This is a genomic window from Streptomyces sp. NPDC001744 (assembly GCF_042892575.1).
Lineage (GTDB): Bacteria > Actinomycetota > Actinomycetes > Streptomycetales > Streptomycetaceae > Streptomyces.
In genome coordinates this window covers 54,035-111,705 of sequence record NZ_JBIAUG010000014.1, presented here as the reverse complement: position 1 = coordinate 111,705, position 57,671 = coordinate 54,035, and the positions used below count along the sequence as shown (strand labels likewise).

45 protein-coding genes and 1 pseudogene (2 of these 46 running past the window's edge) are annotated in these 57,671 nt (G+C 72.8%); 22 read left to right on the top strand and 24 right to left on the bottom strand.

All coding sequences use genetic code 11. The features are described 5' to 3' along the window. The 5 genes and pseudogenes from ACFYZY_RS18415 to ACFYZY_RS18395 form a co-directional block, all read left to right on the top strand. Positions 1–921, top strand: partial view of a dihydrolipoamide acetyltransferase family protein gene (locus tag ACFYZY_RS18415; protein ID WP_388695023.1) — the 3' portion only. Its footprint begins 492 nt before the window's first position; the window shows 921 of its 1,413 coding nt (coding positions 493–1,413); the start codon falls outside the window, past its left edge; the stop codon is at positions 919–921. 151 nt (positions 922–1,072) lie between these two features. After that, positions 1,073–1,924 carry an NTP transferase domain-containing protein gene (locus ACFYZY_RS18410; protein ID WP_388695020.1) on the top strand — a complete coding sequence of 284 codons (852 nt, stop codon included), beginning with the start codon at positions 1,073–1,075 and terminating at the stop codon, positions 1,922–1,924. Then, a pseudogene (locus tag ACFYZY_RS18405) lies at positions 1,921–3,332 on the top strand (molybdopterin molybdotransferase MoeA). The gene ACFYZY_RS18410 and the pseudogene ACFYZY_RS18405 overlap by 4 nt, the downstream one beginning before the upstream one ends. A 20-nt stretch (positions 3,333–3,352) precedes the next feature. Next, positions 3,353–4,414, top strand: coding sequence for a potassium channel family protein (locus tag ACFYZY_RS18400; protein WP_388695176.1), 1,062 nt, complete (start codon positions 3,353–3,355; stop codon positions 4,412–4,414). A 163-nt stretch (positions 4,415–4,577) separates the two neighbouring features. Beyond that, positions 4,578–5,564 carry an NAD(P)H-quinone oxidoreductase gene (locus tag ACFYZY_RS18395; protein ID WP_388695018.1) on the top strand — a complete coding sequence of 329 codons (987 nt, stop codon included), beginning with the start codon at positions 4,578–4,580 and terminating at the stop codon, positions 5,562–5,564. Between the two features lie 63 nt (positions 5,565–5,627). Here the strand turns inward: ACFYZY_RS18395 and ACFYZY_RS18390 are convergent, their stop codons facing one another. From ACFYZY_RS18390 to ACFYZY_RS18365, 6 genes are all read right to left on the bottom strand, one after another. Next, the gene (locus tag ACFYZY_RS18390) at positions 5,628–6,173 is read right to left on the bottom strand and encodes a bacterial proteasome activator family protein (RefSeq protein ID WP_388695015.1); all 546 of its coding nucleotides are present in this window, start codon (positions 6,171–6,173) and stop codon (positions 5,628–5,630) included. Between the two features lie 97 nt (positions 6,174–6,270). Beyond that, positions 6,271–9,132: an FtsX-like permease family protein gene (locus ACFYZY_RS18385; RefSeq protein ID WP_388695013.1), complete on the bottom strand. Its 2,862-nt coding sequence runs from the start codon at positions 9,130–9,132 to the stop codon at positions 6,271–6,273. Then, complete coding sequence (locus ACFYZY_RS18380) at positions 9,129–9,863, bottom strand: ABC transporter ATP-binding protein (protein ID WP_388695012.1); 735 nt, start codon at positions 9,861–9,863, stop codon at positions 9,129–9,131. Before ACFYZY_RS18380 ends, ACFYZY_RS18385 begins: the two co-directional genes overlap by 4 nt. A gap of 174 nt (positions 9,864–10,037) precedes the next feature. Further along, a complete protein-coding gene (locus ACFYZY_RS18375) occupies positions 10,038–10,745 on the bottom strand; it encodes a PadR family transcriptional regulator (RefSeq protein ID WP_388695010.1) in 708 nt (235 codons plus the stop codon). Between the two features lie 94 nt (positions 10,746–10,839). Continuing rightward, positions 10,840–11,580 carry a hypothetical protein gene (locus tag ACFYZY_RS18370; protein WP_388695008.1) on the bottom strand — a complete coding sequence of 247 codons (741 nt, stop codon included), beginning with the start codon at positions 11,578–11,580 and terminating at the stop codon, positions 10,840–10,842. Positions 11,581–11,775: 195 nt separating this feature from the next. Then, positions 11,776–13,395, bottom strand: coding sequence for a protein kinase (locus tag ACFYZY_RS18365; protein ID WP_388695005.1), 1,620 nt, complete (start codon positions 13,393–13,395; stop codon positions 11,776–11,778). Between the two features lie 262 nt (positions 13,396–13,657). Between ACFYZY_RS18365 and ACFYZY_RS18360 the strand changes: the two genes are divergently transcribed. After that, positions 13,658–15,271 (top strand): protein kinase, encoded by a 1,614-nt coding sequence (locus ACFYZY_RS18360; RefSeq protein WP_388695003.1) that lies wholly within the window; start codon positions 13,658–13,660, stop codon positions 15,269–15,271. Positions 15,272–15,404: 133 nt separating this feature from the next. On the opposite strand, the gene ACFYZY_RS18355 is transcribed toward ACFYZY_RS18360, so the two are convergent. Continuing rightward, positions 15,405–16,577 carry a phosphotransferase gene (locus ACFYZY_RS18355; protein WP_388695001.1) on the bottom strand — a complete coding sequence of 391 codons (1,173 nt, stop codon included), beginning with the start codon at positions 16,575–16,577 and terminating at the stop codon, positions 15,405–15,407. A 111-nt stretch (positions 16,578–16,688) separates the two neighbouring features. Further along, on the bottom strand, positions 16,689–17,348 hold the full coding sequence (locus ACFYZY_RS18350) for a response regulator (protein WP_388694999.1): 660 nt from the start codon (positions 17,346–17,348) through the stop codon (positions 16,689–16,691). 341 nt (positions 17,349–17,689) lie between these two features. On the opposite strand from ACFYZY_RS18350, the gene pdhA reads away from it, so the two are divergent. From pdhA to ACFYZY_RS18325, 5 genes are all read left to right on the top strand, one after another. Continuing rightward, positions 17,690–18,883 carry a pyruvate dehydrogenase (acetyl-transferring) E1 component subunit alpha gene (gene pdhA / locus ACFYZY_RS18345; RefSeq protein ID WP_388694997.1) on the top strand — a complete coding sequence of 398 codons (1,194 nt, stop codon included), beginning with the start codon at positions 17,690–17,692 and terminating at the stop codon, positions 18,881–18,883. A gap of 2 nt (positions 18,884–18,885) precedes the next feature. After that, positions 18,886–19,866, top strand: a complete 981-nt coding sequence (locus ACFYZY_RS18340; protein ID WP_388694994.1) for an alpha-ketoacid dehydrogenase subunit beta — start codon at positions 18,886–18,888, stop codon at positions 19,864–19,866. A 31-nt stretch (positions 19,867–19,897) separates the two neighbouring features. Then, positions 19,898–21,307, top strand: coding sequence for a dihydrolipoamide acetyltransferase family protein (locus tag ACFYZY_RS18335; protein WP_388695174.1), 1,410 nt, complete (start codon positions 19,898–19,900; stop codon positions 21,305–21,307). Between the two features lie 96 nt (positions 21,308–21,403). After that, positions 21,404–22,045 (top strand): GntR family transcriptional regulator, encoded by a 642-nt coding sequence (locus ACFYZY_RS18330; RefSeq protein WP_388694991.1) that lies wholly within the window; start codon positions 21,404–21,406, stop codon positions 22,043–22,045. Continuing rightward, a complete protein-coding gene (locus tag ACFYZY_RS18325) occupies positions 22,042–23,355 on the top strand; it encodes a nitrate/nitrite transporter (protein WP_388694989.1) in 1,314 nt (437 codons plus the stop codon). The genes ACFYZY_RS18330 and ACFYZY_RS18325 overlap by 4 nt, the downstream gene beginning before the upstream one ends. 131 nt (positions 23,356–23,486) lie before the next feature. Here the strand turns inward: ACFYZY_RS18325 and ACFYZY_RS18320 are convergent, their stop codons facing one another. Further along, on the bottom strand, positions 23,487–24,314 hold the full coding sequence (locus tag ACFYZY_RS18320; protein ID WP_388694986.1) for a maleylpyruvate isomerase family mycothiol-dependent enzyme: 828 nt from the start codon (positions 24,312–24,314) through the stop codon (positions 23,487–23,489). A gap of 156 nt (positions 24,315–24,470) precedes the next feature. On the opposite strand from ACFYZY_RS18320, the gene ACFYZY_RS18315 reads away from it, so the two are divergent. Then, complete coding sequence (locus ACFYZY_RS18315; RefSeq protein ID WP_388694984.1) at positions 24,471–25,292, top strand: carbon-nitrogen family hydrolase; 822 nt, start codon at positions 24,471–24,473, stop codon at positions 25,290–25,292. A 244-nt stretch (positions 25,293–25,536) separates the two neighbouring features. Here the strand turns inward: ACFYZY_RS18315 and ACFYZY_RS18310 are convergent, their stop codons facing one another. The 3 genes from ACFYZY_RS18310 to ACFYZY_RS18300 are packed head-to-tail and all read right to left on the bottom strand — an operon-like array spanning position 25,537 to position 28,446. Continuing rightward, entirely contained in the window at positions 25,537–26,028 is a 492-nt protein-coding gene (locus ACFYZY_RS18310) for an LURP-one-related/scramblase family protein (protein WP_388694981.1), read from the bottom strand. Positions 26,029–26,059: 31 nt separating this feature from the next. After that, positions 26,060–26,815, bottom strand: a complete 756-nt coding sequence (locus ACFYZY_RS18305) for a hypothetical protein (RefSeq protein WP_388694978.1) — start codon at positions 26,813–26,815, stop codon at positions 26,060–26,062. Further along, positions 26,812–28,446: a hypothetical protein gene (locus ACFYZY_RS18300; protein WP_388694977.1), complete on the bottom strand. Its 1,635-nt coding sequence runs from the start codon at positions 28,444–28,446 to the stop codon at positions 26,812–26,814. The genes ACFYZY_RS18305 and ACFYZY_RS18300 overlap by 4 nt, the downstream gene beginning before the upstream one ends. A gap of 168 nt (positions 28,447–28,614) precedes the next feature. On the opposite strand from ACFYZY_RS18300, the gene ACFYZY_RS18295 reads away from it, so the two are divergent. Continuing rightward, the gene (locus tag ACFYZY_RS18295) at positions 28,615–30,414 is read left to right on the top strand and encodes an NHL domain-containing thioredoxin family protein (RefSeq protein WP_388694975.1); all 1,800 of its coding nucleotides are present in this window, start codon (positions 28,615–28,617) and stop codon (positions 30,412–30,414) included. Positions 30,415–30,429: 15 nt separating this feature from the next. On the opposite strand, the gene ACFYZY_RS18290 is transcribed toward ACFYZY_RS18295, so the two are convergent. The 3 genes from ACFYZY_RS18290 to ACFYZY_RS18280 all read right to left on the bottom strand — a co-directional run bounded on the left by ACFYZY_RS18290 (position 30,430) and on the right by ACFYZY_RS18280 (position 34,238). Beyond that, positions 30,430–30,774, bottom strand: coding sequence for a hypothetical protein (locus tag ACFYZY_RS18290; RefSeq protein WP_388694972.1), 345 nt, complete (start codon positions 30,772–30,774; stop codon positions 30,430–30,432). Between the two features lie 104 nt (positions 30,775–30,878). Further along, positions 30,879–32,186, bottom strand: a complete 1,308-nt coding sequence (locus ACFYZY_RS18285) for a M18 family aminopeptidase (RefSeq protein ID WP_388694970.1) — start codon at positions 32,184–32,186, stop codon at positions 30,879–30,881. A 222-nt stretch (positions 32,187–32,408) separates the two neighbouring features. Then, positions 32,409–34,238: an acyl-CoA dehydrogenase gene (locus tag ACFYZY_RS18280; protein WP_388694967.1), complete on the bottom strand. Its 1,830-nt coding sequence runs from the start codon at positions 34,236–34,238 to the stop codon at positions 32,409–32,411. A 240-nt stretch (positions 34,239–34,478) separates the two neighbouring features. On the opposite strand from ACFYZY_RS18280, the gene ACFYZY_RS18275 reads away from it, so the two are divergent. From ACFYZY_RS18275 to ACFYZY_RS18265, 3 genes are all read left to right on the top strand, one after another. Further along, the gene (locus tag ACFYZY_RS18275; protein WP_388694965.1) at positions 34,479–34,964 is read left to right on the top strand and encodes an SseB family protein; all 486 of its coding nucleotides are present in this window, start codon (positions 34,479–34,481) and stop codon (positions 34,962–34,964) included. A gap of 148 nt (positions 34,965–35,112) precedes the next feature. Continuing rightward, positions 35,113–36,075, top strand: coding sequence for a pirin family protein (locus tag ACFYZY_RS18270; protein WP_388694963.1), 963 nt, complete (start codon positions 35,113–35,115; stop codon positions 36,073–36,075). Positions 36,076–36,252: 177 nt separating this feature from the next. Further along, a complete protein-coding gene (locus tag ACFYZY_RS18265; protein WP_388694961.1) occupies positions 36,253–37,317 on the top strand; it encodes an AI-2E family transporter in 1,065 nt (354 codons plus the stop codon). A gap of 142 nt (positions 37,318–37,459) precedes the next feature. On the opposite strand, the gene ACFYZY_RS18260 is transcribed toward ACFYZY_RS18265, so the two are convergent. Next, positions 37,460–39,565, bottom strand: coding sequence for a SpoIIE family protein phosphatase (locus tag ACFYZY_RS18260; protein ID WP_388694959.1), 2,106 nt, complete (start codon positions 39,563–39,565; stop codon positions 37,460–37,462). A 146-nt stretch (positions 39,566–39,711) separates the two neighbouring features. Between ACFYZY_RS18260 and aspS the strand changes: the two genes are divergently transcribed. Continuing rightward, complete coding sequence (aspS, locus tag ACFYZY_RS18255; protein WP_388694957.1) at positions 39,712–41,535, top strand: aspartate--tRNA ligase; 1,824 nt, start codon at positions 39,712–39,714, stop codon at positions 41,533–41,535. 122 nt (positions 41,536–41,657) lie between these two features. On the opposite strand, the gene ACFYZY_RS18250 is transcribed toward aspS, so the two are convergent. The 3 genes from ACFYZY_RS18250 to ACFYZY_RS18240 all read right to left on the bottom strand — a co-directional run bounded on the left by ACFYZY_RS18250 (position 41,658) and on the right by ACFYZY_RS18240 (position 43,978). Beyond that, positions 41,658–41,915, bottom strand: a complete 258-nt coding sequence (locus tag ACFYZY_RS18250; protein ID WP_388694955.1) for a hypothetical protein — start codon at positions 41,913–41,915, stop codon at positions 41,658–41,660. A 222-nt stretch (positions 41,916–42,137) separates the two neighbouring features. Then, entirely contained in the window at positions 42,138–43,214 is a 1,077-nt protein-coding gene (locus ACFYZY_RS18245; RefSeq protein WP_388694952.1) for a helix-turn-helix domain-containing protein, read from the bottom strand. Between the two features lie 332 nt (positions 43,215–43,546). Then, on the bottom strand, positions 43,547–43,978 hold the full coding sequence (locus tag ACFYZY_RS18240) for an ATP-binding protein (RefSeq protein WP_388694951.1): 432 nt from the start codon (positions 43,976–43,978) through the stop codon (positions 43,547–43,549). Positions 43,979–44,140: 162 nt separating this feature from the next. On the opposite strand from ACFYZY_RS18240, the gene ACFYZY_RS18235 reads away from it, so the two are divergent. After that, positions 44,141–44,980 carry a helix-turn-helix domain-containing protein gene (locus ACFYZY_RS18235; protein WP_388694948.1) on the top strand — a complete coding sequence of 280 codons (840 nt, stop codon included), beginning with the start codon at positions 44,141–44,143 and terminating at the stop codon, positions 44,978–44,980. Between the two features lie 196 nt (positions 44,981–45,176). Then, positions 45,177–45,515: a DoxX family protein gene (locus ACFYZY_RS18230; protein ID WP_388694945.1), complete on the top strand. Its 339-nt coding sequence runs from the start codon at positions 45,177–45,179 to the stop codon at positions 45,513–45,515. Between the two features lie 73 nt (positions 45,516–45,588). On the opposite strand, the gene metG is transcribed toward ACFYZY_RS18230, so the two are convergent. Beyond that, entirely contained in the window at positions 45,589–47,196 is a 1,608-nt protein-coding gene (gene metG, locus ACFYZY_RS18225) for a methionine--tRNA ligase (RefSeq protein WP_388694942.1), read from the bottom strand. Between the two features lie 178 nt (positions 47,197–47,374). Here metG and ACFYZY_RS18220 point away from each other — a divergent pair, with 178 nt between their 5' ends. Further along, the gene (locus ACFYZY_RS18220; protein WP_388694939.1) at positions 47,375–48,028 is read left to right on the top strand and encodes a response regulator transcription factor; all 654 of its coding nucleotides are present in this window, start codon (positions 47,375–47,377) and stop codon (positions 48,026–48,028) included. Beyond that, positions 48,025–49,158: an ATP-binding protein gene (locus tag ACFYZY_RS18215; protein WP_388694937.1), complete on the top strand. Its 1,134-nt coding sequence runs from the start codon at positions 48,025–48,027 to the stop codon at positions 49,156–49,158. Before ACFYZY_RS18220 ends, ACFYZY_RS18215 begins: the two co-directional genes overlap by 4 nt. Before the next feature lie 81 nt (positions 49,159–49,239). Here ACFYZY_RS18215 and ACFYZY_RS18210 read toward each other — a convergent pair whose 3' ends face one another. The 3 genes from ACFYZY_RS18210 to ACFYZY_RS18200 form a co-directional block, all read right to left on the bottom strand. Beyond that, entirely contained in the window at positions 49,240–51,882 is a 2,643-nt protein-coding gene (locus tag ACFYZY_RS18210; RefSeq protein ID WP_388694935.1) for a P-loop ATPase, Sll1717 family, read from the bottom strand. Next, positions 51,879–52,313, bottom strand: a complete 435-nt coding sequence (locus ACFYZY_RS18205; protein WP_388694932.1) for a HEPN domain-containing protein — start codon at positions 52,311–52,313, stop codon at positions 51,879–51,881. The genes ACFYZY_RS18210 and ACFYZY_RS18205 overlap by 4 nt, the downstream gene beginning before the upstream one ends. A 200-nt stretch (positions 52,314–52,513) precedes the next feature. After that, complete coding sequence (locus ACFYZY_RS18200) at positions 52,514–54,346, bottom strand: VWA domain-containing protein (RefSeq protein WP_388694931.1); 1,833 nt, start codon at positions 54,344–54,346, stop codon at positions 52,514–52,516. Positions 54,347–54,620: 274 nt separating this feature from the next. Between ACFYZY_RS18200 and ACFYZY_RS18195 the strand changes: the two genes are divergently transcribed. Then, entirely contained in the window at positions 54,621–56,687 is a 2,067-nt protein-coding gene (locus ACFYZY_RS18195) for a PhoX family protein (RefSeq protein ID WP_388694928.1), read from the top strand. A 35-nt stretch (positions 56,688–56,722) separates the two neighbouring features. Here ACFYZY_RS18195 and ACFYZY_RS18190 read toward each other — a convergent pair whose 3' ends face one another. Further along, positions 56,723–57,671: the 3' portion of a hypothetical protein gene (locus ACFYZY_RS18190; protein WP_388694926.1), read on the bottom strand. 32 nt of this gene lie beyond the right edge of the window; the window shows 949 of its 981 coding nt (coding positions 33–981); the start codon falls outside the window, past its right edge — the gene reads right to left on this strand; it ends in the stop codon at positions 56,723–56,725.

Below are 57,671 nucleotides of genomic sequence, written 5' to 3'. Positions count from 1 at the left end.
GGGGCCGTCGACGGGCACCGGAGGCCCGCGCCCGTCATCTCCCCGCTCGTGCGGAAGCTGGCCAGGGACGGGGGGCTCGACCTGCGGCGGGTGCGCGGCTCGGGGCCCGAGGGGCTGATCCTGCGGGCCGATGTCGAGCGGGCCCTCGCGGACCTGGAGAAGCCCGCCGCCGCCCCGGCACCCCTCCTCGCCCCCGTTCCTTCCGCCTCCGCCCCTTCCGGTACCGCTCCGGGTGCGGAGCGGATTCCGCTGCGCGGGCTCCGGGGCGCGGTGGCGGACAAGCTGTCCCGCAGCCGTACGGAGATCCCGGACGCGACCTGCTGGGTCGACGCCGACGCCACCGAACTGATGGCGGCGCGGACGGCGATGAACGCGGCGGGCGGACCGAAGATCTCGCTGCTCGCGCTCCTCGCCCGGATCTGCGTCCACGCCCTGGCCCGCTTCCCCGAGCTGAACTCCACGGTCGACACCGCCGCCCGGGAGATCGTCCGCCTGCCGGACGTGCACCTCGGTTTCGCCGCCCAGACCCCGCGCGGCCTCGTCGTCCCCGTGGTCAAGGACGCGGGGCGGCGGACGGCGGAGTCGCTGACGGAGGAGTTCGGGCGCCTGACCGAGGCCGCCCGGCGGTCCGCGCTCACCCCGGCCGACCTGACAGGCGGCACCTTCACCCTCAACAACTACGGGGTGTTCGGGGTGGACGGCTCCACGCCGATCGTCAACCACCCCGAGGCCGCCATGCTCGGGGTCGGCCGGATCGTCCCCAAGCCCTGGGTGCACCGGGGCGAGCTGGCCGTCCGCCAGGTGGTGCAGCTCTCGCTCACCTTCGACCACCGCGTCTGCGACGGCGGTACGGCCGGCGGCTTCCTGAGGTACGTGGCGGACTGCGTCGAACAGCCCGCCGTCCTGCTCCGAACGGTCTGACGGCCCGCAGCCCGCAGCCCGCTGTCGCGGCACGCGGAACCGGTTGCCGGGCCCGCCGGACGGGCCCGGACCGGTCCGGTTCGGGGCCGGTCCGTCCCTCCCCGAGGGACGGACCGGACGCTCGTGGGGCCCGGCGGCCCATACTGCTGGGGTGACTACCGCATACGACGCCGTCGTGCTCGCCGGGGGCGCCGCCGAGCGGCTCGGCGGCGCGGACAAGCCCGCCGTACGGGTCGGAGGGCGCACCCTCCTGGACCGCGTGCTCGCGGCATGCCCCGACGCCGGACGGACCGTGGTCGTCGGAGACCCCCGGCCGACCGGCCGGCCCGTCCGCTGGACCAGGGAGGAGCCCCCCGGCGGCGGTCCGGTGGCCGCCCTCGACGCGGGGGTGCGGGAGACGGGAGCCGCCGTGCTGCTCGTCCTCTCCGCCGACCTTCCCTTCCTGGACGGAACCACCGTGCGGAGCCTCCTCGGCGCCCTGGCGGAGGAGCCCGGGACCGAGGCCGCGCTCCTCGTCGACGACGGGGGGTGGGACCAGCCGCTCGTCGCCGCGTACCGGGCCGGGCCGCTGCGCCGGGAGCTGCTCCGGCTCGCGGACGAGCGGCACGGCCTCGCCCACGTGCCCCTGCGGCACCTCACGCGCGCGCTCCGTGTCACCCGGGTTCCCGGGGGGTCCCTCGCCTCGTTCGACTGCGACACCTGGGAGGACATCGCCACGGCCCGGGCCCGCATCAGGGAGCATGGGACCGTGCTGGACGAATGGATCACCGCAGTCAAGGACGAACTGGGCATCGAGCTGGACGTCGACACCGGCGTGCTGCTCGACCTGGCCCGCGACGCCGCCCACAACGTGGCCCGCCCCGCCGCGCCCCTGACCACCTTCCTCGTGGGGTACGCGGCGGCGCGAGCGGGCGAGAACGGCCCCGAGGCGGTCGCCGAGGCCGCCCGCAAGGCCGTGGCGCTCGCCCTGCGCTGGGAGTCCGAACAGGACGGAACCGGATGAGCCTGAAGGAGCCCGCCCCCACCGCCTCCGGGTCCCCGGTGACCTCCGGGCCTCCCATAGATCCCGGAGCTCCCGGAGCCTCCGGGCCCCCCGGGGCCGCCGCCGACGCGAAGGCCGAGCGGCCCTGCGGGGCGGTTTCCTGGCCCGACGCGCGGGCCGCCGCGAGCCGCGCCGGGACGGCCGCGCGGGCCGGCCGGAAACCGCTGGGGCTCCCGCTCGGCCGGGCGCTCGGCCAGGTCCTGGCGGAACCGCTCCTCGCCCTCGTCGACCTGCCCTCCTTCGACACCTCCGCCATGGACGGCTGGGCGGTCGCGGGCCCCGGCCCCTGGCACGTCCGCGAGGCCGCCGCCGTCCTCGCCGGTCGCGCACCGGCCGCCGCCCTGGCCGCGGGGGAGGCGGTACGGATCGCCACCGGCGCCCCCGTTCCGCCCGGGACCACGGCCGTCCTCCGTACCGAGCACTCCCGGACCGGCCCCGGCGGCGGTACGGGGAACCTTCCGCTGCACGCCCTGCGCGAGATCGTCGCCGGGCAGGACATCCGTCCCCGGGGACAGGAGTGCCGCTCCGGCGACGAGCTGCTGCCCGCCGGCACCACCGTGACCCCCGCCGTGCTGGGGCTCGCCGCCGCCGCCGGGTACGACGAACTCCCCGTGCCGCCCCGGCCCCGCGTGGAGATCCTGGTCCTCGGCGACGAACTCCTCGCGTTCGGTCTTCCCCACGAAGGGCTCATCCGGGACGCCCTCGGACCGATGCTCGGCCCCTGGCTGGCGGCGCTCGGCGCGGACGTCCTGGCCACCCGCCGGATCGGTGACGACGCCGAGGAACTGCACGCGGCCGTCACCGGTTCGACGGCCGATCTGGTCGTCACCACCGGAGGAACCGCCGCGGGCCCCGTCGACCACGTCCACCGCGTACTCGACAGAGCCGGTGCCACCCTCCTGGTCGACGGGGTGAGGGTCCGGCCGGGACATCCGATGCTCCTCGCCCACCTCGGAGCCGGTCCCGGGGAGCCCCGGCACGTACGCCACCTCGTCGGGCTGCCCGGCAACCCGCTCGCGGCCGTCTCCGGACTGCTCACCCTCGCCGCGCCCCTGCTCGCCGCCCTGTCGGCGGTCGAGGACGGGGCCGGAGCGGGGCTCCGTTCTCTCGTGTCGTACCGTGTGGCCGTTCGGGACGAGGTGCACGGGCACCCCCATGACACGCGTCTCGTTCCGGTCGTCCACCACGGCGGGCAGGTCGTCCCGCTGCGCTACAACGGACCGGCCATGCTCCGCGGGATCGCCGCCGCGGACGCCCTGGCCGTCGTTCCGCCCGGCGGGGCCCGCCCCGGCCGCGAGCTGGACGTCCTCGACCTTCCCTGGCCGACGGCGGCGGGCCCGTACCGGGCCAAGGAGCGTGTTTCACGTGAAACTTCCCAGTCGTGACGTGATGGCCCGTCACGCCGACGAGAAACTCGCCGGACCCCGGGTCACACTGCCCCGGCGAGTGGTCGAGCGGCCGCTGCGCCAGGTCGGCAAGCGGCTGCTCATGGCGTTCGCCGTGCTGGCCGCGACGGTCCTCATCGTCTATTTCGACCGCGGCGGTTACCACGACAACGCCGACGAGGAGCTCGACTTCCTCGACTGCGTCTACTACGCGACCGTGACGCTCTCCACCACCGGCTACGGCGATGTCGTCCCGTACAGCGACACGGCGAGGCTCGCCAACATCCTGCTGGTCACGCCCTTGCGCGTGCTGTTCCTGATCATCCTGGTCGGCACCACCCTGGAGGTCCTCACCGAGCGGACCCGGGAGGAGTTCCGGCTGAACCGCTGGAGGTCCACCTTGCGCGACCACACCGTCATCGTCGGCTTCGGCACGAAGGGGCGGTCCGCGATCCAGACCCTCTGCGCCACGGGGCTCAGCAAGGAGCAGATCGTCATCGTCGATCCCTCCAGCAAGGTGATCGAGACGGCGAACGCGGACGGTTTCGTCGGTGTCATCGGGGACGCGACCCGCAGCGCCGTGCTGCTCCGCGCCGAGGTGCAGCGGGCGCGGCAGATCGTCATCGCCACCCAGCGCGACGACACGGCCGTCCTGGTCACCCTCACGGCACGCCAGCTCAACCGGGGCGCGAAGATCGTCGCCGCCGTCCGCGAGGAGGAGAACGCGCCGCTGCTGCGCCAGTCCGGCGCGGACGCGGTCATCACCAGCGCCAGCGCCGCCGGCCGCCTGCTCGGCCTCTCGGTGCTGAGCCCCAGCGCCGGCACGGTGATGGAGGACCTGATCCAGCAGGGTTCCGGCCTCGATCTGGTCGAGCGCCCGGTGAACAAGAGCGAGGTCGGCAAGAGCGTGCGGGAGACCGGGGACCTCGTGGTGAGCGTGCTCCGGGGACACCGGCTGCTCGGCTACGACGATCCCGCGGCCAGCCCGCTCCAGCTGACCGACCGCCTGATCACCATCGTGCGCGCCGTGCCGGTGACCCGTCTCTCCCCGCCGCCGGAGAACTGAGACGCCCGGCCGGAACCGTCTGGACGGGAACCGCCCCGCCGGAACCGCTCGCCGGGGCCCCAAAAAACCGCCCCGCCGAAATCCCCCCGCTGGAACCGCCCCGCCGGAGCCTCCCGGCCGGGACCCGGACCCCGGCGGCGGTCCCGGGAGTAGCCTCGCCGTCATGTATGCGATCACGATTCCGGAACCCGGTGGACCCGAGGCCCTGATCTGGTCCGAGGTGCCCGACCCCGTGCCCGGCGAGGGCGAGGTCCTCGTCGAGGTGGCGGCGAGCGCGGTCAACCGTGCCGACCTGCTCCAGCGCCAGGGTTTCTACGATCCGCCGCCGGGCAGCTCCCCGTACCCCGGTCTGGAGTGCGCGGGCCGGATCGCCGCGCTCGGTCCCGGGGTGTCCGGCTGGGCCGTCGGCGACGAGGTGTGCGCGCTGCTCGCGGGCGGGGGCTACGCGGAGAAGGTCGCGGTCCCGGCCGGTCAGCTCCTTCCGGTGCCGAAGGGCATCGACCCGGTCACGGCCGCCGCGCTCCCCGAGGTCGCGTGCACCGTCTGGTCGAACGTCTTCATGGGCGCGCGCCTGGGCCCCGGGGAGACGCTGCTCGTGCACGGCGGGGCCAGCGGGATCGGCACGATGGCGATCCAGCTCGCGAAGGCGGCCGGAGCGCGGGTCGCGGTCACCGCGGGCAGCCCCGGGAAACTGGAGCGCTGCGCCGGACTGGGCGCGGACGTCCTCATCGACTACCGCGAGCAGGACTTCGTGGAGGAGCTGCGCAGGGCGACGGACGGAGCCGGGGCGGACGTCGTCCTGGACATCGTCGGCGCCAAGTACCTGGAGCGGAACGTGAAGGCGCTGGCCGTGAACGGCCGGCTCGTGGTCATCGGCCTCCAGGGCGGGACGAAGGGCGAGCTGAACCTCGGAGCGCTGCTCGCGAAGCGCGGCACCCTCATGGCGACCACGCTGCGGTCCCGCCCGGCGCGGGAGAAGGCGGCCGTCGTCGCCGCCGTCCGCGAGCACGTCTGGCCGCTGATCGAGGCGGGCACGGTCAAGCCGGTCGTCGACCGTACGGTGCCGCTGCCGGAGGCCGCCGAGGGACACCGGGCACTGGAGTCCGGCGGCCACGTGGGCAAGGTCCTGCTGCTCGCGCCCCGGGGCTGAACGGCCGCACGCGGGAGGGCCCGGCACACCGTGTGCCGGGCCCTCCCGCGTGCGCGCGCCGTCCTACAGGTACGGGCCCGAGCGCACCGCGTGGCCCGGTCCGTGGTCGTCGTCATCGTCGTGCCCGGCGCCCGGCGGCAGCGCCCGGCGCATCTGCTCCAGCTGGGCGCGGGCCGCCATCTGCTGGGCGAACAGCGCCGTCTGGATGCCGTGGAAGAGGCCCTCCAGCCAGCCCACGAGCTGGGCCTGCGCGATGCGCAGCTCCGCCTCGGAGGGGATCGCGTCGTCCGTGAACGGCAGGGAGAGCCGCTCCAGTTCCTCGACCAGTTCGGGCGCGAGCCCGTCCTCCAGCTCCTTCACGGAACCGGCGTGGATGTTCTTGAGCCTGACGCGGCTGGCCTCGTCGAGAGGAGCCGCGCGGACCTCCTCCAGAAGCTGCTTGATCATGCTGCCGATCCGCATGACCTTCGCGGGCTGCTCCACCATTTCCGTCACCGGGACCTCGCGGGATTCGTCGTCACCCTGAGTGCCGCCGAGCGCCATCCCGTCCTGTCCCACGATGAGGACCTGGGGGCTCTCCTGCGACCTGTCATTCCTCGGCTTCTCCATGCCGCCATTCTCTCGCACACGCGCTTCACCACGGGGTGTGCCCCCGGACGGGAGTGATCCACCCTCGTCCGGGGGCACAGGCGGGCGACGAGGTCCGTCAGGTCGCCTCGCGCCGGGCCAGCGCGCCGCGCGAGCGGGTCACGAGGGCGGCGAGCAGCGCGGCGCCCAGCGGGACGACGACGATCAGGCCGGCCAGGGTCTCCCACGGGACGACGATCGGCAGGTCGGGCGGGGTGCCTCCGACGCTCCAGCCCTCGGCGACGCTCTCCTCGTAGGAGCGGAGCCGGTCGCGCTCCTCGGTGAGGCGGAGGCCGACGGCGGGCAGCAGTCCGGCGGCCGAGCCGAGGACCACGCCCATCGCGGCGACGACTCCGCACTGGAATCCGCTGAGCGTGCGGCGGACCCGGGGCGGGGCGCCCACGGCGGCGAGCGTCTTCAGGTCGGCCTCGGCGTCCGCCTGGGCGAGTCCGGTGGCGATGCCGGCGGCGCCGATCGTGACGAGTCCGGCGAAGATGGCCAGCGAGAGCAGGACGATCCCGTTCTCGTTGACGAAGCCCTCCTCCAGCCGCAGCACGATGTTGCTGCCGAGCTTGGTGATCTCGCCGTCGAGCTTCTGCCGCTGCTCTTCGTCCGGGAGGCGGTCGGTGGCGGCGTACAGGCCCATCGGCACGGTGGAGAGGCCGGCGGCCCTGGCCGCGGCCGGGGTCATCAGGGCCTGGAGGCCGTAGGACTCCTTGTCGCCGGGTACCAGGTAGGCCGGAATCGAGGTGACCTTGCCGGGCGCGGGCCGTCCTTCCTCGGACGCCTTGTCGGCGGCGGCGATGTCGGTGATCTGCTTGATCCCGACGGTGCCGTCCTTGGCGACCTGGGCGCGGGAGAAACTGACGATCCTGCCGTCGGCGAGGGCCTTCACGGCCCCGGGGTCGTCGATCCCCAGGACCTGGAGGACCTTGGCGTCGCCCACGAGCAGACCGCCGTCGATGTAGAGGCCGTCGCCGGAAGGCTCCTTGCAGCGCCAGTCGTCGGTGAGCATCTTCCGCCGCTGCTCGGGGGTGAACTTCTGGGAGGCGTCACCGCCGCCCGGGACCGTCGCGTGCATCGGGCACTGGTTCGCCGGGGGGACGACGACCTCGTAGCGGCCGCAGCCCGCCTCGGTGCTCCACGGGGCACAGCCGGGGTTGCCGACCGCGACGCGGTCGACATCGGCGCGGACGTCGACGGGCAGGTACCGCTGGACGGCCTCGCGGACCGCCGGGACGTCCCGGCCGCCCTCCTCGGGGACGAAGGCGGCGACCACGCCGTACGGCAGCACGGGCTGGTACTCGGCCCTGTTCTCGGCCTCCCTGCTGGCCATGTACGTGGAGACGGCGACCGTTCCCGCGACGGCGGCGAGGACGGCGGCGACGGCCGGTGCCGTACGGCCCCGGTTGCGGACGGCGTCCCGCAGCGCGAGGCGCGGGGAGAGCGGCAGCCAGCGCCCGGTACGCCCGAACAGGCCCACCAGAGCCGGAGTCAGGGCGACGATGCCCAGCTCGGCCAGGGCGGAGCCGGCGGCCACCAGGGCGGCCTGCTGGCTGACGAGGGAGCCGAAGAGGGCGATGGCCGCACCGAGGAGGAAGGCCACGAGGCCGATGACGGGCAGCACCCGGCTGCCGCGGCGGACGCCGCGCCGGCCGGTGAGCGAGGCGAGGACGCTCTGCCGGGAGGCGGTGAAGGCCGGGACGATCGCGGCGAGCAGACCGGTCAGGACCGCGAGCAGGGCGATGCCGAGGATTTCCAGCGGCCGGACGTCGAAGGCGCCGAACCGCTGGCCCATCGTCTCTTCGAGGAACGGCCGCAGCAGCAGGGTCAGGGCCACGGCGAGCACGGTGCCGACGACGGCCGCCACGACGCCGATGACCAGACCGCCGCTCAGCACGATCGCCCGGATGTGGCTGCGGGCACCGCCGTTGGCCCCGACCAGGCCGAGCTGGCGGCGCGAGCGCCGGGCGCCGACCGCGAACGCGGGTCCGGCGAGCAGGCAGATCTCCAGCATCGCCAGGCCCACGACGGTCGCGAGAGAGGCGAGTTCGGCGGGGGAGAGACCCGGCTGGAAGTCGTAGGTGCCCCAGCCGTCCTTCTGGTAGAGCGGCACGTCGGCGTGGGCGGGCGGATCGAGCAGCACGGCACGCGAGGTGACGGAGACGCCCTTGGTGTTGGCCTCCTGGACCATGTTCCACGTGAAACCGCCGGGCTTCCGCACCAGGTACGAGACGGAGCTCTCCGGGACCGGCAGACCGCTCTTCACGATGGCTTTCGTGTACGGCTCGAAGAAGGCGCCGGGCAGGACGTTGATCTGATCGGCCTTGAGCGAACTGGGAAGTTCGTAGGAGCCGACGATCCGGTACGGGCGGTCGAAATTGCGAGCGGAAAGGGTCGATCCGATCGCCAGTCCGCTGCTCTCCAGGAAGTGCGAGGTCGCCATGGCCTCGTCGGCCTTCTCCGGGAGGCGTCCCTCCAGAAGCGGCATGATGCCGCGCGCGATCGGGTCGGACGCCTTCAGCTCGCGGACCTCGGTCACCAGCAGGCCGTGGGTTGTGGTCAGCTTGGCCGATCCGACCCGGTCCGTGAGGACGGTGGAACCCGCGGGGATGGCCTGGGTGACGTCGGTGTCGCCGGACGGCCAGGGCCTGCCGGGACCGTCCTCGGCCGGAGCGCGCATTTCGCCCTCCGGGTCCTGGAGGATCGGCACGCCGCCCATGTGGGCGTCCGTGAAGCGCGCGTCGGCCGCGCCGACCAGCCGGTCCAGCCGCTCGGCGGGGGAGAGCGTCGAGCTGCGGTAGGTCAGGTCGAGGGCACTGACGCCCAGGATGGGCAGCGCGATCATCGCGAGGACGAGGGCGCTGCGGCCCTTGGCGCGCCAGGCGTCGCGTCGGGCGATGCGGATCGCGGCCCGCCAGGAGTGGAACCAGGTCTTCACGCCTCCGCCACCCGGCCCGTGAGGAGGGAGTCGGCCTCGCTGCGCACGGTCTGGTCGACGATGGCGCCGTCCCGCAGGAACACGACGCGGTCGGCCCAGGCGGCGAACCGGGGCTCGTGGGTGACGAGGACGCCGGCGGCGCCCGCGTCGCAGCGGGAACGGAGCAGGGCGAGGACGGACTCGCCGGTCTCGGAGTCGAGGGCGCCGGTCGGCTCGTCGGCGAGGACGAGCCGGCGGTCGCCGACCAGGGCGCGGGCGATGGCCACGCGCTGCTGCTGCCCGCCGGACATCTCGTCGGGGAAGCGGTCGGCGAGGTGGCCGAGCGACATCTCCTCCAGGGCGGCGATGGCCTCGACGCGCGCCTTGCGGGCGGAGGTCCCGTCCAGTTCACGGGGCAGGGCGACGTTCTCGGCTGCCGTGAGGGCCGGGATGAGGTTGTAGTCCTGGAAGACGTACCCGATGCTGCGGCGGCGGAGGGCCGCGAGCTGCTTGACGCCGGCGGTGGTGATGTCGGTCCCCTCGACGATCACCCGGCCCCCGCTGGGGGCGTCCAGGCCGCCCGCGATGGTGAGCAGGGTGGACTTGCCGGAGCCGGACGGGCCCATGACGGCGACGAGTTCGCCGGGGTGCACGGAGAGGTCGATGCCGCGCAGGGCGTGCACCTCGGTGGCGCCCGCGCCGTGGACGCGGGTCAGGCCCTGGAGTTGCAGCACGGGCTGCTGTGTGGACATGGGAAGGGTTCCCCCCTTGGTCGTACCGGGCGGTCGGCCGGGTACGGAGCGTGCGGTGGAAGGTGGTGCGTCAGAGGTACGGAAGAGGTGCGGGCGCGCCGTGGCACGCCCCGGGGCGCGGGCGCGCGAACGGCGGGCCCGGTGGCCGGGGCACGCGGTCACCGCGCCCCGGGGTCATGGGCGTGCGGCCGCCCCGTCGGTCCGCGCGGAGGAGGCGGGTGCGGCGGAGGCGGGTGCCGGCGTCGCGGCGGGCTCCGGAGCGGTGGCCGGGGGCCGCGCCCGGTCGGCGGCGGGGTGCGCGGGGCCGTCGGACCCCGCGTCGCGGGACGCCCGCGCGGTCGCCGAGAGGCGGATCAGCCGGGACTCGCAGTGGTCCAGCCAGCGCGCCTCGGCCTCCGTCTGGAAGATCAGCTGCTCCAGGACGAGCAGCCAGGCCACGTCGTCCCGCTCCCGAGCCCCGCCGTTCTCGACGGCGAGGAGCGCCCGGGCCTTGAGCCGGGTGTAGTCCTGCATCGCCTTCACGGTGTGCCGGCGCTGGGACTGGATGACGTCGCGGATGTCGACGCAGGGCGCCCCCACCGCCATGGCGAGCTTGATGGCCAGTTCGTCACGGGCGGGGCTGGTGCGGTCCACCGGCCTCTCGAACCAGGTCCTCAGCTCGTCGCGGCCGGCGTCGGTGATCGCGTGGAGCACGTGCCCGGCTTCGTCCTCACCGCTCTGGGCGACCATGCCGTCGCGCTCCAGCCGCCCGAGGGTCGTGTAGACCTGGCCGACGTTGAGCGGCCAGGTGGAACCGGTACGGGACTCGAACTCCGTACGGAGCTGGGAGCCGTAGCGCGGACCTCGTTCGAGGAGGGCGAGGAGCCCGTGGCGGATCGACATACTCAGTATGTATACCGAGTATGTTCACCCGGACAACCGACCCGAGGGGGAAGCCGGGGGTCCGTCTCAAGGGGGATCCGGACGCCCGGACGGCTCAGCGGCGGCGCATCCGGAGCCCCAGGAAACCGATGCCGAGTCCCATCAGAGCCATCCCCACCCCCAGGGTGAGTACGGGAATCCGCTGGTGGGAGAGGCGGGAGACGGCTTCGGTGGCCGCCGGTGCCTCGGCGGCGGGGCGGTCGGCGGGCGTCGCCTCGTGCCGCGCGGGCTCCTCCTCGCGTACCGCTTCGGCCTCCTCCTCCCCGTCCTCCCACGGCTCCGGGTTCGCGGCGGTTCCGGTGCGGGGGGTGCTCGGGGCGGGGGCGGAAGGTGTCTCGGTGCGTCCGGGCCGGGGCCTTCCCTCCGCGGCCGGCCGGCCCGCGAGGGAGGCCGAGGCGCCGGGAGCGGGGGTGTGGAGGACGGGGTCGCGGGGAACGGGGGCGCCCCCGGCCCCGCCGGGCGCGGCGCCCGGGCGGGACGGGTCGGCACCGGGGGGCGTGGCTTCCCCGGTGTGGCCCGGAAGGGGGGAGGCGGACGGCGGGACGGTCGCGCCGGGCGTGCCCGGAGGAGGAGCGGAGGGCGCGGGGGGCACGGGGAGAGGGGAGGGGGCGGCGTCGGCCGGGGGCGCCGCCGGGTCCGTGGTGGAGGGCGCCGGTGCCGGGACCGTCGCCGAGGCGCCCGGTGGCTCCGCCGCGCGGGCGACGGGCGCCGCGTACAGGGCGCACGCGCAGATGAGGACGCAGGTGAGCGCCGGGCGCGCGGCCCGGGCCCGGACCCTGCGGAATGCTGGAGCCACCGGGTGACCCCCTCCCGTACCGAGCTGCCGAGGTGTCCGGCTCAGCGTCACACGCCGGAACGCCTCCGGCATCCGGGGTGGGCCCGCGGGGGGACCCGGAACCCTTCCGTCCCACGGCCCGCGCCCGCCGGGCGTCCGGCGGCGGGTGGCACGGGCGGCGCGGGGCGCCCGCGCCCGCCGCGGCGGTCCGCCCGGCTACTGCGGCGGGTTGCCCGTCGAGACCTTGAGGGTGAACTCGGCGTCCTTGGCGGCGATGTCCTCACCGGCCGGCGGGTACTGCTCCATCACCGTTCCCTCGCCGTAGGTCACCTCGTCCACCGGGGTCTGGACCTTGATCTTCCATCCGGCCTGCTGGATGCAGTCCTTCACCGACTGGATGTTCTTGAAGGTGAGGTTGGGCACCTCGAACTTCTCCGGGTCCTCGCTCGACTCCCTCGGCTGGGTGCACTTCTTCACGTCGATGGTCTTGGTCAGGTCGGGACCCTTGTGCCCGGGGACCGCCGTCGGGGTCTGCTGGGACTCGGTGCCGTTCGCCCGCGGGTCCGGCTCCTCCTTCTGGCTGAACGCCACGACCAGGCCGCCGATCGCGAGCAGGGCGACGACGACCGCCCCCGCGATCAGCGGGGTGTTCCGCCGGGAACCGCCGCCCGCCGGGGCGGACGCGGAGGGGTACGGCGCCGGGGTCGGGGCCTGCTGGTAGGCCGGCGCGGGAGCCTGGGCCTGCTGCGGGTAGCCGTACGAAGGGGTGGGGGCGGGGGTCGCGTGGCCGTACGGTCCCGGCTGGGGGGCCGGCGTCACGTACGGCTGCTGCACGCCGTGCGTGCCGGACCCGTGGGCCGGCGGCGGGGTCTGGCCGACGGGCGGGAAGACCGCGGAGCCGACGCCCGAACCGCTGCTGAGCGGGCTGCCCGGGACGATCACGGGCGCTCCGGTCTGCCCGGCCGCCAGGACCCGCAGGCACTCGTCGCGCATGGCCGCCGCGCTGGGGAACCGCTCGTTCGGGTTCTTCCGCAGGGCGCGGGCCACGAGGGCGTCCATGGCCGGGGTCACCGCGCGGTTGACGGACGACGGCGGGACCGGCTCCTCCTGCACGTGCGCGTACGCGATGGCGAGCGGCGAGTCGGCGTCGAAGGGCAGCCGGCCCGTCAGGAGCTGGAAGAGCATGATGCCGACCGAGTAGAGGTCGGAACGGGCGTCCACCGCGCGGCCGAGGGCCTGCTCGGGGGAGAGGTACTGGGGGGTGCCGACGACCATGCCGGTCTGCGTCATCGAGGTGACCCCCGACTGCATGGCCCGGGCGATGCCGAAGTCCATGACCTTGACCACGCCGCGCTTGGTCGTCATCACGTTGCCCGGCTTGATGTCGCGGTGGACCAGGCCCATCTCGTGGCTGACCTCGAGGGCCGCGAGCACGTCGGCCGTGACCTTCAGCGCCTTGTCGGCCGGCATCGCGCCGTACTGCCGGACGTCCGAGGCGAGGACCGAGCCGAGCGGCTGCCCCTCCACGTACTCCATGACGATGTACGGCATGACGGCGCCGTCGAGGGTGTCCTCGCCGGTGTCGAAGACCGAGACGATGTTGGTGTGCGACAGCTTCGCGACGGCCTGCGCCTCGCGCCGGAACCGCTCGCGGAAGGACTGCTCCCGGCCCAGTTCCGTGTGCAGCGTCTTGATGGCGACCTGCCGGTCGAGGGCGGTGTCGTACGCCAGGTACACCGACGCCATGCCGCCCTCGCCGAGAAGATCGCGCAGCTGGTACCGGCCGCCCGCGACCGAACCGCCCGCGTAGCGGCCCTGTGCGCCGTCCTGGCTCATCCGTGCTTCCCCCTACGCGCGCGTGGCGGCGTCGATCCGATTTTCCTGGCCAAGTCTGCCCGAGGGCAGTGACACGTCAAGCCAGGTGCCCGTTCCGTGACCCTCCGCACAGGAAGCGTTTCCGGACCGGGACGGTAACCGTTCGAATTTGCACAGGTGTACGTGAACGGGTTTGGACGGCCGGTCCATCTCGGACCGTGATGTCCCACGGAGCCTGTAGCGTGACGACTGGACACGGCACGACAGACGACGGCGAGGACTGATGGCACCCGAATCCGGAGCAGGCGGCGGTGCGCCGGACGCGTCCGCGGAGTCCTGGGGCGTCGGCGGGGTCGTCGGCGACGGACGGTACCGCCTGACGCACCGCCTGGGGCGCGGCGGCATGGCGGAGGTCTTCGCCGCCGAGGACGTGCGGCTCGGCCGTACCGTGGCCGTCAAGCTGCTGCGCGCCGACCTCGCCGAGGACCCGGTCTCCAAGGCCCGCTTCACGCGCGAGGCGCAGTCCGTCGCCGGACTCAACCACCACGCCATCGTCGCGGTGTACGACTCGGGCGAGGACCTCGTGGCCGGCCGGCCCGTGCCGTACATCGTGATGGAGCTGGTCGAGGGCCGCACCATCCGCGACCTGCTGCTGAGCGCCGAGGCGCCCGGTCCCGAGCAGGCCCTCATCATCGTCTCCGGGGTCCTGGAGGCGCTGGCCTACTCGCACCAGCACGGCATCGTGCACCGCGACATCAAGCCGGCGAACGTGATCATCACCCACTCCGGCGCGGTGAAGGTCATGGACTTCGGCATCGCCCGCGCCCTGCACGGCGCGCAGTCGACGATGACCCAGACCGGCATGGTCATGGGCACGCCGCAGTACCTCTCCCCCGAGCAGGCGCTCGGCAAGACCGTCGACCACCGCTCGGACCTGTACGCGACGGGCTGCCTCCTCTACGAACTCCTCGCCCTGCGGCCCCCCTTCACCGGCGAGACCCCCCTCTCCGTGGTGTACCAGCACGTCCAGGACGCGCCGGTCCCGCCGTCCGACGTGACGGGGTCCGTGCCGCCGGAGCTCGACGGCCTGGTGATGCGCTCGCTCGCGAAGGACCCGGACGACCGGTTCCAGAGCGCCGAGGAGATGCGCGGCCTCATCCAGTACAGCCTCCAGATGCTCCAGCAGCAGGGCGGCCACACCGGCATGTGGAACACCGGTCCGGTCGGGGCGTACGAGGGCGGGCACACCCCGGTCGGCGGCGTGGCCGCGACGACCGCGATGGGCCACCCGACGCACGGGGAGACCGCGCAGGGCCCGATCCTGCCGGCGGCGAACCTCCACGACGGCGGGTACGACGGCGGCACCGGCGGCTACGGCCACGGCGGTCCGGGCGGTGGCCGGGGGAAGCTGTGGCTGTTCGCCGCGCTCGCCCTCGTCGCGGTGGTCGCCGGAGTCGCGTTCGCGCTCAACAAGACGGGCGGCGACGGCGGCGGCGGCACCAAGGGCGGCACCACGCCGACCGCCACCACCTCGCCCTCGACGGCCTCGGAGAAGCCCACGCCCTCGGAGGAACCCTCCCAGGAGCAGACGCAGGAACCGGGCACGTCGAACGGCGGCTCGACGCAGGAGACGTGGTCCCCGCGTCCGACCTACCGGCCCACCAGGCCCACGCGCACGCCGTCGACCGAGATGCCGACGGACCCGACGACCACGCCCCCGACGGAGCCCACGGGCACGCCCACGAAGACGGACGAGCCCTCGACCGGTCCGACGACCACGCCCCCGCCCGTCCCGACCGGGGAGCCCGGCGGCGGCGGCAACGACGGCGGTGGCGGCAACGGCGGCAACGGCGGTGCGGGCGGCACCGCGCCGGGACCCGGCAGCGAAACGGGCTGACGCGACAGGGTCCCCTTCACCGGGGGCCCTTCGTCGTTCCGGCGGCGGCACACCGGCCGGGTCGCTGCCGTCCGGGGACCCGCCGGGCCCCGGTCGTACGGCCGCTTCCGGCCCTTTCGGCGGCCGTGCCCCCTCATCCCGCGAACGCCTCCCGCACGGCCTCGTACTCACGGGTCCACCAGACCGCCAGGGCGGACACCGCCGGGAACAGCGGGTCGGCCCTCCGGTCGTGCAGCTGGTAGCGCCAGCGCAGGGGCCAGAAGTCGTTGAGCCGTTCCCACCAGACGCGGTGCGCCGCGGTCGCCAGCTCGGCGCCGTCGGCCCCCGTCTCCCGCCGGTACGCGCGCGCGTACGCCCGCACCTTCTCCAGGGCCAGCTCGCCCCCCGGCCGTACGAAGAAGATGGCGGCGGCCCTGACCGCCTCCTCGGCCCGGGGGCGGAGCCCCAGCCGGTCCCAGTCGACGATCGCGGCGGGCTCGGCGCCCCGGTAGAGCAGGTTCAGCGGGTGGAAGTCGCCGTGCACCCACCCGGCTCCCGCGGCGGGCGGCGGGCGGCGGTGGGCGTGCTGGACGAGCAGCCGGCGGCGCTCCGCGAGCCGGTGCTCGGCCAGGGCGTCGAAGCTGTCGCGGGGGCGGTGGGCGCGGACGAGGCGGGTCAGCTCCTCGATGGTCCGGAAGGTGTCCCGGGGGTCCGCGCTCGCGCGCCCGTTCGTGTCCGGGTCCCCGTCGGTCCCGTCGGTCGCCCCGCCGATCGTCCCACCGGGAGCCCTCCCGGACGCCCCACCGGGGGTCCGTCCTCCGGGGACGCTCCCGGACGTCCTTTCGGATTCCGGGGGCTCCATCACCCGGTCGAGCGCGGTGTGGACCTGCCCGAGGAGGGTGCCCAGGCGGCGGGAGCCGCCGGTGGAGAGCTGGCCGCCGTCGCGGTGCCGCCCGTCGATCCAGGGGTGCAGGGCGTAGCAGTGGCCGTCGACGACGGTGACCGTACGGCCCCGGGCGTCGGCGAGCGGCGGGGCGACGGGCAGGCCGAGGGCGTGCAGCCGCTGGGTGGCACGGTGCTGGCGGGTGATGGTGGCGCGGTCGGCGGTGGGGGCGTCCAAGTGCTGTTTGAGGAAGTAGGTGCCGCGGGTGGTGGTGAGGCGGAAGCCCCGGTTGAGCAGCCCCTCGGTGACCGGAACGCAGGTCAGGGGCTCGCCGGCGTGCCGGTGGCGGCGCAGCAGGGCGCCGACGGGCGGGATGCTCACGGGCCGTGCGGGCGCCGGGGGCGAGCAGGTCGGCGGGGCGAGTGTTTCAGATGAGCGCGGCACCCTTCAGATGTTAGATCACTCTGGGTGGTGGGTTCGTCGCCGTACGGAGCGGAGCGGGCCCGCGAACGACCTCGCCCCGCCCGGAAGGCGTCCCCGCCCGGCGCCGCTCCGTCAGTGCCGCTCCGCCTGGAGCCGCGCCACGTACGCCGCCGCCTGCGAACGCCGTTCCATGCCCAGCTTCGACAGCAGGCCGGAGACGTAGTTCTTGATGGTCTTCTCCGCGAGGTGGAGCCGTTCGCCGATGGCCCGGTTGGTCAGGCCCTCGCCGATCAGGTCCAGGATCTTCCGCTCCTGCTCGGTCAGGCGGGCGAGTTTGTCGTCGCCCTTCGGGCCCTTGCCGTCGCGCAGCCGCTCCAGGACCCGGGCGGTCGCCACCGGGTCGAGCAGTGACCTGCCGGCCGCCACGTCCCGCACCGCGTTCAGCAGTTCGTTCCCCCGGATGGCCTTCAGGACGTACCCCGAGGCCCCGGCCATGATCGCGTCGAAAAGCGCCTCGTCGTCCGCGTACGAGGTCAGCATCAGGCACTTGATCCCCTCGTCCCGGGAGCGGACCTCCCGGCAGACCTCCACCCCGCTGCCGTCCGGCAGCCGGACGTCGAGCACCGCGACGTCCGGACGGGTCGCGGGGATCCTGACCAGCGCGTCCGCCACCGTACCGGCCTCGCCGACCACCTCGATGTCGTCCTCCACGGAGAGCAGCTCGTGGACGCCACGCCGGACGACTTCATGGTCGTCCAGCAGGAATACCCGGATTTTTCCTTTTTCGCGCACGCGGGCAGTCTCACATATTGGCTCTTCCCGCGCCCGGGGTGCGCGGGATAACGTGCCGCTTGTTCCGGTGGCCTCCAGGCCGTTGCCGACGCGCTGACCAGCCGCTGTTCCCGCTTTTCTCGATTTACTTGGAAATCCAAGCAAAATCGCAGGTCAAGGGGGGTTTCGCGGGAATGCCGCGCTGTGGGTAACGTGCCTATGACAGGGCGCTCGCCGGGGCACCTGTCACGCCCGACCCCGGCCGCGTCGCACCCACCCCGTGCGAAGGGTACGGACAAGGCGGAGAGCCGCACTGGCCTCACCGGCGAACCCGGGGGCCGGACCGACGGAGGAGCACGCACGTGACCGTGGAGAGCACTGCAGCGCGCAAGACGACGCGACGCGGCAGCGGCACCAAGCGCGCCGCAAGCGCGAGCGCGAGCACCACCAAGAAGACGAGCACGCGTGCCGAGGCGGAGACGGCCGAGCCCGAGCTCGTCCAGCTGCTGACGCCCGAAGGGGAACGCGTCCAGCACCCCGACTACGACATCGACCTGAGCGCCGAGGAACTGCGCGGCCTCTACCGCGACATGGTCCTCACCCGCCGGTTCGACGCGGAGGCCACCTCCCTCCAGCGCCAGGGCGAGCTGGGCCTGTGGGCCTCGCTGCTCGGCCAGGAGGCCGCCCAGATCGGTTCCGGCCGCGCGCTGCGGGACGACGACTACGTCTTCCCGACCTACCGCGAGCACGGCGTCGCCTGGGTCCGGGGGGTCGACCCGACGAACCTGCTGGGAATGTTCCGCGGCGTGAACCACGGTGGCTGGGACCCCAACAGCAACAATTTCCACCTGTACACGATCGTCATCGGCTCGCAGACGCTGCACGCCACCGGGTACGCGATGGGCATCGCGAAGGACGGCGCGGATTCCGCCGTGATCGCCTACTTCGGTGACGGCGCCTCCAGCCAGGGCGACGTCAACGAGGCGTTCACCTTCTCCGCGGTCTACAACGCCCCGGTCGTGTTCTTCTGCCAGAACAACCAGTGGGCGATCTCCGAGCCCACCGAGAAGCAGACCCGCGTCCCGCTCTACCAGCGCGCCCGCGGCTTCGGCTTCCCCGGCGTCCGGGTCGACGGCAACGACGTCCTGGCCTGCCTCGCCGTCACCCGCTCCGCCCTGGAGCGCGCCCGCCGCGGCGAGGGCCCGACCCTGGTCGAGGCGTTCACGTACCGCATGGGCGCCCACACCACCTCCGACGACCCGACGAAGTACCGCCGGGACGAGGAGCGCGAGGCGTGGGAGGCCAAGGACCCGATCCTGCGCCTCAAGGCGTACCTGGAGCGGGAGGGCCACGCCGACGCCGCCTTCTTCGAGAGCCTGGAGGCGGAGAGCGAGGCCCTCGGCCGGCGCGTCCGCGAGGGCGTCCGTTCCATGCCCGACCCGGAGGACCTGGCGATCTTCGACCACGTCTACGCGGACGGGCACGCGCTCGTCGACGAGGAGCGCGCCCAGTTCGCCGCCTACCAGGCGTCCTTCGCGGATGGCGAGGTCAAGTAACCATGGCTGTACAGAAGCTTCCGCTCGCCAAGGCGCTCAACGAGTCGCTGCGCACGGCACTGGAGACGGACCCCAAGGTCCTGATCATGGGCGAGGACGTCGGCAAGCTCGGCGGCGTCTTCCGCGTCACCGACGGCCTGCAGAAGGACTTCGGCGAGGACCGGGTCATCGACACCCCGCTCGCCGAGTCCGGCATCGTCGGCACCGCGATCGGCCTCGCCCTGCGCGGCTACCGGCCGGTCGTGGAGATCCAGTTCGACGGCTTCGTCTTCCCCGCGTACGACCAGATCGTCACGCAGCTCGCCAAGATGCACGCCCGGTCGCTCGGCAAGGTCAAGATGCCGGTCGTCATCCGCATCCCCTACGGCGGCGGCATCGGCGCGGTCGAGCACCACTCCGAGTCCCCCGAGGCGCTCTTCGCGCACGTCGCGGGCCTCAAGGTCGTCTCCCCCTCCAACTCCTCGGACGCCTACTGGATGCTCCAGCAGGCCATCCAGAGCGACGACCCGGTCATCTTCTTCGAGCCCAAGCGCCGCTACTGGGACAAGGGCGAGGTCGACACCGAGGCCATCCCCGGCGAGCTGCACCGCGCCCGGGTGGCCCGCGAGGGCACGGACCTGACGCTCGCCGCGTACGGTCCGATGGTGAAGGTCTGCCTGGAGGCGGCCGCGGCCGCCCAGGAGGAGGGCCGGTCGATCGAGGTCCTGGACCTGCGGACCGTCTCCCCGGTCGACTTCGACGCCGTCCAGCGCTCGGTCGAGAAGACGCGCCGTCTCGTGATCGTGCACGAGGCGCCCGTCTTCTTCGGTTCGGGCGCGGAGATCGCGGCCCGGATCACCGAACGCTGCTTCTACCACCTGGAAGCCCCCGTCCTGCGGGTCGGCGGCTACCACGCGCCGTATCCGCCGGCGCGCCTGGAGGAGGAGTACCTGCCGGGACTCGACCGTGTGCTCGACGCCGTCGACCGCTCGCTGGCGTACTGAGGAGAGCACCGTGACGATCCGCGAATTCAAGATGCCCGACGTGGGCGAGGGCCTCACCGAGGCCGAGATCCTCAAGTGGTACGTCCAGCCCGGTGACACCGTCGCCGACGGGCAGGTCGTGTGCGAGGTCGAGACGGCCAAGGCCGCCGTCGAGCTGCCGATCCCCTTCGACGGCACGGTCCACGAGCTGTGCTTCCCCGAGGGGACGACGGTCGACGTCGGCCAGGTCATCATCTCGGTCGACGTCGGCGGCGCGACCGGGTCCGCCCCGGTGGCCGAGGCCCCGGTGACCGAGTCCGTCGCGGCCCGGGCCGTGCCGGAGGAGGAGGACGAGCCGCAGGGCCGCCAGCCGGTCCTCGTCGGTTACGGCGTGGCCGCCAGCTCCACCAAGCGCCGCCCGCGCAAGGCCCCCGAGGGGGGTGCGCCGACCGCCGTCGCCGCGCCTTCCGCGCCCGCGGCCGTCGCCGCGCCTCCCGCCGCTCCCGTACAGGAACGGCTCAACGGGCACGCGCCGGCCGCCGGCCGCCCGCTGGCCAAGCCGCCGGTCCGCAAGCTCGCCAAGGACCTCGGCGTCGATCTGGCGACGGTCACCCCGACCGGCCCGGACGGCGTCATCACCCGCGAGGACGTCCACGCGGCGGCGGCCCCGGCCCCCGCCCCGGCCGTCGAGGCCCCGGTCCCGGCCCCGGCTCCGGCGTCCGTCGAGGCCCCGGCCTCCCCGTCGGCCGCCGTGCCCGGCGCGCGGGAGACCCGCGTGCCCATCAAGGGCGTGCGGAAGGCCACGGCGGCGGCGATGGTCGGCTCGGCCTTCACCGCGCCGCACGTCACCGAGTTCGTGACCTTCGACATCACCCGCACGATGAAGCTGGTCGAGGAGCTCAAGGCCGACAAGGACATGGCGGGCCTGCGGGTCAACCCGCTGCTCCTCGTCGCCCGGGCGGTCCTGGTCGCGATCAGGCGCAACCCCGGGATCAACGCGGCCTGGGACGAGGCGGCGCAGGAGATCGTCCTCAAGCACTACGTGAACCTGGGCATCGCCGCGGCCACCCCGCGCGGTCTGATCGTGCCGAACATCAAGGACGCGCACGCCCAGACCCTGCCCGAGCTGTCGAAGTCGCTGAGCGAGCTGGTCTCCACGGCCCGCGAGGGACGGACCACCCCGGCGGCGATGCAGGGAGGCACCTTCACCATCACCAACGTGGGCGTCTTCGGCGTCGACACCGGTACGCCCATCCTCAACCCCGGCGAGTCCGCGATCCTCGCGGTCGGCGCGATCAAGCTCCAGCCGTGGGTCCACAAGGGCGAGGTGAGGCCGCGTCAGGTCACCACGCTGGCCCTCTCCTTCGACCACCGTCTGATCGACGGTGAACTCGGATCCCGGTTCCTGGCGGACGTCGCCGCGATCCTGGAGCGGCCGAAGCGGCTGATCACCTGGGCGTGACGCCCGGACCGCGCCGTTTCACGTGAAACCGGAGGGCCCCGTCCACGATGCGGACGGGGCCCTTTGTCGCACCCCTGTTGTATCTATGCTGTGTTCATGGCATCGGCACCACCCGCGGCGGACCGCGTCTACGCACACGTCAAGCAGGCCGTACTCGACCGGCGTTACGAAGGGGGGACCCTCCTCACCGAGGGAGAGCTCGCCACGGCCGTGGGGGTGTCCCGGACGCCCGTCCGCGAGGCGCTGCTCAAGCTGGAGATGGAAGGGCTGCTGAAGCTCTACCCCAAGAAGGGCGCCCTCGTCCTCGCCGTCTCCGCCCAGGAGATCGCGGACGTGGTCGAGACCCGCCTCCTCGTCGAGGAGTTCGCCGTCCGCCGGGCCGTGCCCGCCCCCGCCGCCCTGGTCGCCCGCCTCGAAGAACTCCTGGAGGAGCAGAAGCGGCGAGCCGGGGAGGGGGACCTCGCCGAGGTCGCCGTCACCGACCGCTGCTTCCACGCCGAGATCGTCCGGCACGCGGGCAACCAGATCCTCGCCCGCCTCTACGACCAGCTCCGCGACCGCCAGCTGCGCATGGGCGTCGCCGTGATGCAGGCCCGGCCCGACCGCGTCGCCAAGAACATCACCGAGCACGCCGAGCTCCTCGACCGCATCAAGGCGGGCGACGCCGAGGGCGCCGCGCGCTGCGTCCGCGGGCACCTCGGCTGGGTCAAGGTCCTGGTCCGGGGTGAGGACCGGTGAGCGGCCGCGACGCACACGGCTCCGCCGTCGTCCTGCCCGGAGATCCGCCCGGCGGCCGCCGGGCCGCCCTCGTCTGGGGCGTCGGCGTCGGCGTCTACTTCGTCGCCGTCATCTTCCGCACCTCGCTCGGCGTCGCCGGACTCGACGCCGCCGAACGCTTCGACGTCAACGCCTCCGCGCTCTCCACCTTCTCCATCCTCCAGCTGCTGGTCTACGCCGGCATGCAGATACCCGTCGGCCTCCTGGTCGACCGGCTCGGCACCAAGAAGGTCCTGACCCTCGGCGTCGTGCTCTTCACCGCCGGACAGCTCGGCTTCGCGCTCTCCCCCTCCTACGGCACGGCGCTCGCCTCCCGCGCCCTCCTCGGCTGCGGCGACGCCATGACCTTCATCAGCGTCCTGCGGCTCGGCAGCCGCTGGTTCCCCGCCCGGCGCGGCCCGTTCATCGCCCAGGTCGCCGCCCTCTTCGGCATGGCCGGCAACCTCGTCTCCACCGTCTTCGTCGCCCGCGCCCTGCACGGCCTCGGCTGGACCACCACCTTCGTCGGCAGCTCCCTCGCCGGCGTCCTGGTCCTCGTCCTGCTGCTGCTCTTCCTCAAGGACCACCCCGAGGGGTACGAGCCCCGGCCCGCCGAGCACGCGGGCGCCGCCTACGTCCGCCGCCAGATCGCCGAGTCCTGGCGCGAACCCGGCACCCGCCTGGGCATGTGGGTGCACTTCACCACCCAGTTCCCGGCCATGGTGTTCCTGCTGCTCTGGGGGCTGCCGTACCTCGTCGAGGCCCAGGGCCTTTCGCGGTCCACCGCCGGGACGCTGCTCACCCTGGTCGTGCTCTCGAACATGGCCGTCGGCCTCGCGTACGGGCAGATCATCGCCCGCCACCACGCGGCCCGCGCCCCGCTCGCCCTCGGCACGGTCGCGGCCACCGCCCTGCTGTGGGGAGCCGCCCTGGCGTACCCCGGCCACGCCCCGACGGGGCTGCTCGTCGCCCTCTGCCTGGTCCTCGGCGCCTGCGGACCGGCCTCGATGATCGGTTTCGACTTCGCCCGCCCGGCCAATCCCCCGGAGCGTCAGGGGACCGCCTCGGGAATCGTCAACATGGGCGGTTTCGTCGCCTCGATGACGACGCTGCTCGCCGTCGGCGTGCTGCTCGACGCGACCGGCGACAACTACCGGATCGCGTTCTCCTCGGTCTTCCTCCTGGAGGCCCTGGGCCTCGCGCAGATCCTGCGCCTCAAGTCCCGTACCCACCGCAGGGAACGGGAACGGCTCGTCGCCAGCCGCGTGGAGGCCGTGCACGTACCGGTGTGACGGCCGGCACCGCGCGGGTCCGGCCGGGCGGGCCCCGGCGAGGCGTCACCGCGACACGTCCGGGCCCCGGCGGGGCGTCACCGCGACGCCTCCGGGCCTCGACGGGCGTCGGCGCACGGTGGTCCGGGTCCTCAGTGGGGCGTCACCGCGAAGTGGTCGAGGATCGCCCGGGCCAGCCGCTCGTCGCCCTCCGTCTTGACCCGGTCGGCCACGTCGGCCGGCCGGACCCGGCCGCAGGCCAGCCGTACGTACGTCTCCCAGTCCGTCGTCAGCGTCACCGCCGGACCCAGCGAGGGCGCCCCGTCGACCGAACCGCGCCCCTCCGCGTCCACCCGCACCGTCCGCAGGAACTCCACCGGCCCGGTCACGTCGAGGACCACCGCCGAGGGGGCGGGCGCCCCGGCGTCCTTGGCGACCACGTCCGGCAGCGCCTCCAGGAGCACGTCCCGGGTCACGTACGCCCCCGGCGAGTCCAGGTTCCCCGGCACCCCGAGCGCCGCCCGCAGGTCCTGCTCGTGCACCCACACGTCGAAGGCCCGCGACCGGTAGGCCGCCTCCAGGGTCTGCTCGGCGCCCAGCGGGGCCCGGATCAGGCGGTCGGGGGAGCGGTTCTCGTTGCGGAGCTGCCGGGCCCGGCGGATGAGGACGTACTCCAGCTCCGAGGTCATCTCCGGCGCCGTGTGGTGCCGGCGCACATCGACCTGGACCTCCATGTAGCGCGCGAAGTCACTGCGCACGTGGTACAGATCGCGCGGCAGCGAGTGGATCGGCCGGGGGTCGCCGAGCATCTCCGTCTCCATGCCGATGACATGGGACACGATGTCCCGGACCGACCAGCCGGGGCAGGGGGTCCGGCGGTTCCACTCGCCCTCCACGAGCGGCTGCACCAGCTCGGCTATCGCCTCGATGGAGTGGGTCCAGGCGTCGGCGTAGTTCTGGAGGCTGGGATGGACGGTCACGGGACCCCTCGGCGGTTCTTCGGTGCGCGGGCTGAATAACACGGCTGAATGGGAGGCTCGGACGCTAAGTTACGCTGCCCGAAGGCACCCCGGCAGTGCTTTCGTGTGACGATCGTAGGCCGGTGTTGACGGCTCGAATGCCAGGACGGTGGTAGTGTGCGCGCCTCGCTGATCCAGATCGCGGTAGACCCGGACGAACCGGCCGACGCCCGCCGTGCCCGCGCGGCGCGCCTCGTCCGCGAGGAGCGCGGCCGGGCCGACCTCGTCGTCCTGCCGGAACTGTGGACCGTGGGGGCCTTCGCCTCCGGCCGCTTCGCCGCCGAGTCCGAGCCGCTGAACGGCCCGACGCACCGGGCGATGGCGGAGGCGGCCCGGGACGCCGGGGTCTGGCTGCACGCCGGATCGTTCGTCGAGGCGGAGGCCGGCGCCCTCTACAACACGTCGCTCGTCCTCTCCCCCGACGGCGAACTCGCCGCCTCCTACCGGAAGATCCACCGCTTCGGCTTCGACGAGGGCGAGGCGGTGCTGATGGCCGCCGGGGAGGACCTGGTCACCGTCGACCTGCCGCACCTGACCGTGGGCGTCGGCACCTGCTACGACCTGCGCTTCCCCGAGCTCTTCCGGGGCCTGGTCGACGCGGGCGCCCAGGCGTTCGTCGTCCCGGCCGGCTGGCCCGCCGCCCGCCGCGCCCACTGGACGCTCCTCGCCCGTGCGCGGGCGGTCGAGAACCAGGCGTACGTCCTGGCCTGCGGCACCGCGGGCACCCACGCCGGCGTCGAACAGGCCGGGCACTCGCTCGTCGTGGACCCCTGGGGGGAGGTCCTGGCGGAGGCCGGGCCCGGCGAGGAGGTCCTGCGGGCCGTCCTCGACCCGGACGGGGTGACCGCGACCCGCGAGCGGTTCCCGGCGCTCAAGGACCGGGTGCTCGGCATCGCGGCGCCGCCGCGGACCGGGGCCCCTTTCCGGAAGACCACCTAGTTACGGGGTTCCGCCCGCGGCCCGGCGAGCCGGGAGGGGCCCGCGCGGCGAACCGCCGCCGGCAGGGGCCGCCCGGCGCCCGGGGCGTCGCCCGGACCTGCCTGTACGGCGGCGCGTACGCGGTCCTCGCCGACCTCGCCGACCTCGCGGCCCGCCAGGGCGTCGAGGTCACGTACGTCTCCGGGACGGACCCCGCCGGACCGGGTGCGGGAGGAGGCCCCGGGGAAGGCGTCCTGACCGGGGGTCAGCCCTCCCGTTCCCGCTCGGCCATCCGGATCACGCACACCGCCACCGCGACGAGGAGAGCGGCGTCCGCGTCCTCCCGGACCACGTTCACCGCGTACGTGTCGCGGACGCGGAACCACTGCCGGGAGACGTGGGCCAGGAGCTCGCCCTCGTACGCGACGACGAACTCGCGGTTCAGGACCCGGCCGCTGACGTCCAGCGCGGTGCCCTCGACGAGCGTCACCCGGTAGTGGTCGCGCAGCAGCGAGAGCCGTTTGCGGCGGACGGTCGCCAGCGGCTCCCCGCCGCGCTCGATCGTCATCGCGTCCCGCAGGCCGAGCACCTTCTGCCGGAGCGTGACCAGGACCCGCCCCTCGGGGTCCTTCAGTTCCAGGGTGTCGCGCAGCCGCAGGGCCTTGCCGTCGACGAGGAAGGCGTGGCGGCCCTCCTCGTCCTCGATCCAGTGGACGTCGCCGATCTCGAAGATCTTGTCCCGTACGAGGTATTTCACCCCGCCATGCCTGCCCGCCGCGCGTCGCTCCTCACCCGAAGTACCGGGTGAACGCGTCCGGGGTCGCCCCCAGCAGTCCCCCGTAGGGCGCGTCGAGCTGATGGATCAGCAGCACCGTGAAGGCGATGAACCCGGACAGGCCCATCACCATCACCACATGGGTCGTGCTCTTCTTGATCCCGAAGATGAACATGAACGCGAGCGTCAGCAGGCCGCCGAGCAGCAGTCCGGTCCACAGCACGGGGGAGAGGCTCTCCTGCGCCGCCGCCTCCCGGCCGCGCCGCGCGTCGTCCACGTAACCGATCTGGGCCAGCACCTCCTGGGCCGCGATCTGCTCGGACACCCGGTCGGTGCGGGTCACCTCGCCCGCCCGCCGCAGCTGGTCGAGCAGCGTCCAGCCGGAGGAGTCCAGTGGTTCGCGGGCGGCCATCGCGGGCCACTCGACGTCCACGACGTGGTGCGCGTACGCCCGGGCCGCGTCGCGCACCGGCTGTCGCTGGGCGGTGGGGAGGGAGTCCGCGAGGAGGTACGTCTGGTGCAGGGCGCTCGCCTCGGCCTGGACGTGGTCGGCGGCGGAGGAACGGGTCTCCCATACCGAGACCAGGCAGAGGCCGAGGACGACGGCGTAGAGGACCGACACCATCATGGCGATGTACTCGGCCACGTCCTCGCGCGGCTCCTCGTCCTCGCCGACCGGGAAGAACCTGGTCTTGGCGAAGACGGAGAGGGCGGCGACGAGCGCGACCCCGAGGACGACGACGAAGGTCAGGAGCACGGCGGCGGTCACCCCTTCCGGTTTCCGAGCAGGGCGGCGGCGACGGCCGCCGGGATCAGGAGCAGCAACAGCATCAGGACGACCCCGAACTCCCGCGCCTCCCGCCCCCGCCGCCGCAGCCGCCCGAGGAGCCCCTCGCCGTCGAGTCCGGTGGCGCGGCGGAGCGCGGGGGTCTCGGAGGCGGGGGCCCGGCCCGGGGGGACCCCCGGGGGAACGGGGGCGGCCGGCACGGCGGCTCCGGGGGGTACGGCTCGCGGGGGTACGGCTCCGGGGGGCGTGGCGCCCGGGGGGACGGCTCCGGGGGCGACGCCCGCGCCGGGTCCGGCACCGGCACCGGCTCCCGCGCCGGTTCCTGTCCCGGCCTCCGTCCCGGTCCCGGCCTCCGTCCCGGGGATCACGGGCCCCTCGGGGGACCCGGGGGTCCCTGGAGACGCAGGGGCCCCGAGGGACCGGAGCACCCCGGGAATGCCGAGGAGCCCGGTGAGTCCCCCCTCCGTGAGCACCCCCGGTGCCAACGGATACGGCCTGGCGGCCGGGGTGCCGACGGCCCCCGGAGCCCCGCCGTTCCCCGCCCCGGCCTCACCGCCCCCGATCACGACCTCCCCCGGCTCCAGCCCGGCCGCCTCCGAGGCCCCGGCGGCTCCGGGGATTCCGGCGGCTCCCGGGATCCCGGCAGCCCCCGGGGCCCCGGCCGTACCAGGAGTCCCGGCCGCGCCCGGAGCCCCCGGGGTCCCGGGGTTCGCCGCCGCGCCCGAAGACGCGCCCGCCCCGGCACCCGAAGCCGTACCCGCTCCGGCTCCCGCCCCGCCCCCCGGCCCCGCCGCTCCCGGAGCACTCCCCCCGGCCCCCGGCCCGTTCTCCTCCACCACGAAGACGGCCGAGGCGCCCGCCGTGAGCACCGGTGCCGAGACCCGCTCGCCCCCCGCCCCGAACGTGGTCGCCAGGTCGCTCCCGGTGGCGAGGCCCGTGCTCCGGTAGGTCCCCGGGGGGAGCCGTACGGTGGCCGTGCAGAGGGCCGAGGTGTCCGGGGCGAGGACGGACACGGTCCCGCCCGCTCCCCCGCAGTCCGGGGCGCCCGGCGCGAGGCCGAGGCCGGGGTCCTCGACCAGCACGTTCTGGAGGGGGAGGTTCCCCGTGTTGGTGACGGTGTACGTCACGGTGGCCGCGCCCGGCTCCGGGGCGCCGACCGCCACCTGTTCGGTGAGCTGGAGGGCCCCGGCGACCCCGGTGTACCCGGAGGGGGCGGTCGTGGTGAGGCGCCGTGACAGGGAGGGGACGTCGCCCTCGGCCCGCACGGTGTCCCGGTGGGCGCCGGGCAGGGCGGGGAAGCGGGCGACGCACTCCGTCTCCCCGAGCGCCGGGAGGGGGCGGTCCGGACACCGCGCGGCCCCGGCCGGGACCCCGGGGTCCAGGATCCGTACGTGGTACAGGTCCGCCTCGCCCCGGTTCACCAGCAGGTACCGCTTCACGACCTCCGCCCCGGCCCGCACCTCCGGGGGGTGCCGTCCGCTGTCGGCGCGGCCGTTCACGGTCACGGTCAGCCGCAGGGCCTCGTCCCCGACCCCGCCGGCCCAGGCGGAGGGGGCGGAGGAGAGGAACGGGACGACCTCCGGCAGGACGAGCAGCACCAGCGCGAGCGGCACCGCAACGAGGGACCCGCCGCTCACCCGACAGCGGGAATAGTCCGATGATCTGACCGCACGCTGTGCCATGCCCGCCATGCTGACGGGCCCCCGCCCCCGAACCCGTTCCCGGACACGCCCCTCACCCCGCCCGGCCCCCACTTTCCACCCGTACGGCACCCTTGACCCATGAACGCTCCCGAGCCCACCCCCGCGCCCCGGCGCGCCCGTGTCCGCGCCCCCGAGCTGATCGGCAAGGGCGGCTGGCTGAACACGGGCGGGGAAGACCTGTCCCTCGCCGGCCTGCGGGGGAAGATCGTCCTCCTCGACTTCTGGACCTTCTGCTGCGTGAACTGCCTGCACGTCCTCGACGAGCTGCGCGAACTGGAGGAGAAGCACCGCGACACCCTGGTGGTCGTCGGGGTGCACTCGCCGAAGTTCGTGCACGAGGCCGAGCACCGGGCGGTGGTGGACGCCGTCGAGCGGTACGAGGTGCACCACCCCGTACTGGACGACCCGGAGCTGGCGACCTGGAAGCAGTACGCCGTGCGGGCCTGGCCGACGCTCGTCGTGATCGACCCCGAGGGGTACGTCGTCGCCCAGCACGCGGGCGAGGGCCACGCCAACGCGATCCGGACCCTGGTCGAGGAGCTGGAGGCCGAGCACGGGGCCAAGGGGACGCTGCGGCGCGGCGACGGCCCGTACGTGGCGCCGGAGCCCGTCGCCACCGACCTGCGCTTCCCGGGCAAGGCCATCACCCTCCCGTCCGGGAACTTTCTGGTCTCCGACACCACCCGGCACCAGCTCGTCGAGCTGGCGGCGGACGGCGAGACCGTCGTGCGCCGCGTCGGAGAGGGCGTCTTCCGCGAACCGCAGGGGCTCACGCTGCTCCCCGACGGCAAGGTCGTCGTCGCCGACACCGTGCACCACTCCCTGCGCACGTACGACCCGGAGAGCGGCGCGATCGAACTGCTCGCGGGCACCGGGAAGCAGTGGTGGCAGGGGTCCCCGGCCTCGGGCCCCGCCCTGGAGGTGGACCTCTCCTCGCCGTGGGACGTGGCCTGGTGGCAGGGGAAGGTGTGGATCGCCATGGCCGGCGTCCACCAGCTGTGGACGTACGACCCGGAGACCGGGACCGTCGGGGTCGCGGCCGGGACGACCAACGAGGGCCTGGTCGACGGACCCGCCGCCGAGGCGTGGTTCGCGCAGCCCTCCGGGCTCGCGGCCGCCGGGGACCGGCTGTGGATCGCGGACTCCGAGACCAGCGCCCTGCGCTGGATCGACACGGACGGGACCGTCCGCACCGCCGTCGGCACCGGCCTCTTCGACTTCGGCCACCGCGACGGCGACGCGGGCCAGGCGCTGTTCCAGCACCCGCTGGGCGTGACCGCCCTGCCCGACGGCTCGGTGGCCGTCAGCGACACGTACAACCACGCCCTGCGCCGCTACGACCCGGCCACCGGCGAGGTCACCACCCTCGCCACCGACCTGCGCGAGCCGAGCGACGCGGTCCTGGTGGACGGCGACATCGTGGTGGTCGAGTCCGCCCGGCACCGCCTGACCCGGCTGCGGCTGCCCGAGGAGGCCGTCCGGGTCGAGGCCGTCGCCCACCGCACCCGGCGCGAGGCCACCGAGGTGGCGCCCGGCCGCCTCCGCCTCGACGTCGTCTTCCGGGCGCCGACCGGGCAGAAGCTGGACGAGCGGTACGGCCCCTCGACCCGGCTCCTGGTCTCCTCGACCCCGCCGGAGCTGCTGCTCGGCGGCGAGGGCACGGGCACGGACCTCTTCCGCGAGCTCGACCTGAACCCGGAGGTCACCGAGGGCGTCCTGCACGTCTCCGCGATGGCCGCGTCCTGCGACGACGACCCGGCCAACGAGTACCCGGCCTGCCACGTCCACCAGCAGGACTGGGGCGTCCCGGTGAAGGTCACGGAGGCGGGCGTCTCCCGGCTCCCGCTGATCCTCGCGGGCATGGACGAACCGGCCTGAGGGGCCCCCGGGGGGTCAGCGGACGATCCCCTGGTTCCTGGACGGGCGTCCGGCGGCCGCGTCCAGGCACCCCTCCACCCAGGCGGCCGGGTCGTGGACGGCCCGGTCGCCGCCCGCGCCGTCCCGCTCCATGCGCGCGCACTCCCCGTCCAGCAGCGCCTTCGTCCGCGTCCCGTCCACGTCGTACCCGCGGATGCGGGACGCCTGGACGAAGCCGCCCTCGTAGGCGATGTCCGTGGCCCACGGGGGCCGCTGGTCGTACTTCGCGACGAGCAGCCCCGCCCCGGTCAGGGCGAGGAGGACGGCGGCGACGGCGAACGGGACGAACTTCCGCGGCGGCGGACCCTCATGTCGGTGCATGGGGACGAGCCTGCCGGGCGGGACCTTTCGCGGATGTTTCGCGAAGGGCCCGCCCGGGAGCGTCCTCGCCGGGGGCGGGGAGCCCGGCCGGGCGCGGGCGGGCCTCAGCCCTCCAGGAACGCCACCAGCGCGTTCGCGAGGAGGTACGGGTCCTCCGTGCCGCACAGTTCGCGGGCGCTGTGCATGGAGAGGATCGCGACGCCGATGTCCACGGTGCTGATGCCGTGGCGGGCGGCGGTGATCGGGCCGATCGTGGTGCCGCAGGGCATGTCGTTGTTGGAGACGAAGGTCTGCCAGGGCACCCCCGCCTTCTCGCAGGCGGCGGCGAAGACGGCCCGGCCGCTGCCGTCGGTGGCGTACCGCTGGTTGACGTTCACCTTGAGGATCGGGCCGCCGTTGACGCGCGGGTGGTGCGTCGGGTCGTGGCGCTCCGCGTAGTTGGGGTGGACGGCGTGGCCGGTGTCGGAGGAGAGGCAGACGGTGCCCGCGAAGGCGCGCGCGCGGTCCTCGTAGGAGCCGCCCCGCGCGTGGACCGAGCGCTCCAGGACGTTGCCGAGGAGGGGGCCCTGCGCGCCGGTGTCGGACTCGGAGCCGTTCTCCTCGTGGTCGAAGGCGGCGAGGACCGGGATGTACGGGAGGTCGTCGCGGCCCGCGAGGGAGGCGAGCGCGGCGGTGGCGGCGTGGACGGAGAGCAGGTTGTCCATGCGCGGCCCGGCGAGGAGTTCGCGGTCGCGGCCCAGGTAGGCGGGGGCCTCCACGGCGTGGACCATCAGGTCCCAGCCGGCGACGTCGTCGGCGTCGACGCCGGCCTCGGCGGCGACGAAGGAGATCAGGTCGCCCTCGTGGACGTCCCCGGTGCCCCAGACGGGCTGCATGTGGCGCTGGCGGTCCAGCTTGAGGCCGTCGTTGGCCCCCCGGTCGAGGTGGATGGCGAGCTGCGGGACGCGCAGCAGCGGCCGGTCGACGTTGACGAGGTGGTGGCCGCCGTCGCGGAGGGTGAGCCGCCCGGCGAGGCCCAGGTCGCGGTCGAGCCAGGTGTTGAGGAGGGTGCCGCCGTAGATCTCGACGGCGACCTGCCGCCAGCCCTGGGAACCCATGTCGGGCCGCGGCTTCACGCGCAGGTTGGGCGAGTCGGTGTGGGCGCCGACGATCCGGTACGGGGTGTGGGGAGCGGCGCCCTCCGGCACGTACCAGGCGATGATCGCGCCGCCGCGGACCACGTACTTCCCGCCGCTCGTCGCGTCCCAGGCCGCGGTCTCCTCGACCTGGCGGAACCCGGCCTTCTCCAGCCGTTCGGCGGCGTTCGCCACCGCGTGGTACGGCGAGGGGGAGGCGGCCAGGAAGTTCATCAGGTCGTCGGTGTGCCCGCGGTCGAAGGGGCCGGTGGTGGTGCGGGAAGCTGCGCTGCTCATGGGTTCACCTTACGCAGGGCCCGGGACGCGGGGGCGGGCCCCCGGGCGCGGCCCGGCCCTCCCGGGACCGGCCGTGCGGCGCGGGGGCGGGCCCCGGGCGGCCGGGCGGGCCCGGAACCCGGCGGCCGCGCCCGTGAACGGCGGGAACGGCCCGCCCCCTCCCCGGGGACGGGCCGTTCCTGTGCTGGACGGGGATGTTCCGGTCGCCGCGGAGAGCGGGTCCTAGAACGCGGCCTCGTCCAGGTCCATCAGCGAGCCGTCGACGGCCTCGGCGAGCACGCGCTCGGTGGAGACGCCGGGCAGGACGTTGGCGGCGAAGAACTTCGCGGCCGCGATCTTGCCCTGGTAGAAGGCGGCGTCCTTGCCGGAGGCCCCAGCGGCCAGCTTCTCGGCGGCCACGGCCGCGCCCTTGAGGAGCAGGTAGCCGACGACCACGTCGCCGGAGGCCATCAGGAGGCGGGTGGTGTTGAGGCCGACCTTGTAGATGTTCCTGACGTCCTCGCCGGTGGCGGTGAGGTCGGTGAGCATCGCGCCGACGATGCCCTCCAGGTCCACGGCGGCCTTGGCGAGCGCGTCGCGGGCGCCGGCCAGCTCCTCGCCGCCGGTGCCGACCGCGAGGAACTTCTTGATCTCCTCGGCGAGCGCGTTCAGGGAGGCGCCCTGGTCGCGGACGATCTTGCGGAAGAAGAAGTCCTGGCCCTGGATGGCCGTGGTGCCCTCGTAGAGGGTGTCGATCTTGGCGTCCCGGATGTACTGCTCGACCGGGTACTCCTGCAGGAAGCCGGAGCCGCCGAAGGTCTGGAGCGACTGGGCGAGCTGCTCGTAGCCCTTCTCGGAGCCGTAGCCCTTCACGATCGGGAGCAGCAGGTCGTTGAGGCCGTGCAGCGCCTTGGTGTCCTCGCCGGCCGCTTCCTTGATCGCGATCTCGTCCTGCACGGAGGCCGTGTAGAGGACGAGGGAGCGCATGCCCTCGGCGTACGCCTTCTGCGTCATGAGCGAGCGGCGGACGTCGGGGTGGTGCGTGATGGTGACCTTGGGCGCGGCCTTGTCCATGAAGTTGGCCAGGTCGGTGCCCTGGACGCGCTCCTTGGCGTACTCCAGGGCGTTGAGGTAGCCCGTGGAGAGGGTGGAGATCGCCTTCGTGCCGACCATCATGCGGGCGAACTCGATGATGAGGAACATCTGGCGGATGCCGTCGTGCTTGTCGCCGATCAGCCAGCCCTTGGCGGGGTGCTTGTCGCCGAAGGTCATCTCGCACGTGTTGGACGCCTTGAGGCCCATCTTGTGCTCGACGTTGGTGGCGTAGACGCCGTTGCGGGCGCCCAGCTCGCCGGTCTCCCAGTCGAACTCGTACTTCGGGACGAGGAAGAGGGAGAGGCCCTTGGTGCCGGGGCCGGCGCCCTCGGGGCGGGCGAGGACGTAGTGGAGGATGTTCTCCTCCATGTCGTGCTCACCGGAGGTGATGAAGCGCTTGACGCCCTCGATGTGCCAGGAGCCGTCCTCCTGCTGGACCGCCTTGGTGCGGCCGGCGCCGACGTCCGAGCCCGCGTCGGGCTCGGTGAGGACCATGGTGGAGCCCCAGCGCTTCTCGACGGCGATCCGCGCGACCTTCTTCTGCGCCTCGTTGCCCTCGTTGTAGAGGATGCCGGCGAAGGCCGGGCCGGAGGAGTACATCCAGATGGCCGGGTTCGAGCCGAGCAGCAGCTCCGCGTAGGCCCAGATCAGGGAGCGCGGGGAGACGGTGCCGCCGATCTCCTCGGGGATGCCCAGACGCCAGTACTCGGACTCCATGAAGGCGTCGTACGACTTCTTGAAGGAGGCCGGGACCGGCGCGGTGTTGGTCTCCGGGTCGAAGACCGGCGGGTTGCGGTCGGCGTCGGCGAAGGACTCCGCGAGCTCGTTCTCGGCGAGGCGGCGGATCTCGTCGAGGATGCTCTTGGCGGTCTCGACGTCCATCTCCTCGAACGGACCGGTGCCGTACACCTTGTCGCGCCCGAGGACCTCGAAGAGGTTGAACTCGATGTCGCGGAGATTCGACTTGTAGTGCCCCATGGCGACGGCTCCGTAAGGCTCGGGGAGGGAGGTTCCTCGTACACGTACCAGCAAGTAGCAAAAAGCTCTCTCCGATGATGCTACCCGTCGGTAATAAGGGCAACCCCTGGCGGGCATCTGTGACGCGCCTCGCCCGCCCCTCCCGCCCCGCGGGCCCCCGGCGCCCCACCGGTCCCACCCGGCCGGGCGGGCGGGGCCGCGGGGCCCCGGCGCGGCGCCGTCGCTCGCTAGGCTGGGGCCATGTACGGATACGGCCAGCACGCAGACGGTGGTACCGCCCAGCAGCAGTACATCCCGCCGCAGCAGGGCGGCATGGAGGGCGGTGCGCAGGGGTACGGGCACCAGGCCCCGCTCTACCCCGAGCCCTCGCCCCCCTCCCTCGCGGACGCGGTGCGCGCCTTCACCACCGGAACCCTGGCGGCCGAGGACTTCCAGCAGATCTTCGCGACCTCCAAGGTCTACTGCCCGCGCGGCGACAACCCGGGTTTCCTGGCCCTGCACAACACCCAGCACCCGGTCATCCCCATGTTCACGTCCCTCAAGGAGCTGCGGCGGTACGCGGGCAAGGAGTCGAAGTACTTCGTGATCACCGGGGCCGAGGTGATCGACCTGCTGCCGACCGGCTACGGCTTCGTCCTCGACATGGAGGGCGACCACCGCATGGTCTTCGACGCGAAGGCCGTGGAACAGATGGTCGACTTCGCGATGCGGCGGATGTACGGCTGACGCGGCCGGAAGGCCGTACGGCCGGCGCGGGCGGTCCGCGCGGAGGGCGCCCGGGAGGAATTCCTCCCGGGCGTTCCGCGTTCCCGGTGGCAAGAAGTTCACTGTTCAACTAAAGTGGACGCGCAAGGTCCCCCAAGGAGGTCCCGCCATGCCCGCCGTGACTGTCGAGAACCCGCTCACCCTGCCGCGCGTCGCCGCCCCCGCCGACGCCCCGGCCCGCCCCGTGCTCGCCGTGACCACGGCCCCCTCCGGCTTCGAGGGAGAGGGCTTCCCGGTCCGCCGGGCCTTCGCGGGGATCAACCACCAGTACCTCGACCCGTTCATCATGATGGACCAGATGGGTGAGGTGGAGTACGCGCCCGGTGAGCCCAAGGGAACCCCCTGGCACCCGCACCGCGGCTTCGAGACCGTCACCTACATCATCGACGGGACCTTCGACCACCAGGACTCCCAGGGCGGCGGCGGCACCATCACCAACGGCGACACCCAGTGGATGACCGCCGGCGCCGGCCTCCTCCACATCGAGGCCCCGCCGGAGTCCCTGGTCGTCAGCGGCGGGCTCTTCCACGGCCTCCAGCTCTGGGTGAACCTGCCGGCCAAGGACAAGATGATGGCCCCCCGCTACCAGGACATCCGCGGCGGCCAGGTCCAGCTGCTCACCTCTCCCGACGGCGGCGCCCTGCTCCGCGTCATCGCGGGCGAGCTGGACGGCCACGAGGGCCCCGGCGTCACCCACACCCCGATCAGGATGATCCACGCCACCCTGCGCCCCGGCGCCGAGATCACCCTCCCCTGGCGCGAGGACTTCAACGGCCTCGCGTACGTGCTCGCCGGACGCGGCTCCGCCGGTGCCGAACGGCGCCCGGTCCACACCGGCCAGACCGCCGTCTTCGGCAAGGGCGGCACCCTGACCGTGCGCGCCGACGAGAAGCAGGACGGCAACACCCCGGACCTGGAGGTCGTCCTCCTCGGCGGCCGCCCGATCCGCGAGCCGATGGCCCACTACGGCCCGTTCGTCATGAACACCCAGGCCGAACTGCGCCAGGCGTTCGAGGACTTCCAGGCGGGCCGCCTCGGCACGGTCCCGGCGGTGCACGGGATGGGGGAGTAGGAACGCGGGAACGGAGACCGTACGGGACCGGGACGCGCGCCCCGGCCCCGTACGGCCGTCCCGGGTCCGCGCGACCGTTACGACGTCCCGGGTCGGCGCGGCCGGTACTGACGCCCCCTCACCCGTACGGGCCGTCAGCGCGCGACGGCGCGCCGGGGGGCGTGGTCCGGTGGTCGGGTGCAGACGACCACCGGACCGCTCCTTCCCGAACCCGCCCGCCGGACCGCCGCCTGGTGCGCCGTCCTGCTGCTCGTCACCGGAGTCGCCGCCGTCGCGATCTGGCTGTGCTTCACCTTCAGGACGGCCGTCACGCCCGTCCTGCTCGCGATCCTCGGCACCGCCCTCCTCGGCCCGCTCCACCGGCGCCTGCTGCGGATGAAGGTGCAGAAGTCCCTCGCCGCCGGGCTCACCGTCCTGGCCGTCCTCGCGGTCGCCGGCGGCGCCGCGTACATCGTCGTCGCCGCCCTCGTCGACACCGGCGACCAGATCGTCGCCTCGCTCCGGCGGGCCGCCCAGGACATCGCCCGGCACTTCGGCGTGGTCGGGACCTCCCTCGACGACCTCGGCGGGAACGCCGGGACCCTCCTCAAGAAGTTCGGCGGGACCGCCGCCTCCGGGGTGCTCTCCGGGATCAGCGTCGTCGGCCACGTCATCGCCACCGCCGTCCTCGCCCTGTTCCTCGTCTTCTTCTTCCTCCGCGACTCGGACCGGGCCGCCGGGGCCCTGCGCTCCCTCGCCCCCGGGGAGACCGGCGACGTCGTCGAGGCCATGGCGCGCCGGGCCTTCGAGGCCGTCCAGGGGTTCATGCGGGGCACGACCCTCATCGCGCTGGTCGACGCGACCCTCATCGGCGTCGGGCTGCTCGTCCTGCGGGTGCCCGGCGCGGTCGGGCTCGCGGCGCTCGTCTTCGTCACCGCCTACATCCCGTACCTCGGCGCCTTTCTCTCCGGGGCGGTCGCGGTCCTCGTCGCCCTCGCGGACCGGGGCTTCGTCATCGCCCTGTGGGCGCTCGGCGTCGTCCTCGCCGTCCAGGTCATCGAGGGGCACCTGCTCCAGCCCGTGGTGCAGAGCAGGACCGTCCACATGCACCCGGCCGCCGTGATGCTGACGATCACGGCGGGCGCGTCCGTCGCGGGCATCCTGGGCATGCTGCTCGCCGTCCCCCTGACCGCCGCCGCGACGGGCATCCTGGGGGAGCTGCGCGGCCGGTACGGGGCGGACCACGGCCCGGACGGGACCTGAGGGACGGCTCCGGACCGGCCGTTCCCGGACCCGCCGGCTCCGGACTCACCGACTCCGGACCGACCGTTCCCGGACCCACCGGCTCCGGGAACCGGGCCCGCCTCCCCCTCCGGGGCCCGACGACGAGCCCCTACTCCTCCTCCTACTCCACAACCGTCTCGCTCAGCTCGAACCAGATCGCCTTGCCCTCGCCGCGCGGATCGACGCCCCACGCGTGCGCCAGCATCTCCATCAGGAGCAGGCCGCGCCCGCTCGACGCCATCTCGCCCGGCCGGCGCCGGTGGGGCGGTTCGTCGCTCGTGTCGGAGACCTCCACGCGCAGACAGCGGGAATCCTCGCCGCAGGAGACCTCCGCGACCATGAGCGCGTCGCCGTCCGTGTGGACCAGGACGTTGGTGACCATCTCGGAGACCATCAGGACCGCCGAGTCGACCTGGTCCCCGTCCGTCCAGTCGTGCAGCAGCTGCCGCACCTGCTCCCGCGCCTCCGCGATCCGTTCCGGCTCCGCCTGGGCGATCGTCATCAGGGTGCGGCGCGGGGGCTCCCGTACGGTGACGGCGGGGCGGCGGGAGAGCAGCAGGAGGGCGATGTCGTCCTCGCGCCGGTCCGCGAGCGGGCCCGTGGTGTGGTGCGAACCGGGACCGTGGACGGCCTCCACGAGGGTGTCGGCGAGGGTCTCCAGGTCCTCGCCGTCGTGGGACTCCAGGATCTTCCTGACCCGTTCCCAGCCGCTGTCCAGATCGTGCCCGCCGGTCTCCAGGAGGCCGTCGGTGCAGACCATCAGGATCTCGCCCGGGTCCAGGGTCACCCGGGTGGTGGGGTAGTCCGTGTCGGGAACGATGCCGAGCGGCAGACCGCCGGCCGTCGGCTTGAGCAGAACCGTTCCGTCATTCATCCGCACCGCCGGCTCGGGATGCCCCGCCCGCGCGATCTCCACCGCCCCCGTCTCCAGATCGACCTCCAGGTACAGACAGGTCGCGAAGCGCGGACCGCCCTCCCCGCCCCCGTCCTCCCCGCCCGTGATCCCGTACAGGAAGCGCGAGGCGCGCGAGAGGACCGCGTCCGGCCGGTGGCCCTCCGAGGCGTACGCGCGCAGGGCGATCCGCAGCTGCCCCATCAGGCCCGCCGCCCGCACGTCGTGCCCCTGGACGTCCCCGATGACCAGGGCGATCCGTCCCGTACCGGCCCCGTCCGCGCGGGCGCTGCCGCCGGGCAGCCGGATCATGTCGTACCAGTCGCCGCCCACCTGGAGCCCGCCGCCGGTCGGCACGTACCGCCCGGCGACCCGGACGCCGGGCACCCCCGGGCCCAGGACCGGCATCATCGTCCGCTGGAGGCCGAGCGTCAGCTCGCGCTCCGACTCGGCCACGCCCGCGCGCGCGAGGGCCTGCGCCAGCATCCGCGCCACCGTCGTGAGCACCGAGCGCTCGTCGGGCGTGAAGGCCACCGGGTGCTTGAAGGCGGCCATCCAGGCCCCCATCGTGCGCCCGGAGACCACCAGCGGCAGGAAGGCCCAGGAGCGGCGCCCGAATCGCCGGGCGAGCGGCCACGTCGTGGGGTAGCGGCTCCGGTAGTCCTCCGGGGCCGGCAGGTAGATCGCCCGTCCCGTGCGCACCACCTCCGCCGCCGGGTAGTCGGTGTCCAGCGACATCGAGGTGAAGAGCTCCTCGTCGCCCTGCCGCTGCCCGTGGTGCCCGGTGACCGTCAGCCGGTCGCCCGCGACCCCGAAGACGGCGAGTCCGTCCGGCGAGAAGCCGGGCATGGAGAGCGAGGCGGCCACCCGCAGGACCTCGGCCGTCGACCGCGCCTCCGCCAGCGCCCGGCCGGCGTCGAGGAGGAACGCCTCCCGGGAGCGGCGCCAGTCGCCGGTCACCGGGGTGCGGGCGGCGGTGCCCGGCGACTGCTCCGCGACCTCCTGGAGCGTGCCGACGAGCTGGTAGTCGTCCCCCTCGACCAGCGGCTTGGAGCGGCTCCGCACGGTACGGATCACCCGGCCGTGCTCGTCCATGACCCTCAGCCGGGCCTCCGCGAGGGTGCCCTCGGCGACGGCGAGCCCCACCACGCCGTCGATCTCGTTCCAGTCGACGGGGTGGAACCGGGAGCGCACGGCCGCCTCGGTGAGCCGCGCGGGCTCGGCGGGCAGCCCGAGCAGCCGGGCCGCCTCCGCGTCGAGCGAGACGATCCCGGACGCGTTGTCCCAGCGCCACAGACCGGTCGCGATCGCGGCCAGGACGTCCTCGGTTCGCATTGCCCCACTTTATGAAGAGGTGACCACGGGCCGCCACCGCCGGTATTCGAAAAGCGATCATGGCCCGGCCGGTACGCTGGAAACCTTGACGCTGTCCTTGAAGCCGTCAAGGTTTCCACCGAATCCCGAAGACTGGATGAACGACGATGCATCGGTACAGGTCCCACACCTGCGGCGAGCTCCGCGCCTCTGACGTCGGCACCGACGTCCGGCTGAGCGGCTGGCTGCACAATCGGCGCGACCTGGGCGGCATCCTCTTCATCGATCTGCGCGACCACTACGGCATCACCCAGCTCGTCGCCCGCCCCGGCACCGCCGCGTACGACGCGCTCGACAAGCTGACCAAGGAGTCGGTCGTCCGGGTCGACGGCAGGGTCGTCTCGCGCGGCGCGGAGAACGTCAACGCCGAGCTGCCCACCGGTGAGGTCGAGGTCGAGGTCGCGGAGGTCGAGGTCCTCGGCGCCGCCCAGCAGATCCCCTTCACCATCAACGCCGACGACGGCGTCAACGAGGAGCGGCGCCTGGAGTACCGCTTCCTCGACCTGCGCCGCGAGCGCATGCACCGCAACATCATGCTGCGCTCGGCGGTCATCGCGTCGATCCGCTCCAAGATGGTGGCCCTCGGCTTCAACGAGATGGCGACCCCGATCCTCACCGCGACCTCCCCCGAGGGCGCCCGTGACTTCGTCGTCCCCTCCCGCCTGAACCCGGGCAAGTTCTACGCGCTGCCGCAGGCCCCGCAGCAGTTCAAGCAGCTCCTGATGATCTCCGGCTTCGACCGGTACTTCCAGATCGCGCCCTGCTTCCGCGACGAGGACGCCCGCGCCGACCGCTCGCCGGGCGAGTTCTACCAGCTCGACGTCGAGATGAGCTTCGTCGAGCAGGAGGACGTCTTCCAGCCGATCGAGAAGCTCATGACCGAGCTGTTCGAGGAGTTCGGCGGCGGCCGCCACGTCACCTCGCCGTTCCCGCGCATCCCGTTCCGCGAGTCGATGCTGAAGTACGGCAACGACAAGCCCGACCTGCGCACCTCCCTGGAGCTGGTCGACCTCACCGACGTCTTCGCGGACTCCGGCTTCAAGGCGTTCGCGGGCAAGCACGTCCGCGCCCTGGCCGTCCCGGACACCGGCGACCAGCCGCGCAAGTTCTTCGACTCCCTCGGCGACTACGCCGTCTCCCTCGGCGCCAAGGGCCTGGCCTGGGTCCGCGTCGGCGAGGGCAACGCCCTGACCGGCCCCATCGCCAAGTTCCTCACCGAGGACGACGTCGCGGTCCTCACCGAGCGCCTGGGCCTGAAGCCCGGCCACGCCGTCTTCTTCGGCGCGGGCGAGTTCGACGAGGTCTCCAGGATCATGGGCCCGGTCCGGGTCGAGGCCGCCAAGCGCGCCGGCCAGTTCGAGGAGAACGTCTTCCGCTTCGCGTGGATCGTGGACTTCCCGATGTACGAGAAGGACGAGGAGACCGGGAAGATCGACTTCTCGCACAACCCGTTCTCGATGCCGCAGGGCGGCCTGGAGGCCCTGGAGACCCAGGACCCGCTGGACGTCCTGGGCTGGCAGTACGACATCGTCTGCAACGGCATCGAGCTGTCCTCGGGCGCGATCCGGAACCACGAGCCCGAGATCATGTTCAAGGCGTTCGAGATCGCGGGCTACTCGAAGGAGACCGTCGAGACCGAGTTCGCGGGCATGCTCCGCGCCTTCCAGTTCGGCGCCCCGCCGCACGGCGGCATCGCCCCGGGCGTGGACCGCATCGTCATGCTCCTCGCGGACGAGCCCAACATCCGCGAGACCATCGCCTTCCCGCTCAACGGCAACGCCCAGGACCTCATGATGGGCGCCCCCACGGAGCTGGAGGAGACCCGCCTGCGCGAGCTGAACATCCAGCTGCGCAAGCCGGTCGAGAAGCCGTCCGCGAAGACGGAGGACCGCCCGGTGACGGACGCGGTCCACCCGGACGCGGCGCGGTAGCACCACCCGCTCGTGCGAAGGGCCCGGAACCCCCAGCGGGTTCCGGGCCCTTCCCGTGTTCCGGCCCCGGGTGCGTCGCTCGTCACCGTGCGCTCCCGGACCCTTCCGTCCGCCCGCCGGGACTACTCCTCCGCGAAGACCTCTTCGGCCGTGGCGGCCGTGACGGCGCGGGCCAGCCAGCCGCGCAGCGTCTCGGGGTCGTCGCAGCCGGTGACGCGGGCGCGTACCTCGTCGGACACGTCGAGGCCGCGCTGCTCCAGGACCAGCAGTATGGCGTCGGCGGCCGCCTGGGCGCGTCCTTCGGCCTTGCCCTCGGCCCGGCCTTCGTCCCGGATCTCTTCGGCGAGGTACGACTTGCAGAAGGAGAGGTCCACGGCCACCAGAGTCCTCCAGAGGTCCCGGGCCGGGCGCTGTCGAGCAGCAGGAGGGTGTCGACGCGGCGCTCGACCGGCCGCGTCCCGGTGAGGTCGTTGGGCAGGACGACCGCCTCGACGGCGTCCGGGAGGGGAAGTCCCAGCACGTCCTTCAGACGGCTGAAGAGGTGGAGATCGTGCCGGAAGATGTGGTGCATCGCTTCGTGCGGTGGATTGACCACGGGGTTCCTAGGGGTGTGGGGCCGGAGCCGGTCGGGTGCGACAGGCGCCGCAGGTTCCGGGCTCGGGGGCGCGGTGGGCGCGGTCGCAGACGTCGCAGTTCTGGAGGGGGTGCTTGGGGGGCTCCGGGCGCCCGGGGGCGAACGGCGGCAGGGGTGGGAGCCGGGCCGTCAGGCGGTGGGCCAGGAGGGCGGCCGGGCGGCGCAGAGGTTCCGGGGGCAGGGCGGTGGTCAGGGCGCGGTGGACGTCCTCGGGGGTGAGGTCCCGCTCCAGCCAGGCGGCGACGCCCGGGAGGAGGTGTTCGGCGTCCGTGGCGGAGATCAGGAGCCGGGGGTCGGTTCGGCGGAGGCCCGAGAGGACCCCGAGGGCGGTCCGGAGCAGGTCGGGGGTGGCGTACACCGGCTGCGGCACGGCGGGCAGGGCGGCGCGGCGCGGTTTCCCGTCCTCGCGGTGAGCGGTGTGCCGAGGTTCCGGAGCGTTCTCGCGGTGGGTGGGGTGCCGGGGGGCCGGAGCGTTCTCGCGGTGGGTGGAGTGCCGTGGGGCCGGAGCGTCCTCGCGGTGGGCGGGGTGTCGGGGGGCCGGGGTGTCTTGGCGGTGGGCGGGGTGCCGGGTCTCGGGCGCGTCCTCCCGGGGGGTGGGTCCCCGTAGGGGTTCCGGCGCGGTCCGCCGTTGGGCGGGGCGCCGGGACGCCGGCTCCTGCGGGGTGCGGGTCCGGCCCGGCTGGTTGCAGAACACCGTGCGGGTGACGATGTGTCCTTCCCGCGTGCGTTCCCGGGTCCGGCGCAGGTAGCCGTGGACCTCCAGCTCGCGCAGGGCGCCGGCGATCCGGGTGGCCCCCTCCGGGAAGCGCGCGGCGAGGTCCTTGATGCCGACGGGGGTGCCGTCGGGGAGCGACTGGATGTGCACGCCGAGTCCGATGGCGACCAGCGACAGGGCGTCGTGCTGGGCGAGGTGGTTGCCGATCACCGTGAAGCGGGTGGTGTGGCGGACGCTCTCGTGGATGACGCCACCGCGGCACGTAGCGGACTTCTTCCAGCTGTTGCGGGACGAAGCGTACGTGCGCGCGCTAACCTGCTGAGTACCCATCGGGAAGCTTGTACCTTCCTTGGTGGTCAGGCCCTCGCCTTTGGGACTCCACTCCCGGCGAGGGCCGACGCATGTCTGAGGCCGGCTGTCATATGCCGGACGCGCTGAGCGTAGATCAGGCAACCCCTCCCAAAGCCAGCGTTGTTGGCGCTTTTCACCCGCGCGAGTGAGTGCGTGGTCGTGTGCGTGCGTGCCCGGACGTGCGGGGCCCGTCCGGGTGGGAGGAGGGGTGGGGCTTGGTGGGTTCCTTTCTCCCGTCGTTCCTTGAGGAGACCGCCCGGCCCACCGGATCCCACGTTCCCGGGATCCGGTGGCCGGCCCGTACACGCAGGTCAGGGGTGGGGGAGAACGAGTTCGGCCCATACGGTCTTCTGCGGTACGGGGCCGAGATCGACTCCCCACCGAGCGGTCAGCACCTCGACCAGGAGCAGCCCGCGTCCGCCGTCCCCGTCCGGTGGGGCCGGCCGGAGGTGGGGGAGGGCGTCGGACCGGGTGTCCGTCACCTCGACCCGGAGCACCCCGGCCGAGAGCCGGATCGCGAGACGGAAGTCCCGTCCCCCGACCCGGCCGTGGGTGACCGCGTTCGCCGCGAGTTCGGCGACGACCTGTGTGGCGTTCTCGGCCGCGCCGTACGGAAGTTCGAGGTCCCGCAGCCACTCGGCGGCGAGCAGCCGGGCGAGCCGGGCGCCGCGCGGCGTGGACGACAACAGGAGGCCGAAGTCGCGGGCGGGGGAGGGGGCTTGGGTGGTGTTCTTCTGGTTCACGTCACCGAGCGTGGCCGCCCCTGGCTACCGTGAACAGTGACTCCACCGGTACGTAGGGTGACTGTCCGGAGCTTGTCCACCGCTGTCCGGACCTGTCCGAACCGCGTCACGGGTGGAAGCGGGCGCAGTTGGACTGGACGGGAGCAGGCGGAGGGGAGCGGGATGGCGGCGAGGGAAGTCACCTGGGAGGTCGATCAGGATGATGAGCGGGGGATCGCAGTCATCAACGCCGTGGGGCGCCAGCTGAGGTTGCGGCGTCAGGCGGTGGGGGTACGGGCCGCCGAGTTCGCCCGTGCGGTCGGTTACGGCGAGGACATGATCTACAAGATCGAGGGTGGGAAGCGGATTCCCCGTCCCGAGTTCCTGGACAAGGCCGACGAGGTGCTGGGGGCGAACGGGCTCGTCTCGGCGATGAAGGAGGACGTGGCCAAGGTCGGCTACCCGAAGAGGGAACGGGCCTTGGCGAAGCTGGAGGCCCGGGCGGTGGAGATGCAGCTCTACGACCCGCTCAACATGCACGGCCTGCTCCAGACACCCGAGTACGCGCGCGGCCTGTTCCTGATGCGGCGCCCGGTGTATACGCAGGACGAGGTGGAGCACTACACGGCGGCGCGTGTGGCACGCAAAGCGGTGTTCGAACGTGATCCCGCGCCCGAGATCAGTTTCGTTCTGGAGGAATGCACGCTCCGCCGTCCGCTGGGCGGCCGGGCCGTCTTGCGGCGCCAGATCGAACACCTTCTGGAAGTGGCCGAGTTGCGCCACGTCGAAATCCAGGTGATGCCGCTGGACCAGGTGGAACACGTGGGTCTGTCGCTGGTCGAGGTGATGAAGTTCGAGGACGGTACGGCGATCGGGCGATCGTCCGACGTGTCCGGCGGAAGGCCGATGACCGACCTGCGGCGGCTCCGTCTCCTGGAGCTGCGCTACGGCATTCTCCGGACTCAGGCACTCACTCCCGGTGCGACCGTCGGCGCCCTGTACCGATTGCTGAAAGAGACATGATGCCCAGCGCGTCTCCGCCCGGCCGTGGAAGGCCCCCGGCTCGCGGTGGGCCCCGGCGCATGGGCCGGGTTCGTGGCGTACGCGGCCGGCGGCTGAAGAAATTTTTCCGGGGGCGGTCACACTTCCCCTCCGGGCTCCGTCAGTGAGGTGTCCGCCCCGGCCGGGGCGGGTGCCGGAACACACGAAGGAGCCCGCCATGTCCACCACCGCCACCGTCGTCACCGCCGTCGCCGCGTTCATGGCCGGGTTCTCCGGGGTCGCGGTCCTCGTGAGGGCCGGGTTCGTCGTCGGGCCGCTCGCCGCGTACGGGGTGCCCCGGAGCTGGTGGAACCCGCTCGGGGCCGCCAAGCTCGCCGGGGCCGTGGGCCTGCTCGTCGGGTACGCCGCACCGGTGGTCGGGGTCCTGGCCGCGGTCGGGCTCGTCCTGTACTTCGCCGGGGCCGTGGTCACGGTCCTGCGGGCCCGCGCGTACGGCCACGTGCCCTTCCCGCTGGTCTACATGGCGCCCGCCGCGGCCGTCCTCGCCCTGGTGTGAGGCGCGTGCGCACGGCGAAGGCCGCCGCCCCGTGCGTACGGGTGCGGCGGCCTTCGTCACGACAGCGGGGCCGTCAGTCCTTCTTCGGGTCCTCCAGGCGCGGGAACAGCACCGCGCCCTTCGTCACCGTCGCGCCCGCCGGGAGCTGCCCCCACGTGGCGGAGGACCGCACCGGCTGGTCGGCCAGGGCGCCCAGGGACGCCTCGGCGCCCAGGGAGTCCCAGAGGGCCTGGGACGTCTCCGGCATGATCGGGTTGAGCAGGACCGCGACCGCGCGCAGGGACTCGGCGGCCGTGTAGAGGATCGTGGCGAGGCGGGCGCGGCCCTCCTCCGACTCGTCCTTGGCGACCTTCCACGGCTCCTGCTCCGTGATGTAGCCGTTGACCTGCTTCACGAAGTCGAAGATCGCCAGGATGCCGGCCTGGAAGTCCAGTTCCTCGCCGATCTTCGCGTCGGCCGTCGCGACGGCCTTCGCCAGGCCGTCGTGGACGGCCTTCTCCGCGTCGCCGTCGGCCGCCGACGCCGGCAGCACGCCGCCGAAGTACTTGCCGACCATGGCCGCCACGCGGGACGCCAGGTTGCCGTAGTCGTTCGCCAGCTCGCTCGTGTACCGGGCGGTGAAGTCCTCCCACGAGAACGAGCCGTCCTGGCCGAAGGCGATCGCCCGCAGGAAGTACCAGCGGTACGCGTCCACGCCGAAGTGCGAGGTCAGGTCCTGCGGCTTGATGCCGGTCAGGTTCGACTTCGACATCTTCTCGCCGCCGACCATCAGCCAGCCGTTGGCCGCGATCCGGCCGGGGACCGGCAGGCCCTGCGCCATCAGCATCGCCGGCCAGATCACCGCGTGGAACCGCAGGATGTCCTTGCCGATGAGGTGCACGTCCGCCGGGAAGGTCGCGTCGAACTTCGCCTGGTCGGCGCCGTAGCCGACGGCCGTCGCGTAGTTCAGGAGCGCGTCGATCCACACGTAGATGACGTGCTTCTCGTCCCACGGCACCGGGACGCCCCAGTCGAACGTCGAGCGCGAGATGGAGAGGTCCTCAAGGCCCTGCCGGACGAAGTTCACGACCTCGTTGCGGGCCGACTCGGGCTGGATGAAGCCCGGGTTCGCCTCGTAGAACTCCAGGAGCTTCGGGCCGTACGCGCTCAGCTTGAAGAAGTAGTTCTCCTCCTTGAGGATCTCCACCGGCTTCTTGTGGACGGGGCACAGCTTCGTGCCGTCCTCCGTCTCGATCAGGTCGCCGGGGAGCTTGTACTCCTCGCAGCCCACGCAGTACGGGCCCTCGTAGCCGCCCTTGTAGATCTCGTCCTTGTCGTACAGGTCCTGCACGAACTCCTGGACGCGGTCGGTGTGACGCTTCTGCGTGGTGCGGATGAAGTCGTCGTTCGCGATGTTCAGGTGCTCCCAGAGGGGCTTCCACGCCTCTTCCACGAGCTTGTCGCACCATGCCTGGGGCGTCACGTCGTTCGCCTCGGCCGTGCGCATGATCTTCTGACCGTGCTCGTCCGTGCCGGTGAGGTACCACACCTTCTCGCCGCGCTGACGGTGCCAGCGCGTGAGCACGTCGCCTGCGACGGTCGTGTAGGCGTGGCCCAGGTGAGGAGCGTCGTTGACGTAGTAGATGGGGGTCGTGACGTAGAACGCCTTCGTCCCTTGCTTCTCGGTTCCAGTGGCCGCCATGGCCGAAATCCTAACGGCCCCGTGAAGATCCACTCACATCCTTAAACCGGCGCGGGGCCGGGGAACGGGAGCCGGGGCCGAGCGCGGGGGACGGGAGCCGGGAGCCGGGGCCGAGCGCGGGGGACGGGAGCCGGGGGGCGGGTCCGGGCGCCGGGACGGCCCGGGGAAGATGGAGGACATGCGCGTACTGGTGGCGGAGGACGAGCGGGACCTCGCGGGGCTCGTCGCCACCGGCCTGCGGCGGGCCGGTTTCGCCGTCGACACCGTCCACGACGGCGAGGACGCCCTGGAACGGCTCGGCCTGTACGCGTACGACGTCCTCGTCCTCGACCGCGACCTGCCCCGCGTCCACGGCGACGAGGTCGCCCGGCGGCTCGTCGCGGACGGCTCCCGCACCCGCATCCTGATGCTGACCGCCGCCACCGCCGTCGAGGACCGCGTGGAGGGGCTCGACCTCGGCGCCGACGACTACCTCGGCAAGCCCTTCGAGTTCCCCGAGCTGGTCTCCCGGGTCCGCGCCCTGCGCCGCCGCTCCGCCCGCCCCCTGCCGCCGCTCCTCGAACGGGGCGGGCTGCGGCTGGACACCGTCCGGCGGACCGCCACCCGCGACGGGCGCGACCTCGGCCTCTCCCCGAAGGAGTTCTCCGTGCTCCAGATCCTCCTGGAGGCCGACGGCGCGGTCGTCTCCGCCGAGGAACTGCTCGAACGCGCCTGGGACGCCCACGCCGACCCCTTCACCGGAGCCGTGCGCGTCTGCATGAGCAAGCTGCGGGCCAAGCTGGGGGAGCCCCCGCTGATCGGCACCGTGCAGGGCGTGGGGTACCGGCTGTGAGCCCGTCCGGCGGTTCCCCGGGTGCTTCCGGCGGCCGGGAGGACCGCTCCGGTCCCGGCGTCCGGGACCCCTACCTCGGCTCCGGGTCCACCATCCGGACCCGGATCGCCCTCGTCTACGGCGGCGCCTTCCTCGTCCTCGGCGCCGTCCTCCTCCTCGTCGTCAACCTGCTCGTCCTCGCGGGGACCGCCTGGGCGACCGACGCGATCGTCTCCCACGCGGACGGCACCGGCGGGGTGGAGGCGTACCGGCTCGGCGACGACATCGGCCGGGCGGCGGCCGAACAGATGCTCATGTGGTCCTGCCTGGCCCTGCTCGTCACGGCCTGCTGTGCCGTCGTCGTCGGGTGGTGGACCGCCGGGCGCGTCCTGCGGCCCGTGCACGAGATGACCGCCCGCGCCCGCCGCCTCTCCGAGCGGAACCTGCACCAGCGGCTCGCGGTGCGCGGGCCCGACGACGAGCTGAAGGAGCTGGGCGACACGATCGACGCGCTGCTCGGACGCCTGGAGACGGCCTTCGACAGCCAGCGCCGCTTCATCGCCAACGCCTCCCACGAGCTGCGCACCCCGCTCGCCACGCAGCGCGCCGCCCTCCAGGTCGGCCTGGACGGGGACGGCGACGTGCGGCGGATCCTCCTCGACACCAACCGGCACAGCGAACGCCTGCTCGACGGCCTGCTCCTCCTCGCCCGCAGCGAGCGGGGCCTCGCGGAGAAGGAGGACGTCCCCCTGGCCGAGGTCGTCGCGGAGGAGTACGAGGACGTCGTGGTGGGGGACGGGAGCGGCGTCGTCCGGGGGAGCCGGGTGCTGCTCGGGCAGCTCGTGCGGAACCTCGTCGCGAACGCGGTCGCGTACAACGTCCCCGGGGGCACGGTCGGCGTACGGGTGGACGGCGGCGTCCTGACCGTCGTCAACACCGGTCCCGTGATTCCCCCGGACGAGGTCGAAGCCCTCTTCGAACCCTTCCGGCGGGGCGAGGGACGGGACCGGATGGGGCCCGGCGCCGGGCTCGGGCTCTCCATCGTCCGGTCGATCGCCGTCGCCCACGGGGGGAGCGCGACGGCGACCGCCCGGAGCGCGGCCGAGGGCGGCGGGCTCGTGGTGACGGTGAGCCTGCCGGTCGGCACCTGACCCGGGCGGCCACCGTCACCACGACGGGATCGGCTCAGACCAGGATCTCGACGCCCTGGTGAGCGGCTTTCTTTGCTTTGTTCATGCCTGCCCCTTCCGCGTCATGTTGAGGGCCTTTCGATAGAGCTCAGGAACGCGGTATCGCTCAGCCTTGTCGCGAGGGCCGGAGACTTCCTCCAGCAGTCCCACATCTCGGGCGAGCCTGACGAGATCGGGCGAAGTTTCCTCCAGCTGCTCCGCGGCGAACGGCGTAGAGCTGATTTCCCGAAGGCGCTTGAACACCGGTGCGAGTTCCGGGAATTCGTCCTTCTCGAGGGCGTCCAAGGCCGGGACGCTGACCTTGTCAAGTGATTCGACCAAAGCTCGAGGGCGAATGATGGAACGTGAGTAGCGATTGCCCGCTTCGAATCCCCGCTCCAACTCGACGGCGGCCGTCATCAACTGAGCCAGAGCCCTCGGCGCGTGATCGCCGTTCGCATCGGCCAACCGGGACCAGACCCAGTTGTCCGTGTATGCGGTGCGTCCGCCGGAGATGCGTTCGCTCGCGAGGATCACCCATGCGTTGCGCACGAAGTCCTCTGGCCAGTACTCGACTTCAGTTTTCTCCAGATGGAAATTCGCCTTGTTCAAGCGGGCCGTCACCAGTTTCCGAAACTCCTCCGAACGCCATGCCTGCTTGATGGCAATGCGCAGATAGTCCGTCTTGTTCGACCAGCTCAGACGTGCGGCGCGGGCGCTGAGATGAGATTTGTTCGGCATGCTCACCTCGCGCCAAATGTCCTCACGCAGAAGCACCTTGAACTTCAGCTTTTTCATCTGTGGGCCGAGTGTTCCGATGACGGTGAGAAGACCCGCCACGCCGTCGTTTCGACGCCTCCGGTTGTCGGCGGTGTTGCCGAACCCGGTGTCGAGAGCGTCGAAGAGCAAGGTGTGACTCGTATCGAGGGAGCTGTCGATGTCCAAGAGCCATTGGTCCACCAGAAGCGGAGCCTGTGGATTCGAAAGCAGATCCTTCAAATCTTTGAGGAGGTCTGTCTTGAGGTAGCTTCCGCCCGCCTGTGTCGTCCCGACAGAGGCGGGGGTCCAATCAGGCAGAGGAATGCTCTTCAGGTGCTGGCGAAGAGCAAGGCAGAGGAGGGCCGGCCACCCCTGACGCCACTCCAGTCCTCTTTCCTGGAGTTCCCTTTCCATCAAGGCGTAGACGTTTGCGTCCGGAGTCCAGCTCCGATGAGTGTCGAGCCCCGGTGGGCTGGTGACGACCACGGACGTCGGTTCGCCAGCCAGTTTACGGAAAAGCGCTGTTTTCCCTGTTCCCTTGCGTCCGATCACAAGCATAGTGTTCGGCGCGAGCGCCCGATCTACATCTGCAGTGCTCAGGAAAGTGTTCTGCAGCTCTTCGATCTCTTGATTCTCTGCGGTCTCTCCAGCGAATTGAAGTGAAGCCAGCACCTCGGTCTTGGTGGGCTCTGGAGTTGCGTCTTCCGGCGCCCCGAGCGCATTTTTTGGCTCTACGAGCCCAGTGATCCAGTCGGCCACCACAGTGAAGTCGTCCGAGCTCTGGACGCGCATCACGGAGTCTGAGGCGGCCAGACTCTCCTGGTAGCCGATGACTTGGACGACCTCTTCGAGTGCTTCGAAGGCCGGCCCCCCGGCACTGTTTCGTGCCACGGAAAGCCACTCTGTGATCCAGTCCTGGGCGCGTTCGGAGTAGAGCTCGCGCACTTCTGGAGTGGCCGGGACCGGCGAGGCGATGAAACGGACCTCTGGGGTGCAGGGGTTCTCTTCGGTCGATCGACGAGATTTCGCGGCGAGCAAGGCACGGGTGAGTGCTCGAGTTCCGGCTTTTGCTTGCGGGTGCGGGTAGAAGGCCACCACGTTGATATCAGAAACGTCGAACAGGAGAGGAGCCGCCAGGGGGCTGATTCCGGTCCGGGAATCAATGAGGACGACGTCCGGTCGTTCGGCGAGGTCGGACACCGCCTCCACCAGCAGGCGAAGAGGGTTGATTTCGTCTTCTCCGTACCAGGCGGAGGGGTCGAGGTGGGACAGTAGTCGAGCGTACTCCGCTCCCGGGCGTCCGGCCGGAAGCAGGAAAAGGCTGACGTCCTCGGCAACTCGAATTACATGCTCGTCGAGAGCGCCGATTTCACCGCTCATCTCCGCAGCTGCCAGCAGAGGCACCACACCCATGTTCTCCGTGACGCTTTCTTCTACGTCGAACAGTGACGCCAGGCCGGGAGCCTCAAGGTCCATGTCGATGCAGAGCACGGTAAGACCCTGCCCTGCGATGATCCGCGCGGCATGGGCCAGCGAAGTGGACCGTCCGACACCACCTCGCAGCGAGTAGAAGGTCGAGACCACAGGGGATGAGAGGGTGCCGTAGTTTTCCGAAGGGAAGCGTACGGTGATCTCTTCTGCCCGCCCGCTTGCCAGAGCCTCCGGCCACAGCGGCAATTCGGCTTGCACAGGAGGGTCGCCCAGCTCGCCCAGGTCCATGAACTCCGCCTCGTCGGGGGTCCACAGCTCGTACCGGACGAAGTCCGTGTCCGGCGCCAGACTCTGGACTCTCTCACGACGTGCTCGTGGCGTCAGACCGACGAATTGTTCCGAGACCGCTGCGACCCTCATGCCGCGGAAGGGGTCGGCGGAAACACGAACGTGCTCCCCCAGCACGCTCTTGAGCTTCGCTCCTACGAGGTTGATGTCGTCATCCGGCTGTGTCATGACGTTTTCCTCCTGCGCGCTCCAGCGCCCCGCGTTCGATGGCGACGTCGCAACTGCGTTGTGCACCAGCTCACAAAGCGTTTGGCCGCCTCGATTTCGTCCTCGATCTTGACATCTTCTGGCAGAGCCGTCTGGTAGCGCAGACCGACGTCACGATCCATAAGGAATTCCCGGACCTCTTTGGCCAGTACCGCAGGGCTGAACCCCGCCTGGACCATGAGCGCCAGAATGTCATGGCCGCGTGGTGCAGGGCGCCCTTGTGCCGCGCACAGGGCCTTGGCGAAGCACTCGGCGGTGAATCCCAGGTAGTACAGGCATGCAAGATGGCGGCCGGCACGGTGCAGCTCCATCGCATCCGCCCTGCGCTCCAGGGCTACGTCCTCCCAGTCCTGAGACGTGCGCGGATCCTCGTACAATCCGATACCCCCCATTTGGTGCCGTCCACCACCACTCTAGGGCGGCGGTGGGAGTCGCGGGCAGGCCATAGGATTTCCTGCCCGCGACGGCGTTCGGAACCGCACCGTAACTACACGAGCGCCGAACAGAGATGACGGCTGGGGGGAAGCACGCGCTGAGCCGTTGCACTGGGATTCGTCAGCGAGATGTTCGTCAGGTCGGTGGATGAGTGCTGTCAGAGTTCCAGGCCGGCGAGCAGTCCCCGGTAGAAGGCGGCGTGCTCGGTCCCGGCGGGGTCCGTGCCCTGGAAGTACGCGGCGGTACGGGGCGTTCCGCCGAGCTTCCGGAGGTAGTCGAACGCCTTGTTGTCCTCGTCGCCCCAGGCCACGAACCGCCAGTGCAGCGGGCGGTCGGCCGCCCCGGCGAGCGCCTGCGTGGCGGCCGTCTTCGCGTCCGGCGCGCCGTCCGTCTGGAAGACGACGAGCGCCGGGCGGGCGGGGTCGGCCTTCGCGTGCAGGGCCAGGACCTCCTCCACGGCGCGGTGGTAGTGGGTGCGCCCCAGGCGGCCGAGGGTGCCGTTGATCTCCTCCACGCGGGTGGGGGTGAGCGTGGCGGGGGTCAGCTCGGCGGCGCCGTCGATGTCCGTGGAGAAGAACACGGTGGTGACCTTCGCGTCGGCGTCGAGGTGCGCCGCGAGCGCCACCGTCTGCTCCGCGAGCCGCTGCACGGACCCGTCCCTGAAGTACCCGCGCATCGAACCGGACCGGTCGACCACCAGGTACACGTCCGCCCGCGCGCCGGCGAGCCCCTGCTTCCTGAGCGCGGCACCGGCGGCCTTGTAGGCGTCCACGAGGTGGGGGGCGACGGCCTTGACCCGGGCGAGGGAGAGGGCGGGGGCGGCCGGGGCCGGGACGACCGCGGCGGGCTCCGTGACGGCCTCGGGCAGGGGGATGACGGCGGCCTCCGGCGCGGGGGTCACGACGGACTCGTGCTCGGTCACGACGGGCTCGTGCTCGGCCGGGGCGGTCTCCGGGGCGGGAGCGGCGGCTTCCGGGGCGGTCGGGACCTCGTCCGGTCGGGCCTGCCGCTCGGGGGCCTCGGGGGCCTCCGGAGCCGCCGGGGCTTCCGGTGCGGGGGCGGCCGCCGCCACGGGCGCATCCGCCGCCACGGGCGTCTCCGGTTCCACCGGCGCGGGGGTGGCCGGGGCCTCCGTTCCCGGTTCAGCGGCACCGTCCGCCGTCGGGGCGCCCGCGTCCACGCCCGTGGCCGCCCCGGGTCCGGCGTCCTGCGCGTCCCGATCGCCCCGCTCCTCCGGAGCGGGGTCCGCCGCCGGGACGCCCCCGTCGACGGCGGCTGCCTCCCGCGCCGCCGCTTCGGCCGCGACCGAGACGGCGGTGTCCGCCGCCTCCACGGCGGGCGTCTCCGCCTCGGCGGCGACCTCCTCCGCGACCTGCGGCTCCTCCGTGACCGGCTCCGAGGCCGTGACCGGCTCCGTTTCCGTAACCGCCTCCGGGACCGTGACCGGCTCAACGGCCGTCTCCGGGGCTGTGCCCGTCTCTACGACCGGCTCCGGGACCACGACCGCGACCGGCTCCGGGACCGCCTCCGGCTCAGCGGCCGGCTCCGTGACCGCGACCGGCTCCGTTTCCGTAACCGGCTCCGGGACTGCGACCGCTTCCGTCTCCGTGACCGCGGCCGGCTCCGGCTCCGCCGTCCTCGCCCTGGGCACCTGCGGGTTGTCGAAGGACGCCGCCACCAGGTCGTCCGCCGCCCGGCGGACCGCCGTCTCCGGTTCCTCCGAAGCGGTCGACGTCTCCGGGGCGCCCGGCGCCTCCGCGGCCCCGCCGGTGGCCGGTGCCTCCGACGTGCCCGACGCCTCCCCGGTCACGACCGTCGCCGTCGCCGTCTCCGCCGTCGTCCCCGAGGCCACCGACGCCTCCGCCGGAACCGGCGTCACCGGCGTCGCCACCGCCTCCGGCGTCTCACGCGACTGGGACGGGACGGAGGTTGCCGGGGAGTCCTCGCGGTCCCGGCCGAACACCTTGCGCAGCATGCTCCGAATACCCATGGGCGAACCCTTTCGCATGAGTGGGGGTGCGGTGTGAATGTCCGTACCGGGCGTGTTTCGGGACCTTCATCCCTGGCCAGGGCGGATACGTAAGGTTAGCGGCCGTCCCCGGCCCCCTCCGTGGCCCGGTCGCGGTCCCCCGCCGCCCCGGACGCCACGCATTCATCCGGCGTTCACGCCGAGGCCGTCCCCGGGCCCGGACGCGCACCTAGCGTCACCGCCGAAGCCATCCCGACACCATGTCGGCGCAGACGGTGCGCCGGAGGAGGACGAAGTGCGCAAACTGCTGCCGCTGCTGAGCACGAACCCGCACGGAGGCGGCCGTTCCGCTCTCACCTGCCGGTACCGCTGTGGTGACGCCTGCTTCCACGAGGTGCCCAACACCAGCGACAACGAGTACGCCGGTGACCTCATAGCCGGTGTCCTCTCCCGCCGTTCCGCCCTCCGCGCCGCCGCCGTCGTGACGGTCGCCTCCGCCGTCGGCGGCGCCGTCGCCCTCGGGGAGGCCCCCGCTGCCGAGGCCCACGGCGCCGGTCACGGCCACGGCCACGGCCACGTCCCCGGCAAGGCCGACGGCGCCCGCGGCCTCCGCTTCGCCCCCGTCGCGCCCAACACCGCCGACAAGGTCACCGTCCCCGCCGGTTACGCGCAGAACGTGGTCATCCGCTGGGGCGAGCCCATCCTGCGCGGCGCCCCCGCCTTCGACGCCGAGAAGCAGACCGCGAAGGCCCAGGCCGGCCAGTTCGGCTACAACAACGACTTCCTCTCCCTGCTGCCGCTGCCCGGTGAGCGCGGCCGGCAGGTCCTCGTCGCCAACCACGAGTACACCGACGAGGTCCTGATGTTCCGCGGCTACGACCCGCAGAACCCGACCCGCGAGCAGGTCGAGATCGCCTGGGCCGCACACGGCCTGTCGGTCGTCGTGGTCGAGGAGGAGCACCGCACCGGCCGGCTCACCCCGGTCCCCCGCCACCCCCTCAACCGGCGGCTGCACACCACGACCGAGTTCCGGGTCACCGGCCCCGCCGCGGGCAGCGACCTGCTCAAGACCTCCGCCGACCCGACCGGCCGCACGGTCCTCGGCACGCTCAACAACTGCGCCGGCGGCACCACCCCGTGGGGCACCACCCTCCACGGCGAGGAGAACTTCAACCAGTACTTCGCCAACGGCTCCTCCGCCACCGACAAGCGCTACGGCGTCGGTTCGGGCGCCACCGAGCGCAAGTGGGAGCGGTTCGACAAGCGCTTCGACCTCAAGCAGGAGCCCCACGAGGTCCACCGCTTCGGCTGGGTGGTGGAGCTCGACCCGTACGACCCCGGGTCCACGCCCCGCAAGCGCACCGCGCTCGGCCGCTTCAAGCACGAGGCCGCGCAGCCCCGCCTCACCGCCGACGGCCGTCCGGTCGTCTACATGGGCGACGACGAGCGCTTCGACTACTTCTACAAGTTCGTCTCCTCGAAGCGGATGATGAAGGGGAGTTCACGGGCCGCCCGCGAGCACAACCTGACCCTCCTGGACGAGGGCACGCTGTACGTCGCCAAGCTGACCGGCGACTCCCCGGCCGCCGAGGTCGACGGCACCGGAAAGCTCCCGAACGACGGCGAGTTCGACGGCTCCGGCGTGTGGATCCCGCTCGCCACCGGGAACGTCTCGCACGTCCCCGGCATGACGGCCGAGGAGGTGTACGTCTTCACCCGCCTCGCCGGCGACAAGGTCGGCGCGACGAAGATGGACCGCCCGGAGGACGTCGAGCCGTCCCCCCGCACCGGCCGCGTCTACGTCGCGCTCACCAACAACACCGACCGCGGCAAGGCCGGCAAGGCGGGCGCGGACGAGGCCAACCCGCGCAACCTCAACAAGCACGGGCAGATCCTGGAGCTGGCCGAGCACTGGGACGACCCGTCCTCGGACGGCTTCGCCTGGCGCCTCTTCCTCGTCGCGGGCGACCCGAACGACCCGGCCACCTACTTCGCCGGCTTCCCCAAGGAGAAGGTGTCCCCGATCTCCTGCCCGGACAACGTCGCCTTCGACCCGCACGGCAACCTGTGGATCTCCACCGACGGCAACCAGCTCGGCTCCCACGACGGCCTGTTCGGCGTCGCGGTGCGGGGCGAGCGGCGCGGTGAGCTGAAGCAGTTCCTGACCGTCCCGAAGGGCGCCGAGACCTGCGGCCCGCTCATTCAGGACCGGCGCGTGCTCGTCGCCGTGCAGCACCCGGGCGAGATCGACGGGGCGTCCGTGGAGAAGCCCGCCAGCACCTGGCCCGACGGACCCGGGAAGATCGTCCGCCCGTCGGTCGTCGCCGTCTGGCGCACGGACGGCCGCGACATCGGCGTCTGATCCCGCGCGGTTCCGGGGCCCGGGGCGGAGCGGTCTCACTCCGCCCCCAGGCCCTCCCGGAACCGTACGACCTGCTCCTCCGGGTCGCCCGTGTACGCCCACGGCACCCAGGTCGCCCGCCGGCCCAGCAGGCCGAGCAGCTCCCTGGCGATCCCCACCTGGCCCGCGTAGCAGGCGGCGTGCGCGAGGAAGTTGAGGTCCCCGACCTCCTCCGGGGGCACCGGGCTGCCGGGCTCCCTGCCGCCGATCCACCGCGCGTGCGTACGGCGCAGCTCGGTCACGGCCAGCTCGTGCTTCCAGTGCTGGTCGAACCCGCGCACCGGGCCCCGGCCGAGTGCCCCGTCCGCGACGTACCGGTACTCCTCGACCCGGGCCACCTGGACCAGGACCGGCAGCGGGGAGCCGGGCGGCGCCACGCCCGCCGCGTCGCGGGCGAAGTCGTACATGCTGCCGTGCGTGCCGTGCCACCGCGCCGACCAGTAGCGCAGCACCTGGATGTGCCCCTCGGTGTTGTACGGGTCGCGGCGGCGCAGCTCGTCGAACCAGTGGCGCAGTTCGCGGCGCGGCACCCCGCCCTCGTACAGCCTGGCCACCGACAGGAGCGACACCCACGGCACCGGGTCGGCGGGCGCCGCCTCGGCCGCGTCCCGGCAGGCGTCCACGGCCGCGTCGATCCGGCCCCGGTCGACGGGGGCGCCCCGGCCGGCCGCGATGGCCGCGTCGAAGACCCGCACCACCTCGGTCGCGGCCCGCAGCACGGCGGCGTCCGGATTGCCCGGCTCGGCGCTCCGCCAGGTCTCGACGGCGCAGCCGCCGGCGACGGCGTGCGACAGGAGCCGGACGCGGTGGGTGCGGCGCGCCCAGTCGTCGCCGGTCGCGGCGAGCAGGTCCCGCACGCCCTGCCAGCGGCCGATGACGATGTCGTGGCGCGCCTCGGTCAGCGCGCGGTCCCCGCAGTCCGGGTCGAAGGCGGGCACGAAGCGC

What these genes read in the sequence shown, in the direction of transcription:
- ACFYZY_RS18400 (WP_388695176.1), top strand. Translation starts at nt 3,353, where the DNA reads ATGGCCCGTCACGCCGACGAGAAACTCGCCGGACCCCGGGTCACACTG.
- ACFYZY_RS18395 (WP_388695018.1), top strand. Translation starts at nt 4,578, where the DNA reads ATGTATGCGATCACGATTCCGGAACCCGGTGGACCCGAGGCCCTGATC.
- ACFYZY_RS18390 (WP_388695015.1), bottom strand. Translation starts at nt 6,173, where the DNA reads ATGGAGAAGCCGAGGAATGACAGGTCGCAGGAGAGCCCCCAGGTCCTC.
- ACFYZY_RS18380 (WP_388695012.1), bottom strand. Translation starts at nt 9,863, where the DNA reads ATGTCCACACAGCAGCCCGTGCTGCAACTCCAGGGCCTGACCCGCGTC.
- ACFYZY_RS18375 (WP_388695010.1), bottom strand. Translation starts at nt 10,745, where the DNA reads ATGTCGATCCGCCACGGGCTCCTCGCCCTCCTCGAACGAGGTCCGCGC.
- ACFYZY_RS18365 (WP_388695005.1), bottom strand. Translation starts at nt 13,395, where the DNA reads ATGAGCCAGGACGGCGCACAGGGCCGCTACGCGGGCGGTTCGGTCGCG.
- ACFYZY_RS18360 (WP_388695003.1), top strand. Translation starts at nt 13,658, where the DNA reads ATGGCACCCGAATCCGGAGCAGGCGGCGGTGCGCCGGACGCGTCCGCG.
- ACFYZY_RS18340 (WP_388694994.1), top strand. Translation starts at nt 18,886, where the DNA reads ATGGCTGTACAGAAGCTTCCGCTCGCCAAGGCGCTCAACGAGTCGCTG.
- ACFYZY_RS18335 (WP_388695174.1), top strand. Translation starts at nt 19,898, where the DNA reads ATGCCCGACGTGGGCGAGGGCCTCACCGAGGCCGAGATCCTCAAGTGG.
- ACFYZY_RS18330 (WP_388694991.1), top strand. Translation starts at nt 21,404, where the DNA reads ATGGCATCGGCACCACCCGCGGCGGACCGCGTCTACGCACACGTCAAG.
- ACFYZY_RS18295 (WP_388694975.1), top strand. Translation starts at nt 28,615, where the DNA reads ATGAACGCTCCCGAGCCCACCCCCGCGCCCCGGCGCGCCCGTGTCCGC.
- ACFYZY_RS18290 (WP_388694972.1), bottom strand. Translation starts at nt 30,774, where the DNA reads ATGCACCGACATGAGGGTCCGCCGCCGCGGAAGTTCGTCCCGTTCGCC.
- ACFYZY_RS18285 (WP_388694970.1), bottom strand. Translation starts at nt 32,186, where the DNA reads ATGAGCAGCGCAGCTTCCCGCACCACCACCGGCCCCTTCGACCGCGGG.
- ACFYZY_RS18280 (WP_388694967.1), bottom strand. Translation starts at nt 34,238, where the DNA reads ATGGGGCACTACAAGTCGAATCTCCGCGACATCGAGTTCAACCTCTTC.
- ACFYZY_RS18275 (WP_388694965.1), top strand. Translation starts at nt 34,479, where the DNA reads ATGTACGGATACGGCCAGCACGCAGACGGTGGTACCGCCCAGCAGCAG.
- ACFYZY_RS18270 (WP_388694963.1), top strand. Translation starts at nt 35,113, where the DNA reads ATGCCCGCCGTGACTGTCGAGAACCCGCTCACCCTGCCGCGCGTCGCC.
- ACFYZY_RS18260 (WP_388694959.1), bottom strand. Translation starts at nt 39,565, where the DNA reads ATGCGAACCGAGGACGTCCTGGCCGCGATCGCGACCGGTCTGTGGCGC.
- aspS (WP_388694957.1), top strand. Translation starts at nt 39,712, where the DNA reads ATGCATCGGTACAGGTCCCACACCTGCGGCGAGCTCCGCGCCTCTGAC.
- ACFYZY_RS18245 (WP_388694952.1), bottom strand. Translation starts at nt 43,214, where the DNA reads ATGGGTACTCAGCAGGTTAGCGCGCGCACGTACGCTTCGTCCCGCAAC.
- ACFYZY_RS18235 (WP_388694948.1), top strand. Translation starts at nt 44,141, where the DNA reads ATGGCGGCGAGGGAAGTCACCTGGGAGGTCGATCAGGATGATGAGCGG.
- ACFYZY_RS18230 (WP_388694945.1), top strand. Translation starts at nt 45,177, where the DNA reads ATGTCCACCACCGCCACCGTCGTCACCGCCGTCGCCGCGTTCATGGCC.
- metG (WP_388694942.1), bottom strand. Translation starts at nt 47,196, where the DNA reads ATGGCGGCCACTGGAACCGAGAAGCAAGGGACGAAGGCGTTCTACGTC.
- ACFYZY_RS18220 (WP_388694939.1), top strand. Translation starts at nt 47,375, where the DNA reads ATGCGCGTACTGGTGGCGGAGGACGAGCGGGACCTCGCGGGGCTCGTC.
- ACFYZY_RS18210 (WP_388694935.1), bottom strand. Translation starts at nt 51,882, where the DNA reads ATGACACAGCCGGATGACGACATCAACCTCGTAGGAGCGAAGCTCAAG.
- ACFYZY_RS18205 (WP_388694932.1), bottom strand. Translation starts at nt 52,313, where the DNA reads ATGGGGGGTATCGGATTGTACGAGGATCCGCGCACGTCTCAGGACTGG.
- ACFYZY_RS18200 (WP_388694931.1), bottom strand. Translation starts at nt 54,346, where the DNA reads ATGGGTATTCGGAGCATGCTGCGCAAGGTGTTCGGCCGGGACCGCGAG.